Annotated in this window: 42 protein-coding genes and 1 pseudogene (2 of these 43 running past the window's edge); 35 read left to right on the top strand and 8 right to left on the bottom strand. The window is 49.1% G+C overall.

What is annotated here, in order from left to right:
- The 9 genes from ACQY6Y_RS05840 to ACQY6Y_RS05880 form a co-directional block, all read left to right on the top strand.
- Positions 1 to 7,981: the 3' portion of a metallophosphoesterase gene (locus tag ACQY6Y_RS05840; protein WP_428379373.1), read on the top strand. It extends 368 nt beyond the left edge of the window; 7,981 of the gene's 8,349 nt are visible here — the last part of the coding sequence; its start codon lies beyond the left edge, outside the window; it ends in the stop codon at positions 7,979 to 7,981.
- A gap of 121 nt (positions 7,982 to 8,102) precedes the next feature.
- Positions 8,103 to 10,304, top strand: a complete 2,202-nt coding sequence (locus ACQY6Y_RS05845) for an alpha/beta fold hydrolase (protein ID WP_428379374.1) — start codon at positions 8,103 to 8,105, stop codon at positions 10,302 to 10,304.
- Between the two features lie 33 nt (positions 10,305 to 10,337).
- Positions 10,338 to 11,000, top strand: a complete 663-nt coding sequence (nth, locus tag ACQY6Y_RS05850; protein WP_428379375.1) for an endonuclease III — start codon at positions 10,338 to 10,340, stop codon at positions 10,998 to 11,000.
- Positions 11,001 to 11,183: 183 nt separating this feature from the next.
- Positions 11,184 to 15,794, top strand: a complete 4,611-nt coding sequence (gene gltB, locus ACQY6Y_RS05855) for a glutamate synthase large subunit (RefSeq protein ID WP_428379376.1) — start codon at positions 11,184 to 11,186, stop codon at positions 15,792 to 15,794.
- Positions 15,795 to 15,796: 2 nt separating this feature from the next.
- Positions 15,797 to 17,269 (top strand): glutamate synthase subunit beta, encoded by a 1,473-nt coding sequence (locus tag ACQY6Y_RS05860; RefSeq protein ID WP_428379377.1) that lies wholly within the window; start codon positions 15,797 to 15,799, stop codon positions 17,267 to 17,269.
- Between the two features lie 62 nt (positions 17,270 to 17,331).
- Positions 17,332 to 17,538, top strand: a complete 207-nt coding sequence (locus tag ACQY6Y_RS05865) for a hypothetical protein (protein WP_428379378.1) — start codon at positions 17,332 to 17,334, stop codon at positions 17,536 to 17,538.
- A gap of 41 nt (positions 17,539 to 17,579) precedes the next feature.
- The gene (locus ACQY6Y_RS05870) at positions 17,580 to 18,416 is read left to right on the top strand and encodes a spermidine synthase (RefSeq protein ID WP_428379379.1); all 837 of its coding nucleotides are present in this window, start codon (positions 17,580 to 17,582) and stop codon (positions 18,414 to 18,416) included.
- Between the two features lie 153 nt (positions 18,417 to 18,569).
- Entirely contained in the window at positions 18,570 to 19,868 is a 1,299-nt protein-coding gene (locus tag ACQY6Y_RS05875; RefSeq protein WP_428379380.1) for a phenylacetate--CoA ligase family protein, read from the top strand.
- 2 nt (positions 19,869 to 19,870) lie between these two features.
- A complete protein-coding gene (locus tag ACQY6Y_RS05880) occupies positions 19,871 to 20,296 on the top strand; it encodes an ACT domain-containing protein (RefSeq protein ID WP_428379381.1) in 426 nt (141 codons plus the stop codon).
- Between the two features lie 55 nt (positions 20,297 to 20,351).
- Here ACQY6Y_RS05880 and ACQY6Y_RS05885 read toward each other — a convergent pair whose 3' ends face one another.
- Positions 20,352 to 21,314, bottom strand: coding sequence for a 3'-5' exonuclease (locus ACQY6Y_RS05885; protein ID WP_428379382.1), 963 nt, complete (start codon positions 21,312 to 21,314; stop codon positions 20,352 to 20,354).
- Positions 21,315 to 21,379: 65 nt separating this feature from the next.
- Positions 21,380 to 22,216 (bottom strand): ATP-dependent sacrificial sulfur transferase LarE, encoded by an 837-nt coding sequence (larE, locus tag ACQY6Y_RS05890; protein WP_428379383.1) that lies wholly within the window; start codon positions 22,214 to 22,216, stop codon positions 21,380 to 21,382.
- Positions 22,217 to 22,381: 165 nt separating this feature from the next.
- Between larE and ACQY6Y_RS05895 the strand changes: the two genes are divergently transcribed.
- Positions 22,382 to 22,696: a helix-turn-helix domain-containing protein gene (locus ACQY6Y_RS05895; protein ID WP_428379384.1), complete on the top strand. Its 315-nt coding sequence runs from the start codon at positions 22,382 to 22,384 to the stop codon at positions 22,694 to 22,696.
- A gap of 76 nt (positions 22,697 to 22,772) precedes the next feature.
- Here the strand turns inward: ACQY6Y_RS05895 and frlD (ACQY6Y_RS05900) are convergent, their stop codons facing one another.
- Positions 22,773 to 23,558, bottom strand: a complete 786-nt coding sequence (gene frlD / locus ACQY6Y_RS05900; protein WP_428379385.1) for a fructoselysine 6-kinase — start codon at positions 23,556 to 23,558, stop codon at positions 22,773 to 22,775.
- Positions 23,559 to 24,025: 467 nt separating this feature from the next.
- Here frlD (ACQY6Y_RS05900) and frlD (ACQY6Y_RS05905) point away from each other — a divergent pair, with 467 nt between their 5' ends.
- The 17 genes and pseudogenes from frlD (ACQY6Y_RS05905) to ACQY6Y_RS05985 all read left to right on the top strand — a co-directional run bounded on the left by frlD (ACQY6Y_RS05905) (position 24,026) and on the right by ACQY6Y_RS05985 (position 41,124).
- Positions 24,026 to 24,835, top strand: a complete 810-nt coding sequence (gene frlD, locus ACQY6Y_RS05905) for a fructoselysine 6-kinase (protein ID WP_428379386.1) — start codon at positions 24,026 to 24,028, stop codon at positions 24,833 to 24,835.
- Positions 24,836 to 24,966: 131 nt separating this feature from the next.
- Positions 24,967 to 25,791 carry a fructoselysine 3-epimerase gene (gene frlC, locus ACQY6Y_RS05910; protein WP_428379387.1) on the top strand — a complete coding sequence of 275 codons (825 nt, stop codon included), beginning with the start codon at positions 24,967 to 24,969 and terminating at the stop codon, positions 25,789 to 25,791.
- Positions 25,792 to 25,812: 21 nt separating this feature from the next.
- Positions 25,813 to 26,670 carry an amidohydrolase family protein gene (locus ACQY6Y_RS05915; protein ID WP_428379388.1) on the top strand — a complete coding sequence of 286 codons (858 nt, stop codon included), beginning with the start codon at positions 25,813 to 25,815 and terminating at the stop codon, positions 26,668 to 26,670.
- Positions 26,671 to 26,673: 3 nt separating this feature from the next.
- Positions 26,674 to 27,102, top strand: a complete 429-nt coding sequence (locus ACQY6Y_RS05920; protein ID WP_428379389.1) for a secondary thiamine-phosphate synthase enzyme YjbQ — start codon at positions 26,674 to 26,676, stop codon at positions 27,100 to 27,102.
- A gap of 179 nt (positions 27,103 to 27,281) precedes the next feature.
- Positions 27,282 to 27,998 carry a GntR family transcriptional regulator gene (locus tag ACQY6Y_RS05925; protein WP_428379390.1) on the top strand — a complete coding sequence of 239 codons (717 nt, stop codon included), beginning with the start codon at positions 27,282 to 27,284 and terminating at the stop codon, positions 27,996 to 27,998.
- A 2-nt stretch (positions 27,999 to 28,000) separates the two neighbouring features.
- Positions 28,001 to 28,729, top strand: coding sequence for a GntR family transcriptional regulator (locus tag ACQY6Y_RS05930; RefSeq protein WP_428379391.1), 729 nt, complete (start codon positions 28,001 to 28,003; stop codon positions 28,727 to 28,729).
- Between the two features lie 58 nt (positions 28,730 to 28,787).
- Positions 28,788 to 30,308, top strand: coding sequence for an FGGY-family carbohydrate kinase (locus ACQY6Y_RS05935; RefSeq protein ID WP_428379392.1), 1,521 nt, complete (start codon positions 28,788 to 28,790; stop codon positions 30,306 to 30,308).
- Positions 30,309 to 30,335: 27 nt separating this feature from the next.
- On the top strand, positions 30,336 to 31,136 hold the full coding sequence (locus ACQY6Y_RS05940; protein WP_428379393.1) for an alpha/beta hydrolase: 801 nt from the start codon (positions 30,336 to 30,338) through the stop codon (positions 31,134 to 31,136).
- Between the two features lie 202 nt (positions 31,137 to 31,338).
- Positions 31,339 to 32,292 carry a PLP-dependent cysteine synthase family protein gene (locus ACQY6Y_RS05945; RefSeq protein WP_428379394.1) on the top strand — a complete coding sequence of 318 codons (954 nt, stop codon included), beginning with the start codon at positions 31,339 to 31,341 and terminating at the stop codon, positions 32,290 to 32,292.
- A 234-nt stretch (positions 32,293 to 32,526) separates the two neighbouring features.
- A complete protein-coding gene (locus tag ACQY6Y_RS05950) occupies positions 32,527 to 33,519 on the top strand; it encodes an SIS domain-containing protein (protein ID WP_428379395.1) in 993 nt (330 codons plus the stop codon).
- Between the two features lie 67 nt (positions 33,520 to 33,586).
- Positions 33,587 to 34,402: a PfkB family carbohydrate kinase gene (locus ACQY6Y_RS05955; protein WP_428379396.1), complete on the top strand. Its 816-nt coding sequence runs from the start codon at positions 33,587 to 33,589 to the stop codon at positions 34,400 to 34,402.
- Positions 34,403 to 34,632: 230 nt separating this feature from the next.
- Positions 34,633 to 36,084, top strand: a pseudogene (locus ACQY6Y_RS05960) (peptide ABC transporter substrate-binding protein).
- Between the two features lie 112 nt (positions 36,085 to 36,196).
- A complete protein-coding gene (locus ACQY6Y_RS05965; RefSeq protein ID WP_428379397.1) occupies positions 36,197 to 37,183 on the top strand; it encodes an ABC transporter permease in 987 nt (328 codons plus the stop codon).
- Positions 37,184 to 37,185: 2 nt separating this feature from the next.
- The gene (locus tag ACQY6Y_RS05970) at positions 37,186 to 38,211 is read left to right on the top strand and encodes an ABC transporter permease (RefSeq protein WP_428379398.1); all 1,026 of its coding nucleotides are present in this window, start codon (positions 37,186 to 37,188) and stop codon (positions 38,209 to 38,211) included.
- A 9-nt stretch (positions 38,212 to 38,220) separates the two neighbouring features.
- Positions 38,221 to 39,303, top strand: coding sequence for an ABC transporter ATP-binding protein (locus tag ACQY6Y_RS05975; RefSeq protein ID WP_428379399.1), 1,083 nt, complete (start codon positions 38,221 to 38,223; stop codon positions 39,301 to 39,303).
- Positions 39,303 to 40,271: an ABC transporter ATP-binding protein gene (locus tag ACQY6Y_RS05980; RefSeq protein WP_428379400.1), complete on the top strand. Its 969-nt coding sequence runs from the start codon at positions 39,303 to 39,305 to the stop codon at positions 40,269 to 40,271. The genes ACQY6Y_RS05975 and ACQY6Y_RS05980 overlap by 1 nt, the downstream gene beginning before the upstream one ends.
- Before the next feature lie 40 nt (positions 40,272 to 40,311).
- Complete coding sequence (locus tag ACQY6Y_RS05985) at positions 40,312 to 41,124, top strand: GntR family transcriptional regulator (protein ID WP_428379958.1); 813 nt, start codon at positions 40,312 to 40,314, stop codon at positions 41,122 to 41,124.
- 35 nt (positions 41,125 to 41,159) lie between these two features.
- Here ACQY6Y_RS05985 and ACQY6Y_RS05990 read toward each other — a convergent pair whose 3' ends face one another.
- Positions 41,160 to 41,477 (bottom strand): acylphosphatase, encoded by a 318-nt coding sequence (locus tag ACQY6Y_RS05990; RefSeq protein WP_428379401.1) that lies wholly within the window; start codon positions 41,475 to 41,477, stop codon positions 41,160 to 41,162.
- Between the two features lie 162 nt (positions 41,478 to 41,639).
- Here ACQY6Y_RS05990 and ACQY6Y_RS05995 point away from each other — a divergent pair, with 162 nt between their 5' ends.
- From ACQY6Y_RS05995 to ACQY6Y_RS06005, 3 genes are all read left to right on the top strand, one after another.
- Entirely contained in the window at positions 41,640 to 42,584 is a 945-nt protein-coding gene (locus tag ACQY6Y_RS05995; RefSeq protein WP_428379402.1) for a DegV family protein, read from the top strand.
- Positions 42,585 to 42,592: 8 nt separating this feature from the next.
- Positions 42,593 to 43,336 (top strand): metallophosphoesterase family protein, encoded by a 744-nt coding sequence (locus tag ACQY6Y_RS06000; protein WP_428379403.1) that lies wholly within the window; start codon positions 42,593 to 42,595, stop codon positions 43,334 to 43,336.
- A gap of 80 nt (positions 43,337 to 43,416) precedes the next feature.
- On the top strand, positions 43,417 to 45,318 hold the full coding sequence (locus ACQY6Y_RS06005) for a subtype A tannase (RefSeq protein WP_428379404.1): 1,902 nt from the start codon (positions 43,417 to 43,419) through the stop codon (positions 45,316 to 45,318).
- 82 nt (positions 45,319 to 45,400) lie between these two features.
- On the opposite strand, the gene larC is transcribed toward ACQY6Y_RS06005, so the two are convergent.
- Both larC and larB read right to left on the bottom strand, forming a co-directional pair.
- Positions 45,401 to 46,789, bottom strand: coding sequence for a nickel pincer cofactor biosynthesis protein LarC (gene larC, locus ACQY6Y_RS06010; RefSeq protein WP_428379405.1), 1,389 nt, complete (start codon positions 46,787 to 46,789; stop codon positions 45,401 to 45,403).
- 19 nt (positions 46,790 to 46,808) lie between these two features.
- A complete protein-coding gene (larB, locus tag ACQY6Y_RS06015) occupies positions 46,809 to 47,582 on the bottom strand; it encodes a nickel pincer cofactor biosynthesis protein LarB (protein ID WP_428379406.1) in 774 nt (257 codons plus the stop codon).
- Between the two features lie 248 nt (positions 47,583 to 47,830).
- Between larB and ACQY6Y_RS06020 the strand changes: the two genes are divergently transcribed.
- The 4 genes from ACQY6Y_RS06020 (at position 47,831) to ACQY6Y_RS06035 (ending at position 51,117) form a co-directional block, all read left to right on the top strand.
- On the top strand, positions 47,831 to 48,343 hold the full coding sequence (locus ACQY6Y_RS06020) for a CarD family transcriptional regulator (RefSeq protein WP_428379407.1): 513 nt from the start codon (positions 47,831 to 47,833) through the stop codon (positions 48,341 to 48,343).
- 73 nt (positions 48,344 to 48,416) lie between these two features.
- On the top strand, positions 48,417 to 48,713 hold the full coding sequence (locus ACQY6Y_RS06025) for an ACT domain-containing protein (RefSeq protein ID WP_428379408.1): 297 nt from the start codon (positions 48,417 to 48,419) through the stop codon (positions 48,711 to 48,713).
- A gap of 58 nt (positions 48,714 to 48,771) precedes the next feature.
- Positions 48,772 to 50,223, top strand: a complete 1,452-nt coding sequence (locus ACQY6Y_RS06030) for a citrate synthase (RefSeq protein WP_428379409.1) — start codon at positions 48,772 to 48,774, stop codon at positions 50,221 to 50,223.
- 33 nt (positions 50,224 to 50,256) lie between these two features.
- Positions 50,257 to 51,117, top strand: a complete 861-nt coding sequence (locus ACQY6Y_RS06035) for an HAD family hydrolase (RefSeq protein ID WP_428379410.1) — start codon at positions 50,257 to 50,259, stop codon at positions 51,115 to 51,117.
- 92 nt (positions 51,118 to 51,209) lie between these two features.
- Here ACQY6Y_RS06035 and ACQY6Y_RS06040 read toward each other — a convergent pair whose 3' ends face one another.
- Positions 51,210 to 53,492: a KUP/HAK/KT family potassium transporter gene (locus ACQY6Y_RS06040; RefSeq protein ID WP_428379411.1), complete on the bottom strand. Its 2,283-nt coding sequence runs from the start codon at positions 53,490 to 53,492 to the stop codon at positions 51,210 to 51,212.
- Between the two features lie 155 nt (positions 53,493 to 53,647).
- The gene (rlmKL, locus tag ACQY6Y_RS06045) at positions 53,648 to 56,068 is read right to left on the bottom strand and encodes a bifunctional 23S rRNA (guanine(2069)-N(7))-methyltransferase RlmK/23S rRNA (guanine(2445)-N(2))-methyltransferase RlmL (RefSeq protein WP_428379412.1); all 2,421 of its coding nucleotides are present in this window, start codon (positions 56,066 to 56,068) and stop codon (positions 53,648 to 53,650) included.
- Positions 56,069 to 56,362: 294 nt separating this feature from the next.
- Between rlmKL and ACQY6Y_RS06050 the strand changes: the two genes are divergently transcribed.
- Positions 56,363 to 57,671: the 5' portion of a phospho-sugar mutase gene (locus ACQY6Y_RS06050; protein WP_428379413.1), read on the top strand. Its footprint extends 413 nt past the window's final position; the window shows 1,309 of its 1,722 coding nt (coding positions 1-1,309); it begins with the start codon at positions 56,363 to 56,365; its stop codon lies beyond the right edge, outside the window.

A 57,671-nucleotide genomic window follows, 5' to 3' on the forward strand; every position in this document is an offset into this window, starting at 1 on the left:
TCTTGTCTCGGGAGATCTTACAAAGGATGGCGAGAGGCTCGGACATGAGCAACTGGCTCAGAAGCTTCAAAGAATAGAAGACGAAGCGGGCTCCGAGGTATTTGTCATTAACGGTAACCATGATGTCTATAACTACCTGGATGCCTGCACCTTTGAGAATGGCAAGAAAGAATCTACAGAGACTGTCTCTCCGGATGACTTCAAAACCATCTATGCCAATTTTGGCTATGACGGCTCATACGAGGCGCAGTATTTTACAAATCCCAATCATGATGCTGGTGAGATTGCAGGAGAGCTTTCCTACTCTGTTGACCTGGGTAAATTTACCATTGTGGCTATTGATTCTTGCATGTATAGCCCTGACGCCGGTACAGGTTATGATTCGAACGAGCATATTACGGCAGGTCGTGTAGATGAAGACTTGCGTCCGTGGGCCGTTCAGCAAATTCAAGATGCAGAAGCTGAGGGCGATACCGTTATTGGCCTGATGCACCACGGTCTTGTTCCTCATTTTGAGGGCGAAGAAAGTATCCTCTCTGAATATGTGGTTGAAGATTGGCGCTCTACTGCGAGCGCTTTTGCAGATGCCGGAATGCGCTATATCTTTACCGGTCATATGCATGCAAATGACATTGCTGAGTTTACGAGCAACAGTGGCAATCATATAACCGATCTTGAGACAGGCTCACTTTCCTCATGGATGAGCCCAGTTCGTACGGTTACGCTTACCAAGGGCAATCCGCTTAACGATGGAACAAATCGCACGCATGAAACCTTTAACGTGACGAGCGAGTCAATCAAGTCGATTGACTTTGTGGATCATACGGGAAATGCGACCCATATTGATGATTTCAAAACCTATACGCAGCAAAAGCTGTACCCCAAAGAACTTATCAACAATATGGCGTCAGGAATGCTCCGCCCAGTTCTACAAGAAATGTCGGAACAGGGCCTCAAGAATTGGCTAGCGGAAAACCTACCTGGGGTAGACATTGACGCTATGGCACTTCAGGCAATCCGTGATGCTCTTTCTGGTGGTATGGAGATAGAGCTCGGTTCTGGCATTGGCCGCATTTCTGTACAGTATCGCAACGGCGGAATTGTGCTTACACCTTCTGGTACTGCAGGGTGGGCCTTAGATGAAGTGTCCATAACCGATGCACAACTGCTGCGTATTATCGACGGTGTTCTTGCTCAAGTAGAGACACAGTATATTGATAATCCCGAGTATCTCTTAGAGCAAATTGATTCGATAGTTACGCAGGTATCAAACTATGGCGTGAGCTCACTCAACAGCGAGCAGCGCGTACTCTATGAACTGGTACTCATCATTCTTACAGGACACTATGCTGGCTCAGAAAATCCGCCTCAATGGGCAATAGATGCCGTGAGCTATATTGAGACTGGCGAGCCAATTTCTGGACTTATTCAGTTGCTCGTAGATGATCTCATGCCTGTTATTGATAACGTGCTGTCCAACACATCCATAGATACAGGCATTGCCTTTAGCGGTTTGTGGAAGACTGCCATTGATGCAGCAACCGATGATGGCAATCTAAAAAGTGCGCTTAACCTCTTTGGTTTTGATGACGCAAAGATTCGCTCGATGATTGAAGGACTTATCGGCGAATATATGAGTCCTAGCTTTCTTACGGGTATGGGAAGTCTGCTTGGCACCATTTGTAATGCCATGCTCTATGACACAAATGGTCAAGATGACGTCATTGATGGTGAAGGTCGCACCATAACATTTGATGGTTCGGTATCTGTGCCAGATCCTTCTATTGAGAGTGGGCAGCTACCAACGCAGGTGACAATGAGTTTAGGGCCGGATGCAAAAACAAGCCGCGCAATTCGTTGGTACACCGCACCAGAGGTAACAGATGGCACCATTCAAGTTGCCACAGATGCCGATTTCCAAAATGTTGTACAGGAAGTTTCAGCCACCTCTGAGGTGATAACCAAGCCAAAAACTCATTTGAATCTGGGCTTGATAAGCACCTACGGAACGCAAAAGGCTACAAAGCACTCTGGCGTTGTAAGTGGACTTGCAGAAAATACCGACTATTACTATCGCGTTGGCGATAAGGACCATGGTTGGTGGAGCGATCCTATCCCATTTACTACGGGCGCTCAGGCTGATGACAGCGATACCTTCAGCTTCATTAACGTCAATGACTCTCAGGGCATGGTTAAGAGCGATTACGATGTGTATCTTGCAACGCTCGGTCAAGCCCATATGTCATTCCCTGATGCAGCGTTTACGTTGCATGCCGGCGATTTTGTAGATGACGGCGCAAATGAAGATTACTGGACATGGGCGCTTGATGATACGAATAATGTTGCTCAGGGTATGGCTATGACTCCGGCAGCAGGCAACCATGAGGAGCGCAGTGATGTTGAAGGCATCACCGATGCCAACCCAATCGTTTCTCATTTTGACTTGGCAAATGTGCCTGAAGGACAAGATTTCTCTTCGGGTGTGTACTATTCCTACACCTATAAGAACGCACTGTTTGTAGTGTTAAATACGAATGACACTACAGCGGATGGATCTCTTTCTGATACTCAGTACAGCTGGGCATATGACACACTTTCTCATTCTGATGCCCAGTGGAAGATTGTGCTTATGCACAAGTCGCCGTACTCTAACGGCCCGCATCAAGATGATGAGGATGTCGTTGCTATTCGTGCACAGATGAATGTCCTGGCGGCATCTTGCGATGTTGATCTTGTCCTTTCTGGACATGACCATGTGTATAACCGCACACCCAATCTTGTGCGTGGTGCAGCTCAGGAAGTGGCAACAGAGACACAAACTCACAATGGTACAAACTACGAAACGATGCTCAATCCGTCGGGCACAACCTTCGTTATTGCTGGAACTGCAGGCGTAAAGAACTATGTTCAGACAACTTCTTCTGCCATCCCCAGCGCCATTGCTCTTGACCTTTCTGTGCCAGTATATTCAGGTGTTTCTATTGATGGTGATCATCTGTATTACCAGGCCTATAAGGTTGAAAGTGGCAGCTCAACGCTTATCGACAGCTTTGCTATTTCTAAGGCAGAGGAGGATAAGGCGCCAGCTTGGAAACAGGTGGAGGAGCTCATTGCAGCTCTGCCTGAGCAGTCTGATGTAACAAAAGCCGATGAAGAGGCAATTGTTGAGGCTCGCGCTGCGTACAACAATCTTTCGCAAGAAGATAAAGAAAACGTTTCTAATTACGACAGGCTCGTGGCTGCAGAGAAAATGCTCAGTGTCATTAAGAGTGCTGCCGGAAAGCGTACCGTTACCGTATCTAACGCTGATGATTTTGTTGCAGCCGTGAATGACTCTTCCGTTGGCACCATTATTACAACTGGCTCTTTCGAGTTTGATGAGGGCGGTTTGTTTGATGACGGAAACCGTGAGATTTATGTTGACCGAGACCTCATTGTGGGTGGAACGGGTGAGTTAAAGTTCTGTCGTTTCCATGTGCGCAATGGTGCCACGCTGGTGTTTAAGGATTCACTCTACGTTAACGATACCCGTAGCCAAGGGTCTATGTACGATGCGTTGAATCCAGTTGAAGTTGAGGCAAATTCAACGTTCATTACCACAGGTAGTGTTTCTCTTCGCACGGAGTATGGAAGAGGAGGCGCAACCGAGGGTATTTGCGTCAAGCTTCTTGGCTCAGGTGCTACAGCAATTCTTGGTAGCTCAGGAACCTATTGGGCATCAGAAGGTGCTGTGTACTCTCCGGCTAGTGGTACCAACATCATCATTAATGACGGTACCTTTAGTGCGAAAAATAACACACGCTTCATCATTGATACGTATGGTGATGTAACGGTGAACGGCGGTACCATTTCGAGCTTGTGGACGCAGGGAACCCTACGCATTAATGGCGGTACCTTTGAGCACCAGGATTCGGCATCCAGCACTAAGGTTCCTGTGAAGTTTGACGGTGCAAATGCCTACATTACAGGTGGCACCATTGTTCCGTACAACGGCACGTCAATGGATCTTGGCAGCAACTCAAAGGTGCATATTCTCGCCAGCAATAACGGCAACGTAAAAATTGGAAATAGCACTCCTTATGTTGGTTCGGTTGCTACAACTAACTATAAGGACGTAACGATTGGATATGTTGCCTCCAATGGTTGGGGGTCATCAGACGGTGTTTACCGTGTTGACGGATCAGTGGCTGCTAGCTCGGTAGAGGACATCGCCGCACTTAATGCAAGCCAGCTTTCCAATACACAACACAATCAAAACGGCAACTATATGGATGCCACTGTGCCCAATGGGACAAGTACGGTATTTGGTAAGTATTGGCTCTATGGCAATGGCAAAGGTGCACCAAGCGGTTCTGGTATTACCGGTGGAGGACAAGTCATTGTCTATGGTCCTGTGCGCACTATTCAAAATAATCCGGTAACCGGGGTAACCATTGACGGTGAGGACCTACGCGTAGTTGACCTGCGCCAAGAAGGATCTAATCCGCTGCGTTTGAATGGCTATACCACGCCAGACAATGCATTTGATAACAGCTTGCAGTGGTCTACATCCGACGAGTCTGTGGCAAGCGCAGAGTCTTCTGCTGGCCAAGGCGTTGTGAACTTTACCCATGCAGGAGGCGTTACTGTTACCGCTCGTGCAACATCCAATCAAAATGCTTCTGACTCAGTTGATGTAATTGCTGTTCAGCCCACACTAACTGGTGTGGATGTAGTGGACGACAGCACCTCTGAGACAGACAGAACATTCTTTGCTGCACCCGGATTTGTAGTTGCCAATTACACCAAACACAGTGTGAGCTTTACGTGGTCTACCGATAATGAGGGAATTGCCACGGTAGATGACCAGGGCGTTCTTACTATGAGGGGTTCGGGCAACGTCAAGGTAACCGCCACGCTTTGTGTGGACGGAAAACCAACTGAGGTAACGGTAAGCAAGGATGTTGTTTGCCGCGCCAAGCCGGAGATAACAGAGAGTGACATCAACCTTGCTCTTGATATAAAGGTTGACGATACAACCGACGTCCATGAAGACAAGACGTTTAGCGATCTGCTTGCAGATTCTTATACGGTAGGCGATATTCGCAAAGTCTCGCTTCCCTCTGAAGGCCTTGCCGTTGCAACAGATTTCTTGGGCATTACCCAGGCCGATTACGTATGGCAGGTAGATGTAACAATAAAGGCAAATCCGTATGTCTCGGCATATGACAGCTCAGCTAGTCTTACGGAAGGCACCCATGCGCTTACCAAAGACACTTCTGCAGAGCAAACTGTCACGCTTGAGTGGGATTACGCTTCGGCTTCTTGGAAGGTAGCTGGCGAAGATGCAAACAACGTCATTACCTTCAAGGTGGAGTGTGCTCCAGAGGCACCTGCAGCTCCTTCACAAAGCGACGTTGCAAACCTTGCGGGTATATCAGTAACGCTTGTCGATAAGAGCGAGCTCAACGGCGCTGCTCACGGAGGCACTCACCAGGACGCAGCTTTTGTCGCTCAGCCACAAGCTACGAGCTTGATTGAGACTTCCTTTACCATAGGAGAGCCGCATCAGAACACCGAAGGGGTTTGGGTTGCAGAGGTAACACTGAGCGCAGATGCCTATCTTGATGCTTATGCAGAAACGTATGGTTCTCACTACTATGCCAGCGCTGATGAGACAGGGCAGCGTACCTTTACGCTCGTGTATGACGATGCGAGCAAGACTTGGTCGGTAGATGAGAACACGCCTGCTGCGTACACCTTTGAGATTGCTTGCCTGTCGCTCCAGCCTATTTCAGTAGAGAAATATGTTGGAGATGGTGAGACGAGCACAAGCCATTTCCCAGATCCATACATTGAGGATGAGTTTGGTCAGACATACACAATCGACGAGCTCAATGAGCTTTTGAGCAATGGACAGACAGCACGCATTGCATACTTCAATGAAGATGGAACCGAGATTGATGACGATACACAGCCTGGCAGCTATATCGCACGAATTGTGGTAGACGGCAATGCTTCTGCTCGTACAAACGCGCAGAGTCAGACGCTTGACATTGAAATAAATGGTGAGACGTATACCTTTACGCTGGTAGACGGCACCCTTACGGTTAGAAGTGTGTCCGACTCAGCCGATGCTGAGCAGGGAAAACTAGACGTCGCACTGATTGCTCCAAATGCAAGTGAAGATGAAATAACAGGTGCGATTGCGGCAACTTCTGGTGGCGTTGTTGCTTCGTTGCCGGATGGTGCAACGCTTACTTACAATGGCAACTCAGAAGCTGTGCTCACCTCAACCGATGGAGTAAAGCTGCTTTCCGATGAGCTGTTGGGAAGTGACGGAGCTCGAGAAAAGCTTCTCGCAGATCATGCTGCCAGCCAGGGATACAGCCTCGAAGGGAAAGAAACAGACTTTAGGTATCTCGATCTTGTTGATGGCGCACAGTCAAACATTTGGGTTTCTTCCGATAAGGGCGTAGATGTTTACTGGCGCTTGCCTGAAGGTGTTGATGAAACTGATAACGTGCAGGTACTTCGTTTTGATGGTCTGCATCGTACCTATGACGACACCAACCTGGAGCAGGTAGTTTCAGAAAGTACGGTAAAGCCTGTCGAAAACACTCAAGTGCATAACGGTTACGTGAGCTTCCATGTTGCTCCGAGCGAGTTCTGCCCCATGGTGCTTTCGTGGGATAAGGATGAGCCGACCCCGCAGACGGTAGTTATCTCCTTTAACCCCCAGGGCGGAACCATTCAGGGTTCCACTGCAACAGTTTCTCAAACCATGACCTATGGCAGCAAGCTCGGAGAACTTCCAGAGCCCACACGGCAGGGATTTGAGTTTGTTGGTTGGTTTACCGAGTCTTCTGGAGGCACGCAGGTATCTAGTGAGACTGTCATCGACTTCACCACTAACACCACGTATTACGCACAGTGGAAGCTCCTGGATGACACTCAAACAGTATCTCTGACGCTCAACCCAGGTGCAGAAGGCATGTTTGCTGATCATGCACTCGGTGAGGCAATTACGAAGGATGTTGCGAGCGGACAAGCGCTTTCGTGGGGAGATCTGCCTGTTCCCACTCGAGAGGGATATGCAGTAGAGGGCTGGTATATGAACTCAGACTTTGCTGCCGATACGCGCGTTCAGTTCGTTGGTGAATCTGACAGTCCTACAACGTTCTCAACAGACACAACGCTCTATGCAAAATGGGTTGAGACACTTTCGGAAGATGTTTCTATAACACCGGTAACGGTTCCATACGATGGCAGTGGTCATGCGGCGAATGTATCCTTCACCGACGCTTTCCCAACTGAGGAGAGAGATAAGCTCGTTGTGGAGTACTGTTCTGCAACAGATGAGCAGGCTACGTGGACAACAGATGTCCCCGTGGCGGCAGGTTCGTATCGTGTCCGTCTGACGTATGAGGGAACCGAGAATTACCAAGGCTTCCAAGTAGAGCTGCAAGATCAGGTGATTATCACTCCCGCGCAGCTTACCCAGACAGGATTGATTGCTGAGCCCTCTGAGGTTGAGGCTGGAACAAAGCTTTCAGACGTAGCGCTTATCGGAAGTACCGTAGTAATGGATAACGGAACAGTTGTAAGTGGCTCTTGGGCATGGGCCAGCCCCGATACTGTTCTGAATGCCTCGGGAACATATGAGGCGGTGTTTACTCCGGATGATCCAGCACTTGCTGCGAACTCCACCCCGCTTTCTGCAGAAGTCTCCGTGGCGGTAGCTGTTCAAGATGAGGAGTCTGGTCCAACAGGAGATACGGGCGAAGATTCTGGCAACGATGCCGGCAATCAGCGTCCTCCTCAGGACAGCTCCAACACGCAGCAAAATGACTCTGACCAGCAGAGTGATATTGCTCAAGGTGCTACGGCTATTCCGGCAACATCTGATCCTGGTTTTGTGACCATAGCGCTGTATTTGGGACTGGCAGGACTTGTTGGTGTTGCAACTTCGATGGTCATAAGGCTTCGCAAGCGCAGTTAATAAGTTTCTAGTACCGTAGATAGAAACGTTGTAAAACAAAGCACCTCCGTATTTGCGGGGGTGCTTTGTTACGATGAGCAAAATACTTTGATTGCAGAGTGCCTGAATGACAGGAGATTGTATGAGCGCAACAGGCAAGAGCGGTTTCTTCGAAGGGTATGAGCCGACAGATTGCGATTCGTTCTACCTGCGGCGTGCTCGTGAAGAAGACCTTGAGGCTGTTCTTGCCATTGTGGAAAGCGGACGCAACTCTCTGGCTGCCGACGGTGTTGACCAATGGCAAAACGGCAAGCCTTCAAATGAGGATTTTGCTCGAGATATCCGCTCACAGAGACTCTGGGTCTTTGAGGACGCAGCCGGCACCATTGCTGCCGTTGCAGCATTGGTTGCAGGTGAAGATCCCAATTACACACTTTTGCTTGCTGGTGCGTGGATACCTGCTCCAAGCCAAATGACGCTACAAACTTATATAACCGTTCATCGTTTTGTAGTTGCTCCTACATATCGCGGCGCAGCTGTTTCAAAACGTTTCTTCCAGGCGCTCTTTTTGGAAGCACAGCGCCAGGGCTTTAATGAGATGCGCGTAGACACGCACCCTAACAACCACAGAATGCGCCGGCTGGTAGAAGGGCTGGGCTTTGCCTGTGCAGGAGTTGTTTGTATCGATGGTGATCGTAGTGATAAACGCCTGGTCTATCAGCTGTACTTTGAGCAGGAGATTTCCGGCAAGTACAGGCGGCTGTTTCGGGGCTTAGCTGCTGATTCTGCGGACGCACTTGAAACACTGCTTCCCAGATTCCCTCATTATTTGGATAACCCTGAAGTGCCCATTCTTCGACATCATCTGGTTGTTTCTATGTCCGATGGTGCTCTTGTTGATGCTTGGATATATGGACCCAGGGTGCCCGTTCTTGTCGGTCCTTATGGTATTGATTGCGCTTCAATTCCTCTTCTAGTCCTGCATGGCAATGGAGAAGATCATCGCTCTTTAGCTGCTCAAATTGCACACCAGGCAGCTGTGCGTAGCGTTGTTGCAATAGACTGCCGTGCCCAGGGCGTCTCTACACGCGGGCGCGCTCCGTTAACCTACGAACTGCTCGCGCAAGATGCTTTTGAAGTGCTAAATGCCATTGGTATTTCTCGTGCGCATGTGCTGGGCTTTTCCGATGGCGGCATAGAGGCGCTCCTCATGGCGCGCGATGCTCCTCGCCGCATTGTTTCGCTTACAGCAGTGGGTGCAAACTGCGCACCGTCCGGCCTTGATAAGCGCTTTTTGGAGCATGAACGCATACGCTCTATTGCCCTGGCCTTTGGCAGGGTTGTAAGCAGAAAGATGGAGCGAGCCTGTGAGCTGTCCCGCTTGATGTTGCACGAGCCGCACATCGCCGGCTCATCACTCTCTCGGATAGCTTGTCCTTCGACGCTTGTTGCGGGAGAACATGACCTAGTTTTGCCGGAAGAAACGCGCCGGATAGCTCAGGCAATCCCTCAGGCGCAGATGGTTATTATTCCGTCGTGCGGCCATATGGTTCCCCTCGAGGCGTCCGATGAGCTCAATTGTGCACTCGACCAAACAATTGCACGTGTCGAGCATAGCTCGGATGATGTTGTGTGTGACGGACAGCATGCCCCTCAAGCTGTGTTACTTGCATCTCCACGCCAACCTTATCTGCCCGACAATGTGGTTGCTCTGCCGCTTGAGCTTTCACAACTCAAACAAGTCTTAGCGCTCTATGAAGCACTTCTTGCACATGAGAAGGCCCACCAAGATGCTTCTAGGGAAAACACTTCCTTTGATGCTGAGCATCCTCGTTCTTCTGGTGATAGCTGCGGCTGGATTGAGGGATGTTGGCCGCTTCCTGGCGATGTTGAAGAGCGTCTTGCAGCCGGACAGTATCGTGGTCTTTTTGCGGCGGAAGATATTGGTAGTGACGGTAAGCCGTTTGCATCGGCGCAGCTCTTAGGCGTACAGGCGCTCGACCATGATATGGGCTATGGCTTTGCCGGAGAAGATCAGGATAGGGGAGGTGCCGCTCCTTGTTGGGAAAAGTTGCCTGACCAAGCTATTCTCGTTGCACATTTACTTGCGGTTAATCCTGCTGCAGGAAGAAAAGGGATTGGCCGTGCTCTTGTGGCAGATCTTATAAGTCAAGCGCGGATTCGTGGAGCAAAAGCAATTCGTCTTAATACCTCGCCAGAAAATGTTGCAGCTACGTGTCTGTATCACAGCTGTGGGTTCCAAACTTTGGCTCCCGTTTGGCTTCCCTATGAGGGGCTGCCGCTTACAGGTTGGACTGTGCCATTTGAGATGCGTCTTGATTAAATCGTTCAGAGGGTATGGGGAGAGGAGTATTTGATGCCGGTTGAGAGCCTCAAAGTTAAGCGTGAACGTGCCATAGAGGTATGCCGCCGTATGGAGGAGCATTATGGTCCGGTGGAATGTTTCCTCGACCACACCTCGCCATTTCGCCTTGTTATATCGGTGCTGCTCTCTGCTCAAACTACCGATGCGCAGGTAAACAAAGTTACCCCTGAGCTTTTCTCCAAATGGCCCACGCCAGAGGCACTTGCAGCAGCCTCAGTATCTGATGTGGCCGAGGTCATCCATTCGCTCGGTTTTTATAAATCAAAGGCAAATCACGCCGTGGCATGTGCTCAGGCAATCGTTTCCAATTTTGGTGGAGAGGTGCCGCACACCATGGAAGAGCTGGTAACACTTCCAGGTGTAGGACGCAAAACTGCCAACATTGTGCTCAATGTTGGATTTGGCATTGTAGAGGGCATTGCGGTGGATACCCATGTGAATCGCATTGCTCACCGGCTGGCTCTTTCCCCTAAAACACACGCAAAAGAACCGCTCAAAACCGAGCAGGATTTGCTCAAGATTATCCCTCGTGAGCTGTGGGGAAGTGTCAATCACCAATGGATTAGCTTTGGTCGTGAGACCTGTTCTGCCAAAGCCCCTGCTTGTGAAGGGTGCATGCTTGAAGATATCTGTCCAAGCGCACATCGCGTGTAAGCGTCTGATGCACACACCTTTGCGAACACGTTTCCAAACTTGAACAACGATGCGAAAACTCCCCTAACGTTCTGGGTCTGACCTAGGTGTCGCGGATAGACTGGCAAATCAGTAAGCTTTTCGTTTTTACGTTGATTTGAATGTCTTACGCACATGATGGTGAGATGGTTAGAGGGGGACTATATGGAGAAGGAGAGAGGCGCCCAGACGGAAACCCGTGGGCTATATCGTCCAGAGTTTGAACACGATGCATGCGGCATCGGTGCTATTGCAAGTCTTAAGGGTGCGCGTTCACATGCAATTGTTGATGACGCTCTCTCCGTTTTGGTAAACCTTGAGCATCGCGGTGGTAAGGGTCTTGAGCGCAATACGGGTGATGGTGCAGGTATTCTTTTTCAAGTCCCTCATCGTTTCTTCCGCAAAGAGGCCCAGCGTTACGGACATTTGCTGCCCGATGAGGGCGACTACGGTGTTGCCATGATTTTTATGCCTCGCGATGAGGCGGGTGTTGTTGCAGCACGTCGTGTGTTTGAAGAGGGCTGTGCAGCTGAGGGAGTTCCTCTGCTTTTCTGGCGAGAAGTGCCGGTAGATCCACGGGATTTGGGTGAGACGGCTCGTGCCTGCATGCCCACCATTTTGCAGGCGTTTGTCGGCCGCCCTGACAATGTGTCTCGTGGCGATGATTTTGAACGCAAGCTCTATGTGTGCCGTCGTATTATTGAGCGCCGCGCTGCTGCTGAGCACGCACTTCTCGATAAGATCTTTTACATCTGCAGTATGTCCAGTCGTACGGTCGTTTATAAGGGCATGCTCGTTGCAACCCAGATGCGCCGTTTCTTCCTTGATCTTAATGATGCGGCGGTAGAAAGCTCTTTGGCCTTGGTGCACTCTCGCTACTCGACCAACACAACGCCGAGCTGGGAACGCGCTCACCCCAACCGCTTTATCATCCACAACGGTGAGATCAATACCTTGCGCGGCAACATCAACTGGATTCGCGCTCGTGAGGCGAACCTTTACTCGCCGCTGCTCGGTGCCGATCTTGAGAAGGTTATGCCTATCATCAACCGAGAGGGATCCGACTCAGCGGTTCTCGATAATGTCTTGGAATTTCTCACGATGAACGGCAGGAACCTGGCGCGCGCTGTCACGCTGGTTATGCCCGAGCCGTGGGATCATATATCTCAGTTGAGTGAGAGGCGTCGCGCTTATGACGCCTATCAATCCATGCTTATGGAGCCCTGGGATGGTCCTGCAGCAATTGTGTTTACCGATGGAAAGGTAGTGGGCGCCGCACTGGATAGAAATGGCCTGCGACCTGCCCGTTATTATCTCACGCGTGACGATAGGCTCGTGCTTTCAAGCGAGGTTGGTGCCCTTGACGTGGCCCCGGAGAACCTTTTGCAGGCAGGGTGCTTGGGCCCTGGTGAGATGCTGCTTGTGGATCCCTTGCAAGGACGCGTGCTGTGGAATGATGAGCTGCGCGATTCGTTTGCACGAGAAAAGCCGTATCATGACTGGCTTGAGGCGGAAACGTTAGACGTAGATGATTTGGCGCTGCCAAAAGAGACGCCTGCACCTGCCGATGAGGGTGTGGACCTTACACAGAGAATGGCTCGCCTGGGATATCACTACGACGATGTTGAAGAGGCCATTCGTCCTATGGCGCAAACGGCCTCGGCACCGCTTACCTCAATGGGTGCAGATGTGCCGCCAGCGGTTCTTTCCCGCCATGCACGTTCGTTCTTTGATTACTTCAACCAGCTCTTTGCGCAGGTTACCAATCCTCCTATTGATGCTCTGCGCGAAAGCCTTGTAACCTCTACGCGCCTGTATCTGGGCAATCACGGCAATCTGTTGGAGGACTCCCGCGATTCTTGCAGGCTTATTCGTCTTGAGGGCCCTATTCTTTCCGATGAGGACTTCAAGCGCATTGCCTCGGTTTCACGCACAAGCTTCCATGCGGCATATTTCCGCGCCACATATAAGCGCACAGATAAACCGGGGGCGCTGGAGCGTGCTCTTGATGAGCTCAATCATGCTGTTGAGCAGGCTGTGCGTGATGGCGCCAATATCGTTGTCCTGTCTGACAGAGCTGCTTCAGGTGAGGTTCCTATTCCATCGCTGCTTTCTTTGGGCAGTGTGCACAATCATCTGCTGCGTGCTGGTGTGCGTATGCACGCAGATATTGTGGTCGAGACGGGCGATGCTAAGACACCGCACGATTTTGCAGCACTTGTCGGCTACTCCGCTTCGGGTATTTATCCGTATATGGCCCATGACTGCATTAAGCATATGGTCGAGACAGGTGAGCTTACCCTCTCTGCAGATGAGGCAATGGCAAACTATGACCATGCGCTCACCTCAGGCATTGTTGCCATTATGAGCAAGATGGGTATTTCAACCGTCCAGGGATATCACTCAGCCCAGATTTTTGAAATCGTTGGTCTGTCTGAATCGCTAGTGGCCCGTAACTTTACTGGTACTACGAGCCGTATTGGTGGCTTGGACGAGCTTGGCGTGGAGCGCGAATGCAATGTGCGCTACGATGAGGCGCTTTCGTTGGCGCAGAGTCCTGCACCCAATCAGCTTACGAGCTCTGGTCTCACCAAGTGGCGTCCACTTGGGGGAGAAGATCACCTTATCGATCCTGAGGCAATTTATCTGTTACAGCGCGCTTGTCGTGAAGACAATTACGAGTTGTTCCACGAGTTTTCTGTACATCTCCATCGTCCGGGTAGGACGGTCAACCTCCGCGATCTTCTCGATTTTGTACCGCTACCGACAGGTGCGGTGCCTCTTGAGGAAGTGGAGCCAGCAGAGCAGATTGTGCGTCGCTTTAATACGGGAGCTATGAGTTTTGGCTCGATTTCCCGTGAGGCACATGAGTGTCTTGCCATTGCAATGAACCGCTTGGGCGGGCGTTCCAATACAGGCGAGGGCGGAGAAGATCCAAATCGTGAGGATGCGCTGCCCAACGGCGATTCTGCTAACTCTGCAATTAAACAGGTTGCTTCTGGTAGGTTTGGCGTTACTTCGCGCTATCTTTCCAGTGCTATTGAGATTCAAATCAAGATGGCGCAGGGCGCAAAGCCCGGTGAGGGCGGACATCTGCCTGGCCGTAAGGTCTGGCCGTGGGTAGCAACCGTGCGCCGCTCCACCCCAGGCGTTGGTCTTATTTCGCCTCCGCCGCATCATGACATCTATTCCATTGAGGATTTGGCGGAGCTTATCTTTGACCTTAAGAATGCCAATCCGCAGGCACGTATCTCCGTCAAGCTTGTTTCTGAGGCAGGCGTAGGTACCATTGCTACCGGTGTAGCTAAGGGCGGTGCTGGAAAGATTCTCATTTCTGGCTCTAATGGTGGTACCGGAGCAGCTCCGCGTGATTCGGTGTATCACGCAGGTTTGCCGCTTGAGCTTGGCCTTGCTGAAACACAGCAAACCCTTTTGAGAAATGGTTTGCGCTCGCGCGTGGTGCTTGAGGCAGACGGCAAGCTCTTAGACGGGCGTGACGTTGCGGTTGCTGCTTTGCTCGGCGCAGAAGAGTTTGGCTTTGCCACTGGTCCTTTGGTGGCAATGGGCTGTCTCATGCAGCGCGATTGTCACGCCGATACCTGTCCGGTGGGCATTTGCACCCAGAATGAATGCCTGCGTGCACGCTTTATGGGCAAGCCTGAGCATGTGGTGAATTACATGCTGTTTGTTGCCCAGAGCCTCCGTGAGATTATGGCAAAGCTGGGCTTCCGTACGGTTGATGAGATGATTGGACATCCTGAGTGCTTACGCCAGGTGGAGATACCCAACCATCCCAAAGCAAACAGCTGTGACCTTTTGGCAGTTTTGGCTTCGGCCAAGACGCTCTTCTCGGCAGGACTTGCTGGTGCATCTGAGCAGCGCTATCTGCCTGAGATGGCATTTGATGAGGGTCTGGACGAGACGCTCGACGCTACGATGCTTATTCCTTATACCGAGGATGCGCGTTCCCATATGCGGCCCATTCGCCTGCGCGCCGATATTTCCAATGTCAACAGGTGTGTTGGCACTATGTTGGGCTCGCGCGTAACGAAGGCACATCCTGAGGGGTTGCCAGAAGGCTCAATTACGATTGACTGTGCCGGTTCTGCAGGCCAGAGTTTTGGCGCGTTCCTTCCTGCAGGTATTACGCTTAATGTGTCCGGCGATGCTAACGATTATTTTGGCAAAGGTCTTTCCGGTGGCATCTTGTCTGTTGCACCGCCGTCGGGTGCGTCGTTTAAGTTTGACGAAAACGTTTGCGTAGGAAACGTTGCATTTTATGGTGCTACGGCTGGCCGAGGCTTTGTAAATGGACTGGCTGGTCAGCGATTTGGCGTGCGCAACTCCGGTGCCACCATTGTGTGCGAGGGTGTGGGCAACCACGGCTGTGAATATATGACAGGCGGCGTTGCGCTCATCTTGGGCGAGGTTGGTCAAAACTTTGCCGCCGGTATGTCGGGTGGCGTTGCCTATGTTTACGACCGCTTCCGTACGCTCTCGTCGCGCTGCAATACCGAGCTTGTAGAGCTGCTTACGCCTGATGAGGAAGACTTCAAGCTCATTCATGAGTTGCTCGAGGAGCATGTGGAGCGCACGCAAAGTCCTCGCGGTATCAAGCTGCTGTTCCAATTCAGCGCCATACGCCGTCGCTTTGTGAAGGTAATTCCACGGGAGTATCGCCGCATTGTTGAGCAGGCTAAGAAGGAGCAAGAAGCGGGCGCTACGCCCGAAGAGGCAGTGGAACGGGCATTTGAGGCCCTGAAAGGGGAGATGTAGCCATGGGTAAAAGCGGTGCGTTTCTCGAGCATGAGCGCAAGGCCCACGGCGAACGGGCCATCAAAGAACGTCTGCAAGATTTTGGTGAGATAGCGGAGCCCCTTACAGAGCACGATCAGTGCATCCAGGCTTCACGCTGCATGGATTGTGGTGTTGCTCATTGTCAGGCAGGCATTTCCTTTGGACCGGCGCGTGTTTCTGGCTGTCCTTTGCACAACCTCATTCCCGAGTGGAACGATCTTGTCTACCGTAATTTGTGGGATGAAGCTGCCGCACGTCTCTCGCTTACTAACCCGTTTCCCGAGTTTACTGGCCGTGTTTGTCCAGCACCGTGTGAGGCTGCATGCAACTTGGGTCTGCACGATAGTCCGACCACTATTCGCGATAACGAGCGCGCCATATCTGACCATGCTTGGAATGCCGGATCTGTGAAGCCGCTGAGTCCTGCCAAGGCAGATAAGGCATCGGTAGCGGTTATCGGTTCAGGTCCTTCTGGGTTGGCCGCCGCGTGGGAACTTGCGCGTTTGGGATTTGCGGTCACGGTGTTTGAGCGTTCTGATCGTGCTGGTGGCCTGCTTATGTATGGCATTCCCAATATGAAGCTGCCCAAAGATGTGGTTGAGCGTCGCGTGGCGCTTATGGAGAAAAGCGGTGTGAAGTTTGTCTACAACTTTGATGCAGCACAAAAAGATGCTGCCGAGGAAGTGCTGGGCAACTACGACGCAGTGATAGTGGCAGTTGGCGCTAGCAAGGCACGTCTGCTTTCGGTTCCTGGGGCAGATGCAGAGGGTGTTGTAGCTGCTGTAACGTATCTCACTGCAGCTACAAAAGCAGTGCTGAACAATGATACGCCCGCCATTTCTGCAAAGGACAAAGATGTTGTTGTTATTGGCGGAGGCGATACCGGTACCGACTGTGTTGCAACCGCGCTCAGGCAGGGTGCGCGGAGCGTGCGCCAGCTTGAGTTCATGCCCGCGCCACCAGAGAATCGAGCACAAATAAACCCTTGGCCAGAATGGCCCAACACACTCAAGCGTGACTATGGCCAGCAGGAGGCGGAAGCTTTGGTGGGAGCTGACCCGCGCACATGGGGAGCAGATACGCGCGAGGTTCTTGTCGATAAGGGCGGCGTGGTTGGTCTGCGTGTGGCGCACCTCGATTGGTCAGATGGCACTCCGAGGCGCATGGAAGGCTCAGAAGAAGTGCTTGATGCGCAGCTCGTTCTTATCGCCATGGGCTTTTCTGGACCTGAGGCAGACGTGTACCAGGCGCTTGGCTGCGAGGTTGAGCAGGTGCGCGATGGGGTTCGCCCGGTGCTTGTAGAAGCTGGCTGCCATGAAGTTAAGGGCACGCCTAAGAAAGTAAGGGTATTTGCCACGGGAGATGCGCGCACTGGTTCTTCTCTGGTGGTGAACGCCATTTCAGATGGTCTTGCTTGCGCCCAGGAGGTTGCGACAACACTATCTGCAATCTAACAAGCGTCTAACCGTTACACAACAGGATCGACGATCCAGGGCTTGCTCGAAAGGGGGCAGGGATGGAACACGAAGATATAGCAAAGAGTCTCGTGTGGCTCGTCGATGGAAAAGAAGAACCTTTCATACCAGTACATGGTCATTCTTGGTTACCTGCCCGCAAGGATCGTTCATTGTCTGAGGAGACACCTGATGAGGATGAAACATCCGGCCAAGGTGTGAAAAACGACGATCACACAGATGAGCAACCTGGTTTGATGTGGGTATGAGAGACTCATATTTGTAGCGTTATACAGATATGGGAGGTGCCATGGAGAAGAGGTCGTTGCGCATTGCTGGTGTGGTGGCTGGTGCAGTTGCAGCAGCTGCCACTGTTTCAGCGGGCGTCGTATATGCACTGCGAAAGTATGAGCCGCGCTTGTTTCCGCGGACAGCTTTTGGTTGGGCACTTGCATTTAACGCATATGATGCAGTGGGTGAGCCGGTTCGTCTCTTTGTGGTAAATGGCACTGTTCAAAGTGGCACCTATAAAGGTGCGCGCCGGTATGACTTGCCGTTTGAATACTATCGAGCAATTGATCGGGTAGTGCATGAAGCAAATCTTGCTTCGGGCCATCTTTTGGTGTTGGGTGGCGGTGGCTATGCTTATCCAAAGCATGTTATTGCTCATACCGATGCAGCTTCGGTAGATGTAGTTGAGATAGATTCCATTGTGACAAGAATTGCTCGCCGCTGGTTCTATCTCGATGACCTTATGAGAGAGTTTAAAACGGAGCAAACGGGACGTTTGCATCTTATTCGTGCGGATGCGCTCTCTTTTATGCGTTATACAACCTCTACCTACGATGTCATAGTTGACGATGTTTTTGCTGCCGGAACACCTGATTTAGCGCTGGTTTGCGAGGATGGGGCTCAGGCTGCTCACAATTTACTCAATGCCGGTGGCCTCTACATTGCCAATGTGGTGACTCCTGAAGGAGAACTGTCTGTCCTTCAGGCAACGGTAGAGAATCTCTCGCGTGAATTTGCACAGGTAAGTGTGATTCCTTGTACCGATAACGAGCTATCGGATGACGATAATTACCTGGTAGTAGCAACCGATGGCTCGTATGAGTTTACCGGAGCGATAACGCAGCACTTTGGCTAAAGAGCTCCATATAGCACGTCTTGTCTTGTATACGTATCCGCTCCCCGTCGCCTTGTCTAGAAGTGTCGCGCAGTGTGGCATTATCAGAAACATCTGCAAACAAGATAGTCCGTGCGGGCACTCCGCATTGGGCGGCGAGGGGAGACCTGCATAATGAGTCAGAAGGAGATTCTCACCTTGCCTCATGATCAGATTGAGGCAATCCAACTTGAGGGCATCAAAAAGACAGTCGTTGCATGCTATGAAAATGTTCCGTTTTATAAAGAGTCTTTCGATGCAGCCGGTTTTGATCCCTATTCAGTGAAAAGCCTCGATGATCTTTCGCGTGCTCCGTTCGTTACCAAGCAGGATTTGCGTGAGAATTATCCCTACAAGATGTTTGCAACACCTCTTTCTGAGGTTCGTGAGATTCACATGTCGTCCGGCACTACAGGCGTGGCAACGGTGGGTGGTTATACCGAGCACGACCTGAAGATTTGGGGCGATTGCTTTGCGCGTGGCATTGAATATGCCAACGGCGGTGTAGATGACATCGTGCATGTCTGCTACGGCTATGGTCTGTTCACCGGTGGTCTGGGTGCTCACTACGGCGGTCTTGCAGCTGGCTCTACAGTTATTCCTATGAGTGCTGGCAACACCGAGCGTCAGATTCGCGTGCTTAAGGAGATGGGCTCCACCATCATTTGCTGCACGCCAAGCTACGCTATGCATATTGCCGATACTGCTCTTGCAATGGGCATCGATCCTGCTCGTGACTTCCATCTTCGTGCTGGTATCCATGGTGCAGAGGCATTCTCGGATAACTTCCGCGCAGAGCTTGAGCGCAAGCTCAACTACCACGTGCTCGATGTCTATGGCCTTACCGAGACTATGGGCCCGGGCGTTGCTATTGAGTGCTGGGAGCAGCAGGGTCTTCACCTCGCAGAAGATCACTTCTACGCCGAAATTATCGACCCCAACACTGGCGAGCTGCTTCCCGATGGCGAGTGGGGTGAGCTTGTTCTCACCACGGTTGACCGCGAGGCAACTCCTGTAGTGAGGTATCGTACCCGTGACATCACGAGGATTTTGCCGGGTGAGTGTCCCTGCGGCCGTACGCATCGTCGCATCGACCGCCTGCATGGTCGTACCGACGACATGCTTATTATCCGCGGCGTCAATGTCTTCCCGAGTCAGATCGAAAATGTCATGAAGACCTTTAGTCAGGTGTCCTCTTGGTATCAAATTGAGCTTACCCGTAAGAATCACCTTGACGTTGTAACGCTTAAGGCAGAGGTTGCTCCTGGGTTTGATTTTGATGAGATAAGCTCTATTGAGCAGCTGCAGCGCAATATTGAGGCGGCACTTAAATCTGCTCTGTCCGTGGGTGTTCGCGTCCATCTTGTTGAGCCACATTCCATTCCTCGAAGTGAAGGCAAGGCAAAGCGTGTGGTTGATTTAAGGGAGGACTAGATATGATTTCTCAAATCACTGTCTTTCTCGAAAACAGTAAGGGTCGCCTGCTAGCGCTTACGCGTTGTTTGGGAGATGCGGATGTCGATATGCATGCCCTTACTATTGCGGAAACATCTGATTATGGTTTGGTCCGCATCATTGCAGACAACACCGATGCTGCGTTGAAGGCCCTTGATGAGCATGGTTTCCGTGCTACCAGAACACATGTAACAGCAATTGAGGTTCCCAACCGTCCTGGTGGTCTTGCAGATTTGCTTGAGGTACTCGAGGAAATGAATCTCAATATCGAATATGGCTACTGTTTTTCCAGCAAGGGTGGCGTAGCGGTCGATGTACTAAAGATCCGTGGCGATGCCAAAGCTGCCGAGGCTGGCTTTAAACTTGAAGGAGCTGGATTTAAGCTGCTTAAGCAGGAAGATCTTTAATCTTTATGTAGTGTCATAACAAAAAACGTAGCGCAGAGAACTGCCCGCAAGGTGTTTAAAACATGTTGCGGGCAGTAAATTCTGCCTGTACTGTCTTGAACATAAGGTCAACATCTTCGAGACCCAAATGACGCTCGGAGTCTCCTGCTGCAAGAACGCCACGTCTCCGTGCCCAATTCTCCAGTGCTGCGGGACGTGATTCATGGGGGAGTGTCCGGTATTCCGGGTCAACACGCCGGCAAATATCACGAGTATCAATGGGAACAATACGCCCCGCTTTACGTGCCTCAGCATAGCCATCAAGGTGCAGCATAAACCAAGAGTCTTCAAATGCTGCATTATGTGCCATATACGGAAAACGCTCAAAAGTTGCTAACAGTGCCTTTTGAAGCGCCTTGTTCTTTCGAAATGGGATAGCTCCAGCGATGTCGTTCCAACTGATATGGTGGATTTCTGCCAGAGGCACCCCTTTTTCCTCGTAGAGGGAAGGCAGGCCACAATACGTAGTGAAAGGATGCTCGGGTTTGGCTTTGGGGGTAAGTTTCATGAATTCAAGACCAACATTTACGATATAACCACGGCTTGGTTCACGAGCAGTGGTCTCAATATCAACGCCTACTACCATACCTTTGATTGGGGCATCGAGATAGGCAATACCCAGATCTTGCAGGTCAGGTCCTGCAACTTTTGCAACCTCTGTTGGATCTCTTTGCTGAAGGGCCGCGACACTGCGGATGAGGTCTTTATCAGAAAGGCGACGAGAGAGGCTTTGACCAGGAATATTGTTAAGCCGCTCAATGTCATAGGTATCACACGTTACGCGGTTTCTATCGGCAAGATCGCGTATTAAATCGTATGAAAAGGGCTCTGAATCAGCAGGAGCTGTCTTCCAAGCATCCATAAGGAGTGCCAAGGCACCCTCATTGGTAGAACGCTCTGCATTGAGTGAACTATCATCAGAGAGAAACCCTGGTAAAGCCATGGAACTTGCATGTTCTATTGCTTCGGTGAGATTCATGCTCCCGTTGCCTCCGTTGGTTCACTGAGCAAGGTGTAGATAAGTGGATCAGAATCTCTAGCGTATCAAACATGGCTTACGTGTGTCTTGCCAGGAAGGGTGGCCTCCATACTTCCAGAACGAAAGCCCTTAAGATCACACGTTACAAACGTAAACCCAAGCTGAGAGAGATGCTGAGCAACAGTCGAATAGAGCTCATTTTCAAACAGGCGAGCCGTTTCTTCCGGAAGCAGTTCTATACGCGCCAGTGTCTGTCCATGCCCAAGCTGATGGACTCTTACACGTACCTGAGAAAATCCTACGTTATGAAGGAAAGTCTCTGCTTTGTCGACACGCTCAAGGCCTTCTCTGTCGATATGCTCTCCAAAGGCAAAACGTGAAGAAAGACAAGCTGAGGATGGCTTATTCCAACATGAGATGTTGAGGTCATGTGCAAGTTGTCGCACGTCAGCCTTATGGAGCCCCGCTTCAGCGAGAGGACTTGCAATAGTGAGCTCTTGTACGGCGCGAAGTCCGGGACGCCAGCAATTCAAATCGTCTGCATTCGATCCTTCTATAAGGCAAGCATCATGTTCACGAGCAATAGAAACAAGCTTGCCCATAAGCGCTTTTTTGCAGAGATAACAACGTTCAGGCGGATTATCTGCAAAACCTGGAATATCAAATTCGTTTATCTCTACGACAATATGTTTAATGTTGCGTTCAGAGCAAAAGGTTTCTTGGTAGGACGCATCGCGTGAGGGCGTTGAGTGCAGGCGAGCACTTATCGCAAGAGCCTTATCGCCGAGTGTGCGATGGGCAATTTCGAGAAGCAATGCCGAATCAACACCACCAGAAAAAGCAACTGCAACTTTGCCGAGCTTTTGAATACATGACGTGAGTTTTTCTAGCGAATCATTCAAACTAATCTCCTCACTCTATACCGCATATCTAAAACAAGGAAGCTCTCAATTGCAACTGCTGCGTATATGACATTGTGCTTTGATAATGCACTCCTCGGTACGTGTCAGGAATCCCATGCTTATCCCATTTTGGGATAAGCCCTAGAGACAGGCGAGACTTCCTGCATGGATATCGAGCTTAACAGGATCATGGGCGAAAATTTACGCACTATCCGTATAGGACAGGGTGTAACTCAGGTCGAGCTAGCGCGTCGGCTTCATACCCCACAATCTTTTGTAAGCAAGATTGAATCTGGAGAGCGGGCGCTCAAGCTATATGAAGTGTATTGGTATGCCGAGGCGCTGGAAATTCCCGTGGATGAGCTTGTCCGGAGAACAAGCAATGGAGTCTGCCGTCGCCCTTGTCAGCCCGTGCAGCGTCCATCCCAAGAATATATTTCTCCCCATGAAAAAGATTTGCGCAAAAACAAGAGCGCGTAGATAAGAAATAAGCAGTAAGAAAAAGGCCAGAAGCATATGCTTCTGGCCCGAACAAATTACCTGTTCGCAGGAGCGATTACCAAGCACCCGAATAACCAAGGGTTACTGCGGAGCTTTCAGCACCCATCTTCATGCAAGTCGGGATATCCTGCTCTTCAAGAATGCCCTTGATAAAGCCGGCAATGAAGGAGTCGCCTGCGCCCATGGTGTCAACTACTTCACACTCGACAATATCGCCCTTGTAGAAGTCGGTACCATCAAAAGCGAGGCTGCCATTTTCACCAAGCGTAACGACAACTACCTTGGGGCCCTTGGATTGAATATCGCGCATATAGGTGCGAACCTGCTCGTTATCGTCGCTCTCAAGGCCGAAGAAGGCGTAATCAACATAGGGGACCGTCTCAAGCACCATGGGGTCTTGCGGCTGATCGGAGAAGTCGAATACGACAGGTACGCCAGCAGCGTGAACAGCAGGCATAGCCTTATCTGCATGACCCCAAATGCCGCTTACGACAAGGTCATGCTCGCAGAAGAACTTGACGTCGTCATCTGTAGGAGCAAAATCTTCCATGACACCTTCGATGTAGTCACCGAAAACGCGGTTGCCATTGACAATCTCTACCTTGGTGATAGCGGTAGAACCCTCGTCAACATGAACATGGCTTGTATCGATGCCTTTGCCATTAAGAGCATCCACCATGAAGCTACCATAGGAATCGGTACCCACGGCGCCGGTGTAGGAAGCATCTACGCCCATGCGACGAAGATAAACACCAACGTTTACAGGGTTGCCGCCAGGGTATTGCTTGCCCTCCTTCTCATAGACGTCCAAGCAGTTATCGCCAACAGCTGCAACCTTCATGAGCACTCCCCTCGCTGAGTCGCCGTTCGTTCACCAGCAGGTTTACGAACTATTCTTATATGTATAAGTTAGTTATCATCCTAGGCCAATTACTGAATTTTTTTCAGAAAATAGTAAAGATGAGCCATTCGAGAGATGAACGGTAGCTTTTTTCGCGTAATCGGTCATTTTCGCCAAGGGAAGAGTACCGCTTAAAAAATCTCTTGAATGCCGGGTTGCCAATCTCTTTTGCATACCGTTAATTATCCCCAAACAACTGCGAAAATGTGGGAATAGGAACAGAGATGCTCATCACTTTCATACCAGTTTTCGGGTGAACGGATGAGTTTTAGCCGTGAGGGGTCAAATAACAAATGTGGTCCCTGAAGGCGTGAGAACACAATAAGATGAGTATATGAGTTAAGCAGTTTCCCATACCAGTTATACAACTGGGGCCGCATTGAAATCTGGGATAGAGAGGAAACGCTATGGCCAAAAAGGCAGCCTGCATCGGTGATAACTGCATTGATTATTATCGTAATCTCGACCGTCAGTATCCGACTGGAAACGCTGTAGATACTGCCGTTAATATGCATAAACTTGGTGTTCCAACTGCGATTATTTCTACTACAGGTTCAGATGACAACGGTAAGTGGATGATTGATTCCCTCAAGAAGGAGGGTCTTGATATTTCGCACCTTAAGGTAGCGGAGGGCCAGACAGCCATCACCTATATGGATCTCGATGGCCTTGATCGTGTGCATGGTGAGTATGAAGAGGGTGTTCTCGAGAACATTGTCTTCGATGAGGAAGATGTTCGTTTTGCTTGCGAGCATGATATTGTTCACACCGCTCTGTGGGGAAATGCCGAGAAAGTTCTTCCGGCAATTCATGATTCCGGCACGCTCGTAAGCTTTGATTATTGCGACCGTTTGGATCATCCTCTCATTGAAGAGACCATCGGCTGCGTCGATTACGGCTTCTTCTCCTATCACGGCGAGAAGGACGATCCCTTCATTCGTGAGTTTTTGCAGGATAAGGTTGCTCGTGGCATGAAGGTTGCCACTGCAACATTTGGTGAGAAGGGCAGCCTGTCCTGGGATGGCGAGCGTTTCTGGGATGGCGGCATCTATCCTTGCGAGAAGCTCGTTAATACCGTTGGCGCAGGCGACTCTTTCATTGCTGGCTTCCTTGTAGGTGTTCTTGCTGGCGATTCAATTGATAAGTGCCTTGACCGTGGTGCCAAGATTTCTTCAGAGGTAATTGGTGTGTTTGAGCCTTGGGTAGTCGAGGAATAGCCACCCCCTCACCCCACTCCGTATGCTTTCTCATACGGAGTGGGGCACTATAGCAAGACCGAACAAAGAGAGCTTTGTTCGTCAAATGTACGGTAAAAAAGATGCACGAAGAGAAAGAAAGGGTTGATCGTATGTTCAAAATTGGTATGTTCACTTCTGGTTATCAGCGCAACCCGCTAGAGGATATCTTCTGCGACGCCAAGCGCTTTGGCTATGACTACATTGAGCTTTGGGGTGGCCGTCCTCACGCATATGCTCCCGATTTGGCTGCTGGTGAGATCGACGAGGTTCTTCGTCTGCGCGATAAGTATGGTGTCCCCATCACGGGTTATTGCCCAGAGCACAACGGCTATCCCTACAACTTCATGATTGGCTCTGAGCGTCAGCGCGAAGATGCAGTCCGTTATCTGAAGCTCTGCCTCGATCAGGCCAAGGCTCTCGGCTCCGACTACATGCTCATCTCACCTGCACATGCCGGCTATGAGGCAACCTATGCCGAGATTCATGACCGTCTGTATCGCACCTGCGAAGAGCTTGCTAAGCATGCTGAGAACGTAGGCGTGCACATTGTAGTTGAGCCGCTTACCCCCGAGGAGTCCAACGCCTTCAAGAGCGCTAACGATCTTATCGACCTGTTTGAGCATGTCGATTCCGATTACCTGCTTGGCATGCTCGATATCGTTCCGCCGTTCCTGCAGCAAGAGCAGATCATGAGCTACTTCTCGAAGCTTGGCGATAAGCTCTATCACCTGCACATCATTGATTCCAACGGCACGGATGCTTCCCATGTCATGCCGGGCGAGGGCGTACTGCCTATGCCTGAGCTCCTTCAGGAGATTCGTGATTCCGGCTACAACCGTACTGCAACTATCGAGCTGGTTCTTGGCTACATTAACGAGCCGCGTCTCTATGCCAAGCGTGCCATTAACAACGTGCGTGCTATGCTCGCGGAGTAGTACCGCACCGGGGAGTTTCATATGTTCATTGATGTACATGTAAATCCGGCATTTTATGAGCTCATAAATGCTGATGAGTCGCTTGAAGATATGCGACATGAGGTGCTAAATGTTCACAAAAATGGCACCGCAAAGCTCGAGCATATCTTCAACCAGATGAGACTTGCTGGCCTGGATAAGATGTGCTTGCTTGCGCGCGACTATTCAGTATGTGCCGGTTGTGTCCCTGTATCAAATGAAGAGATTCGTACAATTGTCGACGCAGCACCTGATCGTTTTATCGGTTTTGCAAGTGTTGATCCAGCGGATCCTGCAGCGCCTGAAAAGCTTGAGCGTGCATTTACTGATCTTGGCATGAAAGCCCTTGCTCTGTATCCGCCGCGCCAGCGTTTCTATCCTATGGATGATGCTGTGCAACCACTTTATGACATTTGCGAGCGCTACAACCGTCCGGTGTATTTCAGCGCTGGTATGTCATGGGAACCGCATACGCTTGCAAAATACGGGCGTCCGGTTGAGTTTGAAGAGCTTGCAGAGACAAGACCGAATCTTCGCTTCTGCATTGGCCGCTTTGGCTGGCCTTGGGTAGAAGAAGCCGCCATGGTAATGGTTAAGCATTCCAATGTGTATGCCGATACAGGTCTTCTGTACTTCGATTGCGCGCAGGAGTTCTTTACCCGTTTGTTCACTCAAGAAATTCCTATGACATGGATCGATCGCAGCCTTCGTCATCAGGTTATGTTTGGTAGTGGACAGCCGCGTTTCGAGCAGATTCGTATGGCACACGCTCTGGATAATCTTGGCCTTCGTGAGAGCACCGTCGAGCTCATCAAGGGGCAGAACGCAATTGACTTCCTCGGCGGACTTGAGGAGGGCTAGACCATGGTCTATACAACAACGTTCACGCTTCTGACGAGCGAGTATAACCAGTACATTCTCATTACCGATAAGCTTGAGCAGATCGTAGCTGAGAGCGGTATTAAGGACGGTATGGTAACTGCTATCTCTAAGCACACGACTGCCGGCATTACAACCAATGAGGCGCTCGAATGTCTCGAGAGTGACATCAGTGTCTTCCTTGGTCGCCTTGTTCCAGAGGATTGGCCGTATGCACATGCTCGCATGCTTAAGGATTACGGCTCAACAGCTGGCAACCCAACAGGACATCTCAAGGCACTTCTTACGGGAAATCACACGCATTTTCCAGTACATGATGGAAAAGTTGTCCGTGGTGGTGCACAAGAAGTCTACTTCTGTGAGTTTGACGGCCCCTCCGAGAGAACGATCCTTGTTCAGGTAATGGGGGAGTAGTAACTGGAATTGTATGGTCTCCTCAGTTTTGAGGAGACCATATTGGTCTACCGAGTTTCGATAATTTAATGCCACTCAAATAATTGCCCGCATAAACGAGGCCAAAATTGAGAAGACTAAATTGGTCTAACGGTTTATCAGCAATTATTATAGAGGCAGAGATGAAGAGAAGACATCCCATGAGTTCACGCGACCATGCCACAGAACTTGTTGAGAGCTATATCCTCGACATGGGTCTCAGACCAGGGGACCGCCTGCCCTCGGAACGCGACATGTGTCGCATGTGGGACCTCAATAGAACTACATTACGAAACGCTATCCAGCGTCTCGTTTCAGATGGTGTTTTGTATTGTCGTATGGGTTCGGGAACCTATGTGGCTCAGCCGAAGCTTATACGCAATCTACAAGACGTGAAGGGTTTTAGTGAGGCTGTAAGAGAGACAGGTCGTACACCGGGAGCGCGATTGGTGTACTGTCGGCAATGTGAAGCAGACAAAGCAACTACAAAGCGGTTGCATGTGTCACTTGGTTCACCTGTTGTTGAACTTTGTCGCATTCGCACAATAGACGGTGTTCCCGTAGCAATGGAAACAACCTGTCTGAATGAGCATCTTTTCCCAGATATTGAGCGTTTCGATTTTTCGCGTGTATCACTCTTTGATGTTATTCGCGATGAATATCATATACAGGTCTGTAGTGGACAAGAGCGCATTAGCATTACAACGCTCGATGAACGTGAGGCACATCTTCTGGATTATCCAGAAGGAACGCCGGTGTTTTTCCAGTCGGGCGTTATCTATGACGAGAAAAATGAGCCGGTTGAATACTTCAAGAATATTGTGCTTTCAGACCACATTCGCTTTGCGAGTGAGTTGAGAAGCGAGGTGGAAGAATAGCTATGGTCGAGATTGACTACCGGTCCTCTATATATCTTCAATTGCGTGAAGTGGTTCGTACAACAATTGAGGATGGAGATTATCCGCCGGGAACCGCTATTCCGTCGGAAAATGAACTTGCAAAGACATACGGTGTTAATCGTCTGACTGTTCGAAATGCTATTGATGCGCTGGTAGAAGAAGGTCTCCTGCGGCGTGTTCAAGGCAAGGGCGCCTTTGTTGTGGGCGATCTTATCGAGCGTGATCTCGATAGTCTGCAAGGTTTTCGTCAGACTATTCGCGAACGTCACGTAGAGCCTGCAACACGCGTGCTCTCGAAAAGCGTTCGTCAGGCGGGTGCAAAATATGCCAAGATTTTTAATATCTCACCTGATGAACAAATCTTTTATATCAAGCGTCTTAACACTGCAGATGGTGAGCCTATTGCCATTGAGCACACCTATATACCATGTCGCAAAGTTCCCAAATTAAATGGTATCGATCTTGGTGTCTTTACCCTTTATGAGGTGTATGGGTTTTATGGCGTAAGCCCTGTACGTGCATGGCAAACGCTCGATCTCGTTCGTTTGGAAGCGCGTGATGCACGCATGTTAGGCATTGAGCCCGGACATACTGTCATGCTCTTTACCTGCACAAGCTATGATGCCGCAGACGAGGTGGTGGAGTTTACACGCTCTTATACCCGCGGCGATAAATGCAGTTTTACTGTTCGCAATGGCGAATGGAATTAGATGATGTAAGCACGGGCGCGAAACGGCGAAGGATTCGCCATAACAGAAGGGAGCGCATATGAGCGCAGCGTACTTCATGGGTATTGATACCGGCACGTCTGAAACAAAAGGCGTTCTTATCGATGTTGACGCCAATATTGTTGCTTCCAGTTCTGCAGCTCACGATATAAAGCAAGTGGGTCCAAATGCTTACGATCATGATGCTGAAAAAGATTGGTGGGGAGATTTTTGTAAGGTTTCCCGCGATCTTATTGAGAAGTCCGGTGTAGATCCAACTGACATTAAGTGCGTTACCACAAGTGCTCTTGGTTTGTGTTGTGTTGCTGTTGATGAGAATTGCGTCCCAACCCGTCCGGCTATTTCTTATGGCATTGACGGCCGTGCAGAGAAGCAAATGCGCGATCTGGAGCAGGAGTGGGGCCAGGAGTTTATTGACCGCGTGTTTGGGCGGCCTTTATGCTCCTCCGACGTACCGCCAAAAATCCGCTGGATTCAGGAAAATGATCCTGACGCTTATGAGCGTACCGCCAAATTTATCAATAGCTCGACCTACATTACTGCCAAGCTGACAGGCGAGTATTACATCGATACTTTCTTGGGTATGGCAGGCGGTTTCAAACCGCTTTATGGCGAAGATGGTCATCCAACTGAGGAAACTTGCAAGGGCATTTGCCGTCCCGATCAGCTGGCAACTATTGCAGAAGAAACCGATATTATCGGTCATGTAACTGCTGAGGCCGCTGCAGCAACCGGTCTTGCCGAGGGCACGCCTGTAACTCCTGGTGGAGACGATTCGGCCTGTGAAGCAATTTCATGTGGTATTGGTAAGCAGGGCGACTTGATCGTGCAGTTTGGCTCGACGATTTACATGTTCCTTCTTACCGATCATCTTGTTATGGATCCGCGTGTCTGGCATGAGGAGTTCATCATTCCGGGAACGTGCGACGTGTCAGGCGCAACAAATACAGCAGGATCGATGACAAAATGGCTGCGCGACACCATGTTCCAGGATCTCAAGGCAGCTGAGGAAGCCGGCGGTGAAAATGCGTATACCGTCATGGCGCAGTTGGCAGAGCAGGTGCCAGTAGGCTCGCACGGTTTGATTTGCCTGCCCTACTTTGCAGGCGAGCGTACGCCTATCGATGACCCCAATGCCCGCGGTGCATTCTTCGGTTTGACAATTGGGCACACCCGCGAAGATATGCTCCGTGCTGGTCTTGAAGGCGTTGCATATTCCATCAATCAGCACTTCCGTATCTTTGAGGAAGATGGTGTACCCATTCATCGTGTACTCGTTGCCGGCGGTGGCACGAAGAATCATGCATGGATGCAGATTGTTGCTGACGTGTGCGGCAAGACGCTGTTGGTACCTGAGGTAACAATTGGTGCTTCTTATGGCGACGCTATGATGGCAGCTGTGGCAGCAGGGTACTGGAAGGACTTCGATGAACTTGCAAGTAAGGTAAAGATTGCAAGTACCTATGAGCCCAATCCGGAGAATCACGAAGCCTATAAGAAGTATCAGAAACTCTTTGATGAGCTCTATCCTGCAACGCGCGATATCGTTCATCAGCTCTAGGATTTTTCGCCAGATTGAGGAGTCCCTATGGGTATGTTTAGCGGTGATTTTTTCTCACCAAGTCTCAGGATGACCACACAGGTAAAGATTATTACGCCTGAGCCTTCGTGCGATGTTACGCCGTTTCAGGATGAAGAAGTAAACGTCATGTATCTTTTGCATGGACTGGCAGCCAATGCTGGTGAATGGCCGCGGTTCTCAAAGATTGAGTATTACGCTAAGAAATACAATCTCTTTGTTGTCATGCCCGAGACGCAACGCTTCTTCTATACAAACACTTCGTTTGGTGCGCACTATTTCGATTATCTTGTCGATGACTTACCAACACTTGTTAAGCGTTGGTTTAATGTACCAAACGACCGCGAACATACCTTTATAGCGGGAGAAAGCATGGGAGGCTATGGGGCGATAAAAGCTGCGCTATCTCGTCCTGAGCTCTATGCTGGTGCCGCTGCCTTCTCTGCAGTGGCTGATGTACGTATGTTCCGCGAGATGGTGGAGACGGGCGAATTTCCCGATATGGCTCCTTCCGAAATGGATGCAATTTTTGGAAAGGGCTGTGATGTGGGGAATGAGAACGACTTGTTTGCGCTTTCTACAAAGATTGCCTCTTGTTCTGAGAAGCCACAATTAGCTCTGTTCTGCGGGTCCGATGATATGCTGCTTCCAATGAATAAGCATTTCTCCGACCATCTTTCAGAGCTTGGCTATGATCACATCTTCTGTGAAGCTCCAGGAGATCATGAGTGGCCCTATTGGGATAAGGCAGTTCAGCGCGGATTCCAAGCATTGCTTGGATACGATCTCGAGACAACACCGCTCTTTTAGCCAGCTTCATTTTTGAGGTGTTTACAAGACGGGTGCCCGTTCTGTACGGGTACCCGTTTTTATTGAGTGCTTTCTGATTAAGACCGATGACTCTTGTATAACCGTTCTGTTACAGATTTCGAAGCGATAAAAATGACCGTGCTTATACGATGTGCCTTGTGATAGGCTCTTCTAAAATCCTACTAACTTGGAGGGAGTTTATATGTATTACGAGAATATCCTGGAGGCTGTTGGGGGAACGCCGCTTGTGCGTCTCAATCGCATACCGGGACCAGAGTGTGCTCGTATTCTCGTAAAAGATGAAGCTCTCAATGTGGGCGGCTCGGTAAAGACACGTATTTCTTTAGCGATGATTCGCGAAGCGGAGAAGCGAGGAGATTTACGGCCTGGAGGCATTATTGTAGAGCCGACATCAGGCAATCAGGGAATTGGTCTTGCACTTGTTGGTGCAGTGTTGGGCTATGAAGTTCGTATTATCATGCCTGATTCAGTGAGCGAGGAACGGCGTAAGCTCTGCGAAATCTACGGTGCACATGTTATTCTCAAACATGATGCCGGCGATATTGGAGCATGCATTGATGAGTGCCTGCGCTGCGCACTTGAAATGCGCGACGCCGACCCTGAGCATGTATTCGTACCGCAGCAATTTATCAATCCAGATAACCCACTCGTTCATGAGCGTGAAACTGGACGAGAAATTTTGGAAGATGCCAACTGTGTAATTGATGGCTTTGTAAGTGGTATTGGAACAGGCGGTACGCTTTCCGGTGTTGGACATGCTTTGCGTAAGGCAAACCCGGATATCACGATCTGGGCAGTAGAGCCAGAAAATGCTGCGATTCTTTCTGGCGGGGAAATAGGAACTCACCTGCAAATGGGTATTGGTGACGGTGTTATTCCTGAGAACCTCGATCAGGATGTCTATAACAAGGTAATTACCGTTACTGATGAAGAGGCTTTAACAATGTCGCGTCGACTGGCTTCGGAAGAGGGCCTTGTATGTGGCATTTCGAGTGGAACAAACGTCTGCGCTGCTGTAAGGCTTGCTCGTGAGTTAGGCCCAGGTAAGACAGTTGTGACCTTATTACCGGATACCGGAGAAAGATACTTCTCAACACCTTTGTTCTGTGGTCCGCTGCGCGATTTGAGGCTTTAACGTTTCTTGTTTTGAGCATCTCATGGGACACAATCTAAAATCGCTTTTAGGAAAGCATTTTTAATTTAATAAAACGAGGCTGGTCAATTGGCCAGCCTTGTTTCCGTTTGCCGAAAGTTATGTTTCCATTTGAGGCTTACTCCTTGACCAGACATCATAAGTGATTATTTTCAATATATGACGTTATATAACGTTAGAAACATTTGGTAATGCTGGAGAAAAAGGAGAAGCACCATGAAGCAGGAGCATATTGACCAAATTTCGGCTGCCGCTGCGGCGGTTGCTGATCGCCTTGCAAAGGGTGAGATCAAGAACGTGTACTTTGTTGCATGTGGCGGTTCGCAGGCGTCCATGATGCCCGCTCAGTACATGTTTGATCGTGAACTCGATATTCCATCTGCAATTTATACCTCCAACGAGTTCAACTATGGCACCCCTAAGGGCTTTGGTCCTCAATCTGTGGTTATTACCTGCTCTCACTCTGGCACAACTCCTGAAACAGTTGCGGCTGCTCAGAAAGCAACTGATGCGGGTGCACTTTCGATTGCGTTTTCTAACGTGGAGGATTCGCCGCTTTGGCAGGCTGCCGGCATGGGCATCCATTATGATCACGGTGCGGAAGCCAATGAGTCCGATAAGGGCGGCGCTGTTATGATGCGCACCTGGTTTGAGCTGCTGAAAGTTCTTGACGCAGAGCACATTTCTCTGTGGCAATCTGGTGTTGATGCAGTGGATCACCTTGGCGATATCAAAAAGAAAGCTTCTGACAAATATCGTGACGTAGCCACTAAGTGGGCAAGCGATAACAAGCGTGCTGAGGTTATCTACACCATGGGTTCCGGTGCTAACTACGGCGAGATGTATTCGCTTGCTATCTGCTTATTCATGGAAATGCAGTGGATCCATTCTAATTGCATTCATTCCGGCGAATATTTCCATGGTCCATTTGAGGTTACCGACTTTGATGTGCCGTTCGTAATTACCGTGGGCAATGGCGCCACTCGTTATCTTGATGAGCGCGCACTCGCTTTCGCAAAGAAGTTTTCTGATCACCTGTTTGTGATCGATGAGAACGATTTTGATTTTGGCGATCTTGATGCCAAAGTTGCTGAGTATCTTGCCCCCGAGGTTCTTGGATCTGTTGTTCGCGTCATGGTTGATGCTCTTGCGCACGACCGTGGTCATGCTCTTTCGGTCCGTCGCTATATGTGGCAGATGGAGTACTAAATCCACAGATATAGCTTTCGTGCTGCGTGAATACACAGCTCTAAGTTTCATTTGAGGGAGGTGTCATATGCGTCTTATTGCACTCGGAGATTGTTGCGGAGATCGTTATGTGGATGATGGTTTGTTTTATCCAGGAGGCCAGGCTGTAAATGTTGCTGTAAACGCCAAACGTGATGGAGCAGAGGTTTCTGCATTTCTCGGCATTTTTGGCGACGATTACATGGCTGAACATATTCAGGCAGCTCTTGCACAGGAGGACATAACCTGTGAGCGGTGTCGTATAGCACATGGAAGAACACCCAGTGCAGGAGTACGTATAGTTCAAGGCGATCGAGTTTTTACGGGTGGTAAGCGTGATTCAGTTGCGCATTTATTCCGCATGCGAATCGTCCGTGAAGATCTGGAACTCCTTTCAAAGTTTGATGTGTGCCATACCACAAATGACGCAGGAGTAGACACCGAGCTTGCCGAGATCCATGCAGTAGTGCCTCTCTCATATGATTTTTCAACAGGTCACGATGACGCTTATCTGCAACAAATATGCCCCAATATCGATATTGCATTTTTCTCAGATGCGGAGCTTGATGCCGAGGGTGTTGACAGGCTTATAGCGCGTGCGCATGAGTTGGGCACCGGCATTGTTGTTGTGACTAAAGGAAGTCAAGGCAGTGTGTGTTCAGACCATGGTAAACGCTATGAGCAGGGAATTGTTCCCGTTCATGCAGTAGATGCTATGGGCGCAGGGGATTCGTTTGCCGCTGCATTTTTAGTGCGTTACTTCGAGACACGTGATATCCCCTGCGCAATGACTTTTGCAGCTGATCGCGCAGCTCATACCTGCACGTTCAACGGTGCTTTTGGGCACCCCGGAAAGATACGGTAATAAACCCTCAAAAGGAGGTAACCATGAACTTCAAGTACGGCATTCCGAACGTGTCCCGTCGCGATTTTCTGAAAGCGACTGGTGCTACAGGCATTGCTTTTGTTGGTACAACAGCTCTGGCTGGATGTGGTGGTTCCACAGATAGTGCAGCATCTGGCAAAAGCATAGGACTTACTGTAGCAACTGCACCGGTTACGCTTGATCCTCTTGCGGCACTTGATACGATTTCTATGACAATTGTGTCTCAAGCTCTTGAGTGCTTATTCGTTAAGGATCCCGAGGGTGTTCTGCAGCCTGCAGCTTGTGAATCCTATGAGGTAAGCGAAGATCAGCTTACGTGGACGTTCCATCTTCGCGATGCTAAATGGTCTAACGGCGATGCTGTAACTGCAGACGATTTTATCTGCTCATGGCAGAGAAATGCTCAGGCTGACTCTGGTGTTGCTGACTTCCAGTATCAGATTGAGATGGCAGCGATTAAGAATTACGCTGCTGTGTTGGATGGTTCAGCTGACGTTTCTGAGCTCGGTATTTCTGCTCCAGACGATAAGACTATCGTAATTGAGATTGAGCATCCGGTACCCTTTATGCTTGATCTGCTCTCCTTTGCGCCATGGGCACCGGTTAATCGTGCTTTCCGTGAGGAGCAGGGTGATTCGTTCGGCATTTCAAAGGACAACCAAATCTACAACGGTGCCTTCACGGTTACACAGTATGACCCGGCAGCCAATACATTTGTGATCTCAAAGAATCCAGATTACTGGGATGTGGACAATGTCAAGCTCGACTCAGTGACGTTCCAGGTTATCGGCGAGACACAGCAAGCCGTTATGTCGTAGGAGAATGGCGATGTAGACTACGTTGAACTTACTGGCGATTTGGTTGAGCAGTATAAAGATGACGAGGGTTTTGCATCACATAACGGATCTTTCAACTATTACCTCATGATGAATACAACAAAGCCGGGCATGGATAACGAAAACTTCCGCCGTGCTATTGCCTGCGCGCTCAATCGTGAGGAGATTTGCAATTCTATTCTCAAAGATGGATCAACACCTGTTCAGCAGATGATCATGGTTGGTTTGTATGCCAATGAGGCAGGCGATGACTTCGCAGAGTCCAGCCCTCAGCCGAATGGCTACAACCTTGATGAAGCAACTAAGTATTGGGAAGCTGCTCAGGCCGAGACTGATGTTCGTGAATTTACTATCCTCTTCGACCAGGATAAAGACTTCACGCAGGATGTATGTGCCTATATTCAGGACACGGTACAGAAAGCGCTGCCAGGCCTCACGATTAATCTCGAGGCTACGCCAAAGAAGAGTCGTACTGAGCGTGCTGATTCAGGCGATTTCGATGTTTGCCTCTGGGGCTGGGGTCCAGACTATGCTGATCCAACAGCTATTCTTGCCATGTATGTGTCTGATCATCCTTCTAACTATTCCCGTTGGAACGATGAAGAGTTTGACAAGCTCTATGAACAGGCCAACACAACTGACGCTGGCAATGCGGACGCACGTTGGAATGAGCTTATGCGCTGCAACGAGATTTGCTCAACTCGTGCAGTGAGTATTCCTATTTTCCAGACGGGTTTGTGCTCACTGACTAAACCCAGTGTGAGCGGTATGACATATCACATCACAGGAATCCAGTATTACTGCAAGTACATGGATAAGAACTAAAACGCCTGTGCGGTAATTGTGTGCCCCGCATCGGAGAAATGACTGGTGCGGGGCTTTTTTAGAAGGAATGGGACGCAGTCTTGCGTCGTTATATATCGGATCGGAGGTCGCAATGGCTGAGGCGACCGTGGAGAAAAATAAAAGGAGAGGATTGAGTCCGATGGCGCGCTATGTGCTTAAGCGCATAGCAATAGCGGCGGTTACACTTTTTATAATCCTGTTCGTGCTCTTTATGCTCCTCTCTTTCATGCCTGGTTCTCCGTTTAATAACGAAGAAAAACTCAGTGCCGAACAAATTGCTGCTATGCGAGCTCACTATGGACTCGATAAACCAGTAATAGAGCGCTTCTTTCTCTACATTTGGAATATGCTGCACGGAGATTTTGGTGTTTCTTATAACATCATGACAAATATGCCTATTGCACAAATGGTGGGGCCAAGGATTGCTCTTACGCTGCGTATTGGTTTGGAAGCAGGTATTCTCGGTGCCATTGTTGGCGTGATATTAGGTGTGTTGGCTGCTCTTAAGGAGCGCTCTGGATGGGATACCTTTGCAACTGTTTTGGCGGTTATTGGTGTGAGTCTGCCATCCTTTGTAGTGGCTCTGTTTCTCTCGTTTTTCTTGGGATTCCAATTAAAGGTATTGCCACTGCTCTACAGTTCGACAAATCCGGAGATCTCAACAATTCTGCCTGTACTGGCTTTGGCAATGTTTCCAATGGCAAGTGTGGAGCGTTATACCCGCTCTGAGATGATAAGCATTATGAACTCAGACTACATGTTGCTAGCAGCATCAAAAGGCGTACCTAAAGCAAAACTCGTACTTCGTCATGCACTGCGCAATACACTTATTAGCGTAATTACGGTATTAGTGCCGTTGCTTGTGAGCCTTATGAGCGGCTCGCTTGTAATGGAGAAGATCTTCTCCATTCCTGGTTTGGGCAGTTTGTACATTCAGGCTATTCAGCAAAATGATTACAACGTTGTCCTCACGATAAGTTTTATTTATAGCCTCATGTTCATTATCGCAATGCTTCTGGTGGATATTGCTTACGGGCTCATTGATCCTCGAATAAGGCTTGCTGGGGGGAAGGATTAAGTATGATGACGACAAATACACTTACCCCCGAGATCTCTGAAGAAGATAAGCTTTTTCAATTTGCGCATCCTGAGGATCATCTCGATATTGATGAGCGAGAATATGCCAATTATTCGTATGTTCGTGAGACACTCAATCGCTTTTTAGCAAATAAAGGAGCGGTTGTAAGTCTTGTTGTTATTGCCCTTATTGTTCTCATGGCAATATTTGCACCAATGGTAAGCCCATATACCTACTACGACACGAATCCCTCTATTACCAATTTGCCTCCGCGTATCCCTGTTCTTGAATCTATAGGAATTTGCGATGGCATGCAAAATGGTGTGAACGTCTATGCGCAGGATGGTGTACCAGGGGAGTACCACTTCTTTGGTACGGATGGCTTAGGCCGTGATATTTGGACTCGTGTGTGGGAAGGAACACGTATTTCACTCATGATTGCATTTATTGCAGTGATCGTGGGTGTGCTTATCGGTATTGTGTATGGCTTAATCTCAGGTTACTTTGGCGGAAAAGTTGACATTGTGATGCAACGTTTTACTGAGATTCTGAATTCAATTCCGCAACTTGTTATTACAACACTTTTAATTGTGGTGCTTAAGCCTGGCCTGATGAACATCGTTATAGTGCTGTTTTTGACGGGCTGGATAGATATGAGCCGTATTGTTCGAGCACAGGTACTCAAGTACAAAACGCAAGAGTTCACCCTTGCAGCACGTACCCTTGGCGTCAGTGCCAAAGACATTATTTTTAAGGAAATACTTCCCAATACCATGCCTCAGGTTGTCGTGACCTTTATGTTCTCAATTCCAAACGCAATCTTCCTTGAAGCGTTTTTAGCTTTTATCGGGTTGGGCATCCCTGCGCCAACTGCGTCTTTGGGCACGATGATTAACGATGGTTACAACGCGGCGATGACGTATCCGTATCAGGTGTTAGCTCCTGTATGCGTACTTGCCATTCTCATGCTTGGCTTTAACTTGTTTGGTGATGGTTTGCGCGATGCGCTCGACCCCGAGAGGTCATAGGTGATCGCAATGACAGACAAACGCAAACAAATTCTAAAAGTGCGTGATCTTAAAATTTCATTTAAGACAGCAAATGGTCTTGTCCATGCAGTTCGCGGAGTTGACCTCGATGTATATCGCGGTGAAACGGTGGCTATTGTAGGCGAATCCGGTTCGGGTAAATCGGTCACAGCCAAACAGATCATGGGCATTCACACGCATAACCAAGTAGTAGAAGCAGGAAGTGCTGAATTTACTTATACCGATGCGACAGGGACAGAAAAAACTGTTGATCTTATGCAGCTCTCTGATAAGGAGATGGTGGGTCTTAAAGGAAACCATATTGCTATGGTATTTCAAGACCCGCTTACCTCACTTGATCCAACTATGAAAATAGAGCGTCAGTTGGCGGAGAGTTTAACTGAGCATACCGATCTTCAAGGCGATGCACTCCATGCACGTTGCGTTGAGCTGCTGGAGCTTGTAGGTATTACAAGTCCTGAGGAACGTCTTAAGAGTTATCCTCATCAACTCTCTGGCGGTATGAGGCAGCGCGTAGTTATTGCTATTGCGCTATCCTGCAATCCTGATTTGCTCATTTGTGATGAGCCTACTACCGCTCTTGATGTCACCATTCAAGCTCGTATTCTTGAACTCATACTAGAGCTTCAACGAAAATTAAATATCTCCGTGATCTTTATTACGCATAACTTGGGTGTTGTTGCAAAGGTAGCCGATTACGTCAATGTAATGTACGCCGGAAAGGTTGTGGAAGCAGGCACCACCGAGGATGTCTTTTTCGATCCTCGTCATCCCTATACATGGGGATTGCTTTCGTCTATGCCATCGGTATCTGCCAACCGAGAAGAGCGGCTCTATACGATTAAAGGTAATCCTCCCAACATGCTTAACATTATTCAGGGCGATGCTTTTGCACCGCGCAATCCATATGCTTTGGAAATCGATTTTGTCAAAGAACCACCCAAATTCTCTATTAACGAACATCACTGGGCAGCCACATGGTTACTTGATCCGCGTGCTCCCAAAGTGGAATTACCGGAGCAATTGCGTGCTCGCATTGCAGCCATGAAGCAAGAGGGAGGCGATGCATAATGTCTCAAACTCCTACGACCGATTCGGTGCCTCGCGTTGATGTTGATCCGACAAAACCTTTGCTCAGCGTGAAGCATTTAAAACAGTATTTCAAAATCCCTGGAGGAAATGTTGTCAAGGCAGTAGATGATATTTCTTTTGACATTATGCCTGGTGAAACCTTTGGTTTAGTAGGTGAGTCCGGTTCCGGTAAATCAACGACGGGCCGTGCTGTCATACGTCTTGACGAAATAACCTCAGGAACTATTGAGTTTGATGGAGATGATATTTCGGGTGCATTTTCAAAAGAGGTGGAGAAACGCCTGCGCTCCAATATGTCTATGGTGTTCCAAGACCCGATGGCATCGCTCAATCCATATCACAAGGTGATAGATACTATTGCAACCGGTCTCGATGCCCATCATCCTCATATGGATAAAAAGGAACGAGAAGCAATTGTCTACCATATGATGGATCGTGTGGGTCTTTCTCGCTCACAAGCCAATCGCTATCCAAGTCAGTTTTCTGGTGGACAACGACAGCGTGCAGGGCTTGCTCGTGCACTCATTATGAACCCCAAACTCTTAATTGCTGATGAGGCTATTTCCGCTTTGGATGTGTCCATCCAGGCCCAGGTTGTAAACCTTATGAAGGATATTCAGGAAGAAACAGGAACAGCATACTTGTTTATTGCGCATGATCTTTCCATGGTGCGCTATATCTCTGATCACATTGCCGTTATGCACCTGGGGCATATTGTGGAGTCAGGACGAACAGACGAGATATTTGCAAATCCCGTTCATCCATATACAAAATCACTCATTTCTGCAATCCCACGATTTAATCCGCAGATTGAGCGCAGCCGTCATCCGTTGGTATATGACGCTGAAGAATTTGGTATCCGTTATGATGAAGGCAGTTACCATGCCATATCTGACACCCACTCCGTCCTCGCGACCGATGAGCAGTTTTATGCCTGGCAGCGCTAAGCGCGGTTGGGGTGTCCCGACGGAGGACTCTGATATCGTGATGACGCAGCGTAAGGACCTAGTACTCGATTCATATACTAATGGGCTTCTGTATTTACAACTCGAAACTGAGCTGAAGCAGAAGATGCTTGTTGGTGAATATGCAGTGGGGGAACGTATCCCCACTGAGCCCGAACTTTGCGAAGAGTATGGGGTTAGCAGAATTACGGTGCGGCGTGCCGTACAAGATCTTGTTGATGAGGGATTATTAAAAAAGGTGCGAGGACGTGGCACTTTTGTGGCAGTTCCTAAGTATATTGTAGGTGTCGGTACCGATATCACCCATGGTTTCCATGAATTAAAAATGCAGGGCGGCATGGAAGCAGGCTATGAAATATTAGAAGCAAAAGAGATTTCGGCTTCTGGCTCTGTGCGTGAGCGCTTGCAGCTCAATAAAGATGAGACCGCTTACTATGTACGCCGTCTTATTCTTGAAGGAGATGTGCCATTTGCTATAGATGATCTCTATGTTTCATCAGCAAAGTTTCCAGGACTTTTGGAACAACTTGATGATAAAACTCCTTTTTATGATCTTGTACAAGGCACCTATAAGTATTCTTTTGGTTCTGAGGATGTTTCTTTAGATGCTTCTACTACAAGAAATGATGAAGCAAGGCTTCTAAAGTGTTCTGTTGGTGCACCTCTTTTTGTTTTGAGAAAAACTATTACTCAGTCCGATGGCTCGCCACTTCATTATTCAAAATCGATAATTCGAGCCGATAGGATTTCATATCACTTTCAAGTGGATCGTGACGGAAAAATAGAAGGCTTGAATGATCAATTCATAATAGATAAGCCATCAGGCAACAATTAAATGTATGTCCGCTGGATGTAGGGGTATCTAAACGTCTATTTCCAGCGGACAGATAGCTCACTTTCTCCTTCTACAGGCGCAATATCATCGGATTCGGTTACAACGAAAGTAAGATGGCGACGATTGTAGTCGGCCTGCAGCATGCTAAAGAAGGAAGCGATGGCATCATTGGTGCCTTGTAACTCCATTGAAACGCTTCCATCAAGTTCGTTGCGTACCCAACCGGTGCATCCAACGCGGTTGGCAATCATACAACAAGTCCAGCGAAACCCTACTGCTTGGACAGTACCTTCAAATCGAAGAGCAACTCGACGAATTGTTTCGTCAGAGATATCATATGTATCCATAGACATAGGTACTCCTATTTTTGACGTCACTTCTATGTATCGTAAACATTTTTGGTGTCCTTGTAACCTCATCCTGTCTCAGATAAGGAAGTGACGGTAATCACCTACAATGAGCAGGATTATTTGGATTACCACGTATGCCTCTGATGGTTTTCAGGAGGGAAGGCTATGGAGCCTAAATTTTTTCTCATGACGGATTCTCCCTGCGATTTTTCTCAAAAAATGGTGGATGATGCAGGAATTGGCCTCATTCGCTTCTCCTATGCTGAGGCGGATAAAACAGATGGAGGGCTTTGTGGAACAGACGATTTGTTTGAAAGTCGTTCTGCTCATGAGTTTTATGAGGCCATTCGTAAAGGCGCTCATCCTCTCACTTCACAACCTTCGCAGATGGAATTTGAAGAGCACTTTCGTCGCTGTTTAGAGCTCGATATTCCAACAGTCTATCTTTGCTTTGACTCTGCACTCTCTGGCGCTTACGAAGGAGCTTGTCTTGCACTAGCTCGTATGGAGGAAGAAGCTGGAAAGAAGCTTCCAATCTATATCGTGGATACCAAACTTGCGTCTACCGCTCAGTATCTTTTCATTGTTGAGGCCATCCACCAGCGCGATCGTGGTCTGACTGCAGAGGAAATGGTGAGTTGGGCTGAAGAGGCTCGCTACTATTTGCATGCAATGTTTATGGTAGAAGATCTCGATTGCTTGCATCGTGGTGGACGTCTGCCCAAAGGAGTTGCCGTTGTTGGCGGTGCGCTTGATGTAAAGCCGCTCCTTACCATTGATGTTGAGGGAGCACTTTCCGTAATCGGCATTACTCGTGGCAGGAGAAAGGGCATTCGTAAACTTGCCGCCAATTTTAGCAACAACCATAACCATGATGAGTTTTCCAACATTGTTTCTATTGGTAATGCTGATTGCCCTAAAGATGCAGAGCGTCTTATTGAGCTCATAAATAAAGAGGATGATTCAACCATTACGATGGTTTCAACTATTGGCCCAACTATTGGCTGCCACGTGGGTCCTGGCATGATTGCTTGCTGCTTCTGGGGAAATGATCGTCGGGAGGGAATGTCCATCTCCGATCGGATTGCTGCAAGCGTGCGCAAGTCGTAGGGAGCCCGATGGCTGCTCTCGTAACAGGAGACCTTCACGGAGGGATTGATATCCACAGGTTCTTTCCCTCAGCATTTCCTGAAGGCCGTGTGCTCACAAAAGATGATTACCTTATTGTCGCAGGTGATTTTGGCCTCGTTTGGAACTTCGGTATGGAGGAACTAGGCTGGCTCGATTGGCTCGAAGATCGACCATGGACCACGCTTTTTGTTGACGGCAATCATGAAAATCATGAGGCGTTATCTGCTTTGCCAGCAGAGCAGTGGCATGGAGGTAACGTCCACCGCATCCGTCCTTCGGTTTTGCACCTTATGCGTGGACAAGTGTTTGATATCTGTGGCAGCACGGTTTTTACCATGGGTGGGGCTACATCGGTCGATCGAGCAATGCGTGTGGAAGGTGAAAGTTGGTGGCCGCAGGAGATGCCATCTGCAGCTGAATATGCGGAAGCAGAAGCAAATCTTGCAGCGCATAACTGGTCCGTCGATTATGTCGTAACACATTGTTGTGCAACACAGCTGTTGGATACCCTCTATGATGGAGATATCTGGCAGGGGCCCGACGAACTCACCGACTGGTTTGACATGCTTGAGCATCGCCTTTTATTCAAACATTGGTATTTTGGTCATCATCATCGAGATATGGTTATTATTCCTGACCACAGGGCACTATATCGAGACATCGTGCCTTTAGGTGATGACGAACCCTTGAATCAACAGAGTAGCTCTGAAGAATTCGTGACTGATGTGTAACATTCGCCGAGAAGGTAGAGCAAAACGTCAAGAGAGCGCGAAAATGGTGAACGCAAAACTTGCGTTAGGAGGACGCTGAGATGAAGTGCAGCAGGAGGGAGTTTTTAACTCTCGCATCTACGGGCGCGCTGGCGGCGCTTGCTGGCTGTGCCTCGGAGAATACCACTCAACCTTCCGAGACCGATCAAGAAGGATCTGAAAAAGAGCAGGTAGACGTAAAGAAGTTTGAAGCTCTTAAAATTGATAACAGCGCCTGGAATTACGACGATGATAATGATGTCTGGTGGCAGAACAGGCTTACCTATTGTTTGGAGCCTGCGTCTGAAACCTATGAGCAGCTTGCCATTTATGTTCCGGGACCATACTTCACAGGAGAGCAAAAGGGTCAGACGTGGACTTGCACGATCAATGAAAACGCTGAGATTGCAGGGTTTACTCCACGAACTGCGCCGATTGTCATGCCTTTAAATCCTGGTGATTATGCGGGACAGGCTGCATCTACTGCCTATTCCTATGATGGGCTTGGCACCTATCTTGAGAAAGGCCTTGTCTATGTCTACGCTGGTTTTCGCGGTAGGAATAGCGGATACGATAGTGTAACGAATGAGTTTTTCTCCGGGGGAGCTCCCTGGGGAGCCGCCGATGTTAAGGCAGCTGTGCGCTTCCTTCGTTACAATGCAAGCTTCTTGCCGTGCGACACTTCGCGCATTATTACTTTTGGACATTCTGGTGGTGGCGGTCTCTCTGCAGTTCTTGGCACTTCTGGCGACGCGCCAGAGTATGAGCCTTACTTAAATGCTCTTGGAGCAATCACATACGATGCAGATGCGAATAAGCTGTCTGATGCCCTTTTTGGCTCAATGTGTTGGTGCCCATCGACCTCTTTTGAAGTTTCTGATGCGGGTTATGAATGGTTTGCAGGCCAATATTCTGTTGAAGGGGCTCGCGCAGACGGAACATGGACAAAGCGTCTTTCAGATGATCTCGCATCCAATTATGCGGGAACTGTTGCAAATCTCGGTTTAACCTCAGAAGACGGTACTGCGCTTACACTTGACGAGACGTCAGGTGGCATCTTTGTCGCGGGTACCTACTATGATTATCTCGTAAGTATCGTTGAAGAAGGTGCAAACGCCTTCTTTGAGCACGTGCAGTTCCCTTATACCCCCGATACGACAGTGCAGGCAAATGGTAATTTCCCCGGCGATGGTAACCTTAAAGCGGCTGAGGAAGAAGCAATTGCACGCGCCTCGGGAAGCGATGAGTCTGATGCGGGTGGTCAGGCTTCTCAGCCGGTAACCTATGCCAACGTCGATGCTTATATTGATGCACTTAACGGCAATAATTTCTGGATTTCATATAATGCGCGACGTGCCTCTGCGTCCATTACCGATCTTGGCAGCTATGTGAGTCATTGTCGTCCAGCAAATGCTTCTGTTGCGGCGTTTGACTCTATCGATTGCAACCAGCCAGCGAATCAGCTCTTTGGCAACGATGATAATGATGCGTTGCATTTTGATGGCACCATTCTCTCGTTGCTTACGCAAAATGTGGATACCTATGCCCAGCTTCAGGGGTGGAAAGAGGAATATCTGACCGATTGGGAAAACGATCTTTCTCAAAAGGATTCTCTGGATGTCTCTGTTGCTGCACGTGTTCAGATGTATGACCCACTTTATTATCTGTGTGGATCAAGCGAAGCATATGGCAAGGCAAGTGTTGCGCCGCATTGGCGTATCAACACGGGTCTTATGCAAACTACAGTTCCGCTGACTACAGAAGCCAATCTCGTTGCGGCTCTCAAGGCCTACGATGGTGTTAACGATGTTGCATTTACGCCTGTTTGGGGTGCAGGCCGTTCATTGGCTGAGCGCTCAGGTACACCAGAAGATAATTTCATAGCCTGGGTTGAACAATGCTGCGGTATAGATCCTGCAACAGTAGCAGCCAACACGGAGAAAAGCTCTGAAGAGGCACAATAGTTCATTTAGATTCTGAGAAATGATAAGGGATTAGAGCAGAAGCGCTCTAATCCCTTATTTGTAAAGTGACTCAATAAACGACTCAGTGAGAAGAGCGTGTCGCACAACAGCCCTGTGCAAGTTGCCATGCATCTTGCAGGGGAAGATGAGATGCATGGGCAAGGTTACTCACATCATCAAACTCTGGATAAGCGCGTTGAGAGCCATCTGGCAAGGTTACGATCTTTGCTTTTATGGGGCCAAACGGCGTGGCCACTTCTTCTATGCTGCGGTTAAGTACGCTTCTCTCCATAGTTGTTCGACGGATGCCTATGGTTGTTGTTGTTTCAAAGATGCAGCGCTCTAACGAGACTCTATCTTTTTCAAGACAGATGACTTGAAGTTGCCAAGCAGGTCGATTTTTCTTTGCAACGAGAGGCAGATAATGTACCTCTCGTGCCCCAGCCTCGTAGAGCCTTTCCATTGCATTGCCTAAGGCTTCACCGGTGGCATCATCTATCTCGCATTCGAGTTTTGTTACACATTCAGTATCAGTATTGGTGGAAGGGCAAGATTCAGGCACGTTCCGTGGCTCAAGAAGCATGGCACGTAACACACCTGCGCATGCATAATCGCGCTCTCCGGCTCCGATACCGCATGCCTTGATTGCAAAGTGCTGAGGTATCTGATGCTCAGTCTGGAATGCTGCTGCAAGTGCTGCTCCGGTTGGAGTTACAAGCTCTCCTTCTATCTTGCTTAGATGCATCTCAAGGCCAGTTGCTTGTACGACATTAACAACAGCTGGCACTGGAATCGGCATGATGCCATGAGCACAGCGGATGGTGCCCCTGCCCTCGGTAAGTGGACTTATTGCTACTCGCTCAATGCCCAAATCATCCAAGCATACCGAGGCAGCAATAATATCGACGATTGAATCTACCGCACCAACCTCATGAAAATGCACCTTATCTGGCGTGGTCCCATGAGCTTTAGCTTCGGCATCAGCAAGAATAGTAAAGGCCTTCTGTGCAAGTTCGCGTGCATGGTCAGTCATGTTTGCGGCTTGAATAATTGCCAGCACATCGGCAAGCCCGCGATGTACATGATGATGCTCGGCATGTGTGTGCGTGTGATGATGCTCAGTATGCGCGTGGTCATGGTGATGTTCAGTATGTGGGTGTTCATGATGATGATCGGCATGTAGGTGACCATGGTGGTGACCGGATGCATCCTCATGCGATGGAGTGCCGTGAAGCCATGCCATGTCGTGGTCATGATTCTCAAATTCATGGGTGAGCACAACATCGAAGTCACATGCATGAAGCGCGTGTTTCTCAACGTGACTGATTCGAATATCGGCAATCCCTTCAACTGGCAGACTATCAATTACCTGTCGAACAACCTGTTCGTGTGCGCCAAGATCTAAAAGCGCTGCAACAAGCATGTCGCCTGCAATGCCAGAAGAACAGTCAAGGTAAAGGATGTTATTCATGGTAGATTGCTTCATCTCCTCAGTGATTGCATCCAACATGGTTGATGAGGTGAGCCTGAAATCCTGCGCCGAAACCATTATCAATGTTTACAACGGAGACTCCGGATGAGCAAGAATTGAGCATAGCAAGAAGAGCAGCAATGCCCTGGGCGCCTGCACCATAGCCCACACTTGTAGGCACTGCAATTACTGGAGCGCTGCTCAAGCCCCCAATGACGCTTGCAAGAGCACCTTCCATACCTGCGACAGCGATAATAACCTGTGCATCTGCGATTTGTGAAGCATGTGATAAAAGGCGATGAATACCCGCTACACCCACGTCAATGAGTCGCTCAACGCTGTTACCTAAAAACTCAGCTGTTTGTGCTGCTTCTTCGGCAACGGGTAAATCACTTGTTCCAGCACAGGCAACCAGAATAGTGCCAGTTCCATCTGGCTTGGCATTTTCGCCAATAATGCCGAGATGTGATGTTTCATCCCAGTTCAGCTTAAGAGAATGCTGTGATAGCGAAGACGTTACAGCAAGAGCTTTCTGTTTGTCTAAGCGCGTAATCAGAATTCGTTTCTGTCCTGAAGCATGCAGCGCAGTAACAATACCGGTTATTTGGTCAGCTGTTTTACCTGCACCATATATAACTTCACCAGTGCCTTGTCGAATTCCTCTGGCGAGATCGAGTTGGGCATATCCAATATTTTGAATTGGTGTAAGTGAAATATCATTAAGTGCTGTTTCAGGAGAGATGGAGCCATCGGCGACGTGATCTAATAATTTTTTGAGCTCGTCTCGATCCATAACGTTTCAACTCCGATATATGTCATTGAATAGCGTGCTTGGAATAATTGTAGCGATGCAAGAGGAATGAACTCATCTGTCTTAATGTCGCAGGGCAATTATGTCGTTAAGAACTTTCAGTGAACGAAAGATAAAAAAGATAAAACAATAGACACTCATTCGTCAAAATTCAATGACAAATCAATTAACGGCTAAGAAAAACTACTTATTGGTGATAGTATGAAAAGAACACTATGAAAGGGGTGGGGATGTTTAAGGTTGGAGAGTACATTGTTCATCCCGGTCAGGGCGTCTGCCAGGTTGTCGAAGTAGGAGACGGCCCTTCTGCAGCGTATAAGCTGTTGCCGGTAGGCCGTCGTCATGCGCTTGAAATCAGTTTTCCTGTGTCTGGAGAATCTCGCCTTCGTCCCGTTGTGAGTGCTGATGATGCAAAAGGCCTTATCGATAATTACGATAATCTTGCAACAGACGACTATAAGGGTCGAAGCACCGCTCTTGAAGAAGAGCATTTTAAAGACATAATGAAGCACGGTTCCTGCCGTGACTCTATGTGTGTCGTAAAAACATTCCGCCATCGCATTGCTATGGTTCGTGCGCAAAATAAAAAGCCGCCCGTGGCGTATGAACGGATTTTAAAAGAAGCGCAGACCCGCTCGCTTTCTGAGCTTGCTTGTGCACTGCATTCCACTCCCGAAAAAGTAGGGGAGCTTTTGCGTGAACATGACTCTGAGTATGTTGCAGAGGAGCATGAAGACGCATAATAGTGCCCGCAGATTTTTTAATCGGAGTTAATAGGGTACAATTATTCAGTCGCACGTGGAGCGAGGAGGAACTATGGCCGAGACCGGGGAGTCCCCGCGTAATAGGGTGATCATTACTGTTCTGGGCAGCGATAGATCAGGTATCGTGGCAGCAGTTACAGGTGTTTTAGCCGAGTATGAAGCGAACATCCTCGATATTTCTCAGACCATTTTACAGGGCATTTTTACGATGACGATGCTCGTAGAGCTCCCTGATGTGGCGGATGCGTTTTCGCAAATTCAAGGCAAACTTGATGGTCTTTGCGAGCAGCTTGACGTTCAGATAACTATGCAGCGTGAAGAGGTATTCCGGTTTATGTACCGGCTCTAAGCGCTCACAAGCTGGTGGGCGCCTCCTGAGCCCGCCTGCGGAGCGAAGGAGGTTGTGCATGCCGAAAAAACAAACGTTCAGATTTATTCCAGCAAGTGAGACTACTGCACTTAAGCATGTAGCCGATACCTACCCCATGCCATCTGTTGGTCTTGGTCGACCGCCAGTGTCAGACCAGCTCTATGAAGGCATGTTTAAGGTCGATAAGGTTCCTGCTGAAGTATATAAGGAGCTCGACGTTAAACGTGGACTTCGTAATTCTGATGGCTCTGGCGTCTTAGTGGGTCTCACTACTGTTTCAACGGTGCATGGCTACAACAAGGTTGACGGTAAGGTTGTGCCCGATGAGGGCGATCTGATGTACCGCGGCTATCATGTTGCAGACTTAGTTTCAGCTGCACAAAGTGAAGATCGTTTTGGCTATGAAGAAGTTGCCTATCTTCTCATGACGGGGTCTCTGCCCACGCAAGAGCAGCTCGAGGATTTTTCTGCACGTGTGGCATCGCGTCGTCAGCTTCCTGAGGGTTATCTCAATATCTTCCCGCGGCCAAACCACAGTCATTCAATCATGAATGTTCTGCAGCGTGCGACGCTTATGCTCTACGCCTTTGATCGCACGCCAGATGATACGTCTCCTACGCATGAGATTGACGTTGCGCTTTCGATGCTCGGTCGTTGGCCTCGTGTTGCAGCTGTTGCACATCAAGCAAATATGGCACAAGCAAGTGGCGCGCGGCTGCTCGTACCGCCTGCACGCGAACACTATTCGATGGCAGAGACGGTTCTCGATGTCCTTCGCGGTGAAGAAGGCTTTAGCCATGATGAAGCTATGTTGCTCGACGTCATGTTGATGCTTCATGCCGAGCATGGTGGTGGCAATAATTCTACGTTTAGTTGCCGCGTGCTCTCTTCCTCGGGAACTGATGCATATTCTGCGTATGCTGCTGCATTGGGATCGCTCAAAGGACCCAAGCATGGTGGAGCAAATGCGAAAGCCGGTGAAATGGCTGATGACATTGCTCATCATGTGTCTGATTGGTCAAATGATGATGAGGTTGCAAGCTATCTTGCCAAAATCCTTAAAGGAGAAGCCTTTGATGGCGCAGGCCTGATCTATGGTATTGGTCATGCGGTTTATACCAAGAGCGATCCGCGCGCACAGATTGTTAAAGGCTATGCGCGAAAGCTCGCACAACAAAAGGGAGAAGAGCAAGCAGCCAAGTTTGATCTTATCGAACGTATAGAGCGTTTAGCTCCCGAAGTCATGCATGACGTGAAGGGTACCAACAAAGTTGTGAGTGCAAACATTGACCTTTATACCGGGTTTGTTTATTCGATGCTCAAAATCCCGCAGGACCTTTATACTCCCATTTTTGCGATTGCCCGCATGGCTGGCTGGGCAGCTCATCGTATGGAAGAGCTCTATGGTGCTGCACGCATTATCCGCCCGGCATATAACAATGCACTGCGTGGTAACCGTACCTACCGTCCAATAGCCGAACGTTCATAGTTGAGTTCATACGACAGTTCTGGAGTAAAGAGGATGTCTCAAACACTTCCTTTAGTTTTCTCTGACTTGGATGGAACATTTTTATATACCGATAAAAGCGTGCCTCAGCTTAACCTCAAGGCTCTTGATGTGCTGGCTGAGCATGGAGGGGTGTTTGTCCCATGTACAGGGAGATTTGTTCGCACCATTCCATCTGAGATTCTCAACCATCCAGCTACGCGTTTTGTAGCGCACACCAATGGAGCCGTTATCTGTTCAGTTGTACATGATCCTCAAACTGGAGTTGGAAGGATAGGCGAGACATTACGTGTTGTTCGTTTGGACGCAGATAGAATTTTGTCTGTTGTCAACGCTTTAGAAGGGCGTGATGTTCTTCTCGACATTTTTACCGACGAGGGGGTTATGACGAGTTCAGGTGACTACGCTCGCTTGCCAGAGTTTGTGGACGATCCTCATGTGCTTAAACTTGTTACAGCTACGAGGACGCCCGTGGACATGCCTTTCAAAGAGATCATTCAAAAGTGGAGTGGCTGTATTGAACGCTTAACAGTCTTTTGGCACAATCCGGCAGACGCTGAGGCGATACGGGCCATAACTCAGCAGACCTCGCATCTCTCTTGTGTGAGTTCTATGTCCTGCAACTTTGAAATATCGGATTCCCGTGCAACAAAAGGCGCTGCTTTGGAATGGATAAGCTCGCTTATTGGTGTAAGTCCAGAGCAAACAGTGGCATTTGGTGATTCGGCAAATGATGTACCTATGCTCTTGTCAGCAGGCGATGGTGTGGCAATGGCAAACGCAACGCCTGAGGCGCAAGCTGCAGCAGACCATATCGCGGCATCAAATGATGAATGTGGTGTTGCTCAGTATCTCGAAACGCTATTCCAGATTTAGGTAAGAGCTTGTTTTGAGTAAGAGCTTGTCTTGTAAAAAAGGGTGCTTGCAAATTGCAAGCACCCTTTCTCGTTGTAAGAAGGAATGAAAAGCTACTCTTGAGTGCTTTCAGTGTCTTCTGGGGTCTCTTCAAACTCTCCTTCGTCGTCTTCTTCCTGGTCAAGACGAAGCGGCTTAAAGCTTGCAGTATCACCACCGACAAGACGCTCTTCTGCTTCCTCAACATTCTTTACGCGCTCTGAGCGCATGGTGACGGAGAAAATATCCTCATCGTCATCATCGTTCGATGCAGTGTGCGTCATCTTGTTTTGATGAGCAAAAGCAGTCTCAGAGAGAGGAATGCGGATCAGCTTATGTTGACGCTTTGTCTTGGCAAAAAGTGGAACAAACTCAAGCACAATGCTGGAGTTCTCGAGGCCATACCAGCGAGCAGGTGAACCACAGAGGCCGCGGATGAAGTACTTCACTTCCATGCAGCGCCTATCAAATCCGGAAATAGCTGTTTCAGGGGATAGGACCTTACGAATTAAGCAGAAGCGGAAGTCTCCAACGGCACTGTGTTCGCGGTAGATCGAATACTTGTGATCTTGTGGGGTCAGCTGGCCGGACTGAATGAGATCGCCAACAATTTGATAGAGATAGGTGTTAACGCGCTGGTTAACCTTAAAGCCCAGGCGTAGCTGGATCTTAAATAAGAAGTCGGTATCAAAGCTATTGACGACAAACTCGTGCGTAAACGGCTCATCAGTTACCTGTACGTTTAGGAAGTAGTAGGCCTTGGCACGCTTCGGACGCTTATCCAAAATTGAGTACAGGATGTCACGATCGAGTTTATCGAGAGAAGAGTCGTTTGTCAGAAAGACGAGGTTATCAGCAAGCAGCGGATACGATTCGTCGTGGCTGAGATCAAAGAGCTGATCGAGATACTTATCAACAGGCAGAAAGACCGTTTGAGTGCGCTCTACGGCTGTGCCACGACGCCAGACATACATAATGGCAAAGATGGCAGACGCCATAAGAAGCGTGACATAGCCACCATGGAAGAACTTGGTGAGACTTGAGAAGAAGAACATGAACTCAATAGCACCAAAGAAGATCGCAAATGGTATGGCCAAAAATTTCTTATGACGAATTTTGGATAGGTAGCTGAAGAGCAGGATGGTGGTCATGAGCATAGTGACCGTAATTGCCAGGCCGTAAGCTGCTTCCATATGAGCCGAACTCTGGAAGAGAAGAACAACACCGATACAGGCAACCCACATGATGTTATTGACCATGGGGATATAAATCTGACCCTTTGTTTCTGAAGGATAGTTAATGCGCATGTGAGGCATGAGGTCCAAGCGCACTGCCTCCGAAACAATCGAAAACGAACCAGTGATGAGCGCCTGAGAAGCAATAATTGCTGCAAACGTTGAAAGAACAACAGCAAACACGCGCGTCTGCTCAGGCAGCATTTGGAAAAATGGATTGAGATCGTTAATAGCTGCAAGCTGTTCGCTACCACGGTTGGCAATGAGCCAGCTGCCCTGTCCAAGATAATTGAGGATGAGGCAGACTTTTACAAACGGCCAGCTTGCATAGATATTGCTTTTACCAACATGTCCCATGTCAGAATAAAGCGCCTCAGCACCTGTGGTGCAGAGAAAGACATTGCCCAATACCATGATTCCTGCAGCATTAAGGTTGCCATTAAACAGGAACATAATGCCGCGCAGAGGGTTAAGAGCGCGCAGGATACCAAGATTAGCAAAGATATAAGGAATACCGGCAATTGCTAAAAACAAAAACCAAAGGGTCATGATAGGACCAAAGGCTTTGCCAATTTTTGATGTGCCGGCTTTTTGCAAGAAGAAAAGTATGCAGAGGATGCAGATAACAACAATAATTACTACTTGCTGGCCATCGCCGATAAAACTGTAGAAGAAATCAATAGTTCTGAGGCCCTCAATCGCTGTCGTAACGGTAACAGCTGGAGTAAGAATGCCATCTGCAAGAAGCGCAGCGCCACCAATCATGGCTGGGATAATGAGCCACTTGCCACAGCGCCGTACCAGGCTATAAAGAGCGAAAATACCGCCCTCATTGTGGTTATCTGCCTTCATGGCAATGAGAACGTATTTAACGGTGGTGATAAGCGTGAGCGTCCAAATAATGAGTGAAAGGGCTCCCAAGACCACGTCGGTAGTCATGGTGGCCAAACCGCCGTTGCCTGAAGTAATAGCCTTAAGTGTGTACATGGGGCTCGTGCCGATATCTCCATATACGACACCGAGTGTAACAAGCAACATGCCCGCACTAAGCGGTATGCCCGCCGACTTGGGTCGACGCGATTTTACGCCTGACGGGCGAGCGGGCGTAGAAACTGTTTCCATTTCTATGGCTCCTTGTGTACGTACCGATACGGCTTATGTGGTTCCAGTCGCATCGACGGTTATGCTTAAAAGCACAACACATCCATAACATCGTCGCACATTGTAGCAGCGACACGGAATATATACACGTATTAGAGGCAGAGTCTTTAATCAGTTTATGAGTGCCGCAGATACATCGGACGTTTTTGATCTTTCTTGTTATGTTTTATCTGGGAATTGCGCCGATAATTTGCATTGGTAGGACGAGGCTTATTTCTTGCTCCAGGCTTTTCTGTTTGCGATAGCTGTTTCGGCTGTGATGCTTTGGGGGCGCGTTTTACCAGATAGCAGTGGTGGATTTTGGGATTGCGCGCAAAATCTTCCGGAATGGTCTGCTTGGTAATATCTTCAAGAACAACGCCAGCTCGTGTGAGCTTTTCAATGTCCGGTTTAAAAGAGCGCAAGTTACAGGAAAACACGCAAACCCCGTCTTTATTGAGGATGCGGGAAATATTGATAAGAAGCTCAGCATGATCGCGCTGAACATCAAAAGAGCGTTTACGCATGCGCGAAGAGTTGGAAAAAGTTGGTGGATCACAGAAGATGAGATCATAGCGTTCATGCTCGTGTCGCTGGTCGCTTACCCAAGAAAGAACGTCTGTCTGAATGAAGCGATGGGTTTCTGCGGTAAAGCCATTGTGGCGCATATTTCTCTGCGCCCAATCCAGATATGTTTTTGAAAGATCAACGGTAACGGTGTTGTTTACCCCTCCATCAGCTGCATAGCAGGTTGCTGTTCCTGTATAAGCAAAAAGATTGCAGAATCTGCCAGTAGCTGGGACGCGCTTCGCAAGTTCACGAATCATTGATCGTGTTTCGCGATGGTCGAGAAAAATACCACAGTCAAGATAGTCATCGAAGTTGACTTCAAAAGTGAGACCGCCTTCTTCAATGAGTTTGGGGCGTTTGTGGCGAGCTTGTTGTTTATGACGGCTCGAGATTGAGGTCTGTGCGTATTGGGACCCACCCTTTGAATGCGTACGAATACGGATGTACATATCATTCGTATGCACGTTCAGCACTTCTGGTGTAATGGCAAGAATATCGAGCAGCCGTTTGCGAGCGAGATCTGAATCAATTTCCGATGGCGCAGCGTACTCTGAGATAAGACACCAGCGGCCCGAAGGAATAAGCTCACCTCCTGCTGCTTTGCTCGGTCGAGCAATTCCTTCAAACAAATCGATAGAGACGGCGTAATCGGGAAGATCAGCGTCATACACGCGATAGCAGTGAATATCTTCTCGCTGAGCCCATTTCCTCAGACGGCGATACTTTTTTGTAAGTCGAGCGGCAAATTGATTAGAGGTAGGAATCAGGACTGGGACTATATGGTTGTCCCCAACGATCACCTGTACAGGATTTCCTTCACGCTCTGAGAGATGGTAAGAACGCAACGTTGCCTTGCTGCGTGCATACAGAATCTCACTCGATTCGTAAGCTTGGCAACGAAGGGCTGCATCGAGTGTGCTATCTGGAGATAGAGCTACAAGAGGGGTAGAAGCTGGCAGCGTTTTACCTATGGTAGATGCGCTGCTCAATATGGAGGCTTGTAGTGGGAGATTATCGGGTTCAGCAAGCGTGGCATCGATAAGTGCCAGCGGGGTAGAGGGAAGCTGAGCAATTGCATCTTGTAACGAAGACGTGTCATTTGTAGACAGTAAGATGGGCTCGACAGCAATTCCTGCACTTCTCAGAGCGCTTCTGATGGTAGACTCCCATCCACGACGAGAATCACATGCTATGACATGTACATTGCGTGCTGCTTGTTGCTCAGATCGGCTTTGCGCTTCTTCATAAAGTGCATCCCAAGTGCTTGCATCGTGATTTGCCCAGGCATCAAATCCCCAATGGGGGCGGAGAAGCCCAGGAGCACGATCGAGTGCCTGAGAAATACCTTCGATGACAAGGGAGCCAGCTCCGGCACAGCCAACAATAAGTGAAGGATCTTCATGCCTACAGTTTCGAAACCACTGCCCATAAGCCAGGAGGGCAGCGGCATAGTCGGCTCTGAGCTGGGGAAGACGAGCATTGTTTTTGTGGGAAAGCTCCCATCCACGACGGAACAGCGCGTCTCCTGAAAGGTCGATACCAATAGCAGCACGCTGCTCGTGAATACGACAAGCAATACGCAGATCTGGATGAGTGGGATCTGTGGCGATGCGAATGCCTGCACGCGAGAGCATACGATCTGCGATACCGTCTTTGGTGCGTAAAGCTATGAACTGTGTATTTCTCAGATTCTCGTTTGTGCCATGAGCATCTACGGCAATGCTTTTGCCGCGCGGAATGTGATGCTCCCATGCGATGTGAGCAACACCTTCATAAAGTGCATCGGAATCAGTAGCATCAATGCGCTCAAAAATGCAGATAATGCGTGAGGCAATTCTTGACCAAAGACAGGCGCGGTATCCATCTTTGATGCTGCCTGAAAAGGTTACCTGTCCGGTGAGAGCGCGTACTTGGGTAAGACCAAGAGATGCAAGTTCTGCAGAAAGCAGTCTCTCAAGGCCCTTGGGGCAGGTAGCTACAAACTCCATCGTCTGCCTTTCTTCATGAGGGGTTTTGCGCCGCTCTTATCGATAAAAAAGGTTGTTGTTAGAGAGATAAATAATAAATGTAATGATTATATCTTCATAAAGTGTCTGCACATGTGCTCACACCCTTCTTCTCGCCGAAAACAGAGCGCGTTTACCCATGCCCGACGCATAAATGGCACGTGAGCGATACCATGTGGTCTAGTTGGGATTGTGCTTGGTGTTCAGGTTGGTTCTATGAAGCACGCCTGTGACATCGTGCACCAAAGTCGAAGGATACGACAAAGAGGATGTCAAATGGACAAGACTATTGAAGAAAGAGTAGAACTGTGGCGTGCTAATGTGACAGACCCTGATCTTAAAGAGGAGCTTGAGGCGCTCGTAGCTGCTCAGGATGAGGATGGTCTTGTCGACGCTTTTTATCGTGACCTTGCATTTGGTACAGCAGGTCTTCGTGGTACGCTTGGCGTTGGTACAAACCGCATGAATGTGTATGTGGTGGCGCAGGCAACTCAGGGTGTTGCAGACTATCTCAATGCACATTATGAGAATCCTACGATTGCTCTGGCGCGTGACTCAAGAAACAAGGGTGAAGATTTCCAGCGTGTAGCAGCCGGTGTTTTAGCGGCCAATGGCATTCATGTATATGTTTATCCACGTATTGAGCCGGTTCCTACGCTGTCTTTTGCCGTGCGCTATCTGCATACGTCTGCGGGCATTGTTCTTACTGCATCGCACAATCCTGCCATCTACAATGGCTATAAGGTCTACAACGACAACGGTGGTCAAATTACAGATGAGGCGGCAGCTGAGATTTCTGCCAACATTGCTCAGGCCGATCCGTTTGCAGTTGCTTGCATGGATTTTGACGAGGGAATCGAAAAGGGGCTTATCGAGTGGACGCCCGAGGAAGTTCTCGATAGCTTTATTGAGAACATCAAAAAGGTTTCGGTTCCTGGTTTTAAAGCTTCTGATGACTACTCTGTCGTTTATACGCCGCTCAACGGAACAGGTATGGAGCTTGTAACCCGTATCCTGAAAGAGATTGGCGTTGAGAATGTAACGGTTGTCCCAGAGCAGGCCGAGCCGAATGGCGATTTCCCCACGTGCACCTATCCCAATCCTGAGTTTCGTGAGGCGCTCGATCTGGCACTGCAGCTTGCAGAGAAGGTTAAGCCTAATTTGGTAGTTGCCACCGATCCGGATGCCGACCGTATGGGTACCGCTATTCCTCACGATGGCGACTATGTATTGCTCTCGGGCAACGAGATGGGCGTGCTGCTCATGGATTGGCTTGCCTCTATGGCGGCTGACCGTGGTGAAGATGTTTCTCGTAAAGTTGCAGTATCCACAATTGTTTCCTCCGCTATGCCGGATGCCCTTGCCCGTGATCATGGCTTCGAGATGCGTCGTGTGCTTACAGGCTTTAAATATATTGGCGACCAGATTGATCAGCTCAAAGATGAGGGCGAAGAGGATCGTTTCCTCATGGGCTTCGAAGAGTCCTATGGTTACCTGGTTGGTACGCATGCACGCGATAAAGACGCCATTGTTGCCACAATGCTTTGCGTAGAGATGGCTTCACATTATGCAGAGCTTGGCATGG

It is taken from the genome of Olsenella sp. Marseille-QA0557 (assembly GCF_965119725.1).
Lineage (GTDB): Bacteria > Actinomycetota > Coriobacteriia > Coriobacteriales > Atopobiaceae > Coprovicinus > Coprovicinus avistercoris.

What these genes read in the sequence shown, in the direction of transcription:
- ACQY6Y_RS05845 (WP_428379374.1), top strand. Translation starts at nt 8,103, where the DNA reads ATGAGCGCAACAGGCAAGAGCGGTTTCTTCGAAGGGTATGAGCCGACA.
- nth (WP_428379375.1), top strand. Translation starts at nt 10,338, where the DNA reads ATGCCGGTTGAGAGCCTCAAAGTTAAGCGTGAACGTGCCATAGAGGTA.
- gltB (WP_428379376.1), top strand. Translation starts at nt 11,184, where the DNA reads ATGGAGAAGGAGAGAGGCGCCCAGACGGAAACCCGTGGGCTATATCGT.
- ACQY6Y_RS05860 (WP_428379377.1), top strand. Translation starts at nt 15,797, where the DNA reads ATGGGTAAAAGCGGTGCGTTTCTCGAGCATGAGCGCAAGGCCCACGGC.
- ACQY6Y_RS05865 (WP_428379378.1), top strand. Translation starts at nt 17,332, where the DNA reads ATGGAACACGAAGATATAGCAAAGAGTCTCGTGTGGCTCGTCGATGGA.
- ACQY6Y_RS05870 (WP_428379379.1), top strand. Translation starts at nt 17,580, where the DNA reads ATGGAGAAGAGGTCGTTGCGCATTGCTGGTGTGGTGGCTGGTGCAGTT.
- ACQY6Y_RS05875 (WP_428379380.1), top strand. Translation starts at nt 18,570, where the DNA reads ATGAGTCAGAAGGAGATTCTCACCTTGCCTCATGATCAGATTGAGGCA.
- ACQY6Y_RS05880 (WP_428379381.1), top strand. Translation starts at nt 19,871, where the DNA reads ATGATTTCTCAAATCACTGTCTTTCTCGAAAACAGTAAGGGTCGCCTG.
- ACQY6Y_RS05885 (WP_428379382.1), bottom strand. Translation starts at nt 21,314, where the DNA reads ATGAATCTCACCGAAGCAATAGAACATGCAAGTTCCATGGCTTTACCA.
- ACQY6Y_RS05895 (WP_428379384.1), top strand. Translation starts at nt 22,382, where the DNA reads ATGGATATCGAGCTTAACAGGATCATGGGCGAAAATTTACGCACTATC.
- frlD (WP_428379385.1), bottom strand. Translation starts at nt 23,558, where the DNA reads ATGAAGGTTGCAGCTGTTGGCGATAACTGCTTGGACGTCTATGAGAAG.
- frlD (WP_428379386.1), top strand. Translation starts at nt 24,026, where the DNA reads ATGGCCAAAAAGGCAGCCTGCATCGGTGATAACTGCATTGATTATTAT.
- frlC (WP_428379387.1), top strand. Translation starts at nt 24,967, where the DNA reads ATGTTCAAAATTGGTATGTTCACTTCTGGTTATCAGCGCAACCCGCTA.
- ACQY6Y_RS05915 (WP_428379388.1), top strand. Translation starts at nt 25,813, where the DNA reads ATGTTCATTGATGTACATGTAAATCCGGCATTTTATGAGCTCATAAAT.
- ACQY6Y_RS05920 (WP_428379389.1), top strand. Translation starts at nt 26,674, where the DNA reads ATGGTCTATACAACAACGTTCACGCTTCTGACGAGCGAGTATAACCAG.
- ACQY6Y_RS05925 (WP_428379390.1), top strand. Translation starts at nt 27,282, where the DNA reads ATGAGTTCACGCGACCATGCCACAGAACTTGTTGAGAGCTATATCCTC.
- ACQY6Y_RS05930 (WP_428379391.1), top strand. Translation starts at nt 28,001, where the DNA reads ATGGTCGAGATTGACTACCGGTCCTCTATATATCTTCAATTGCGTGAA.
- ACQY6Y_RS05935 (WP_428379392.1), top strand. Translation starts at nt 28,788, where the DNA reads ATGAGCGCAGCGTACTTCATGGGTATTGATACCGGCACGTCTGAAACA.
- ACQY6Y_RS05940 (WP_428379393.1), top strand. Translation starts at nt 30,336, where the DNA reads ATGGGTATGTTTAGCGGTGATTTTTTCTCACCAAGTCTCAGGATGACC.
- ACQY6Y_RS05945 (WP_428379394.1), top strand. Translation starts at nt 31,339, where the DNA reads ATGTATTACGAGAATATCCTGGAGGCTGTTGGGGGAACGCCGCTTGTG.
- ACQY6Y_RS05950 (WP_428379395.1), top strand. Translation starts at nt 32,527, where the DNA reads ATGAAGCAGGAGCATATTGACCAAATTTCGGCTGCCGCTGCGGCGGTT.
- ACQY6Y_RS05955 (WP_428379396.1), top strand. Translation starts at nt 33,587, where the DNA reads ATGCGTCTTATTGCACTCGGAGATTGTTGCGGAGATCGTTATGTGGAT.
- ACQY6Y_RS05965 (WP_428379397.1), top strand. Translation starts at nt 36,197, where the DNA reads ATGGCTGAGGCGACCGTGGAGAAAAATAAAAGGAGAGGATTGAGTCCG.
- ACQY6Y_RS05970 (WP_428379398.1), top strand. Translation starts at nt 37,186, where the DNA reads ATGATGACGACAAATACACTTACCCCCGAGATCTCTGAAGAAGATAAG.
- ACQY6Y_RS05975 (WP_428379399.1), top strand. Translation starts at nt 38,221, where the DNA reads ATGACAGACAAACGCAAACAAATTCTAAAAGTGCGTGATCTTAAAATT.
- ACQY6Y_RS05980 (WP_428379400.1), top strand. Translation starts at nt 39,303, where the DNA reads ATGTCTCAAACTCCTACGACCGATTCGGTGCCTCGCGTTGATGTTGAT.
- ACQY6Y_RS05985 (WP_428379958.1), top strand. Translation starts at nt 40,312, where the DNA reads ATGACGCAGCGTAAGGACCTAGTACTCGATTCATATACTAATGGGCTT.
- ACQY6Y_RS05990 (WP_428379401.1), bottom strand. Translation starts at nt 41,477, where the DNA reads ATGTCTATGGATACATATGATATCTCTGACGAAACAATTCGTCGAGTT.
- ACQY6Y_RS05995 (WP_428379402.1), top strand. Translation starts at nt 41,640, where the DNA reads ATGGAGCCTAAATTTTTTCTCATGACGGATTCTCCCTGCGATTTTTCT.
- ACQY6Y_RS06000 (WP_428379403.1), top strand. Translation starts at nt 42,593, where the DNA reads ATGGCTGCTCTCGTAACAGGAGACCTTCACGGAGGGATTGATATCCAC.
- ACQY6Y_RS06005 (WP_428379404.1), top strand. Translation starts at nt 43,417, where the DNA reads ATGAAGTGCAGCAGGAGGGAGTTTTTAACTCTCGCATCTACGGGCGCG.
- larC (WP_428379405.1), bottom strand. Translation starts at nt 46,789, where the DNA reads ATGAATAACATCCTTTACCTTGACTGTTCTTCTGGCATTGCAGGCGAC.
- larB (WP_428379406.1), bottom strand. Translation starts at nt 47,582, where the DNA reads ATGGATCGAGACGAGCTCAAAAAATTATTAGATCACGTCGCCGATGGC.
- ACQY6Y_RS06020 (WP_428379407.1), top strand. Translation starts at nt 47,831, where the DNA reads ATGTTTAAGGTTGGAGAGTACATTGTTCATCCCGGTCAGGGCGTCTGC.
- ACQY6Y_RS06025 (WP_428379408.1), top strand. Translation starts at nt 48,417, where the DNA reads ATGGCCGAGACCGGGGAGTCCCCGCGTAATAGGGTGATCATTACTGTT.
- ACQY6Y_RS06030 (WP_428379409.1), top strand. Translation starts at nt 48,772, where the DNA reads ATGCCGAAAAAACAAACGTTCAGATTTATTCCAGCAAGTGAGACTACT.
- ACQY6Y_RS06035 (WP_428379410.1), top strand. Translation starts at nt 50,257, where the DNA reads ATGTCTCAAACACTTCCTTTAGTTTTCTCTGACTTGGATGGAACATTT.
- ACQY6Y_RS06040 (WP_428379411.1), bottom strand. Translation starts at nt 53,492, where the DNA reads ATGGAAACAGTTTCTACGCCCGCTCGCCCGTCAGGCGTAAAATCGCGT.
- rlmKL (WP_428379412.1), bottom strand. Translation starts at nt 56,068, where the DNA reads ATGGAGTTTGTAGCTACCTGCCCCAAGGGCCTTGAGAGACTGCTTTCT.